Consider the following 57,671-nt stretch of genomic DNA (forward strand, 5'->3'; position numbering starts at 1 on the left):
ACGCACCCAACACCTTGGGAGGCACTTGCGCGGACGGTACCGCTGGCTCCTACCACAATGACGAGTCGCTGGAGCGGGTGAAGGTCTACACCACCGATGGCACCGACCTGGCGCCTGGCAAACAGGTGACCCTCGAAGTCGATGTGTGGGCCTGGTCCGGGTACACGTCGGACGCGCTGGACCTGTATTATGCGGCGGACGCGAGCAATCCGACCTGGGCCTTCATCGCCACCCTGGTGCCGGCCGGGGCAGGTGCGCAGACACTGAGGGTGAACTACACGCTGCCGACGGGCGGCAGCACCCAGGTTGTGCGCGCTGCCTTCCGTTACACGGGCTCCGCTGGAGCCTGCACGGGTGGTCCCTATGATGACCGGGACGATCTGGCCTTCGAGGTGGTGGGCGCCCCCACTCCAAAGTCCTCACACATGGCGGCTGGGTATTTCCACAGTCTGAAGGTGAAGCCGGATGGGACTGTCTGGGCCTCGGGCGACAACACCAGCGGCCAGCTCGGTGACGGCACCACCACCCAGCGCACCACGCCGGTGCAGGTCTCGGGGCTCACGAACGTGGCGGCCATCTTCGCGGGTGATCACCACGCTCTTGCACTGAAGAAAGACGGCACCGTGTGGACCTGGGGCTACAACTCGCACGGCCAGCTCGGTGACGGTACCACCACCCAGCGCACCACGCCGGTGCAGGTCGTGGGGCTCACGAACGTGGTGGCCCTCGCCGCGAGGAAGGAGCATTCGCTGGCCGTGAAGCAGGATGGAACCGTGTGGGCCTGGGGCAACAACGATCATGGCCAGCTCGGCGACGGGACCACCACGAACAGAACCACTCCTGTACAAGTTACCGGGCTCTCGGGCGTGGTGAACGTCGCAGCGGGTTGGTGGTCCTCTCTGGTACTGAAGCAGGATGGAACCGTGTGGGCTTGGGGCGACAACTACTATGGCCAGCTCGGCGACGGCACCAGCACGACAAGGACCACGCCGGTGCAGGTCTCAGGGCTTTCTGGAGCCATTGCTCTCGTTTCCGGCCACAACCATGCAATGGCGCTGAAGCAGGATGGAACCGTGTGGAGCTGGGGCTACAACTACGCTGGCCAGCTTGGCGATGGCACCACGTTCTCGCGCACCACACCGGTACAGGTGTCCGGCTTGTCTGGTGTCACAAGCATCGACGCGAAAATCTCTCATTCGCTGGCTGTGAGGAACGATGGAACCGTGTGGGCCTGGGGTGACAACTACTTCGGTCAGCTCGGCGATGGCACTACCACCCGGAGGGCCACGCCAGTGCAGGTGCTGGGATTCTCGGGCGCGGTAGCCGTCCAGGCTGGCTGCAGCCACTCCCTGGCACTCAAGCAGGACGGCTCCATCTGGGGCTGGGGCGACAACTACTACGGCCAGCTCGGCGATGGCACCAACACCACTCGCTACTCCCCAGTGAGAGTGCTCCAGTAGGAACTCTCGGAGCCTGAATCCGTCTGCGTCCCCTGCCCCTCCCGGGCGCAGGGGATTTTCTTTCCAGGCGAAGCGCTGAAACGACAAAGCCCGGCACACAGGGCGAACAGCCACCGCCGTGCCAGGCCCTGTCAGAGTGAGGCCCCTCAGGGCCTCAGCCAGGCATCAGGCCTTCATCTCCATGCGCGGAGGCGGCTCGCCAGAGGACGAGCCTCCCGAGCCCGCGGCGGCAGCGGCCCCCACCTTCTCCTCGGCCAGCGTGGCCTTGTCGATGGAGGCCTTCTCCATCGACAGCTTCGTCAGCGCGCTCTCGTCGGCCGCGCGCCGGGCCTCGCGCTCCTTGTAGCGCCGGATCGCCGGGGCCATGATCTCCCCGATGAGCCCCCGGTAGTCCATGCCCGCGCCCTGCGCGATCAGCACCAGGTCGCTCCACCCCGGCGTCAGGCCCGGCAGCGGGTTGCACTCGATGAAGTAGATGCGGCCCTTGTCGTCCATGCGGAAGTCGATGCGCGCCACGTCCCGGCACCCCAGCGCCATGAACGAGCCTCGCGCCGCCGCCCTCAGCTTCTCCAGCAGCGCCGGCTCGATCTTCGCCGGCGCGTCGTACCGGATGCGATCGTTCCAATCCAGCTTGTGCTGGAAGCTGTAGATCGGCGTCCGGTCCTCCTTGTCCAGGAAGACGATCTCCATCGGCGGCAGCACGCGCGGGCGCCGCTCGCCCAACAGGCCCACCGTGAACTCGCGCCCGCCGATGTACTCCTCGATCAGCGCCGGCTGCTGGTACTTGGTGACGATCTCCTTCACCACATCGCGCAGCTCCGCCTCGTTGTGGCAGACGCTCTTGCTCACCACGCCCTTCGAGGAGCCCTCCGCCACCGGCTTCACGATCAGCGGGAAGCTCGTGAACTGCTTGTCCAGCCGCTCCTTGCCCGTGTGCATGAGCTGGAAGTTCGGCGTGTGGATGCCCGCCTGGCGCACGATCTTCTTCGCCAGCGCCTTGTCCAGCGCGATGGACAGCGTGGCCGGATCGCTTCCCGTGTACGGGATGTCCAGCAGCTCCAGCATCGCCGGCACCTGGCTCTCGCGGTTGCGGCCCTTGAAGCCCTCCGCGATGTTGAACACGATGTCCAACGGCGTGCTGGCCAGCACGCTCGGCAGTTCCGCCGTGGCCTCCAGGTCCACCACCTCGTGGCCCCACGAGGCGATCGCCTCGCGGATGGCCTGCAGCGTGGTCGGCGAGTCGTACTCGGCCTCGCTGTCCTCCAGGGCCGAGCCGTCCGCCGCCACCGGCTTCACGCGCTTCACGTTGTAGGTGAAGCCCACGCGCAGCGGGCCCGACTTGCGCGCCGGCTTGCCCTGGCGCTTGCCGTCCTTGATCTTGTAGCGCCGCGCCGCGCTCTGGATGATGGCGCTCACCACCCCGTCCAGGTGGATGCCCTCCAGCGCCGCCGCCGCGTAGATGCCCGCCCCCTGCTCCAGGCTGGGCAGCGCGTTGAGCTCCAGGAAGTACGGCACGCCCGCGTCGCTCAGCCGGAAGTCGATCCGCCCCAGGTCCCGGCAGTCCAGCACCTGGAAGATCTTCGTCGACATGTTGCGCATCTCCTCGGCCACCCTGGGAGAGAGTCTGGCCGGGGCGCGCACCTTCACCGCGCTGTCCTTCTTCGTCTTCAGCTCGTAGTCGTAGATGGCGTACTTGCGGCCCGCGATGGCCGCCGGATCGATGTCGTACTCGGTCGGGCTGAGCACGCCGTCATGATCGTTCTGCACCGCCGCCAGGTACGGCACCGTGATGTCCGTGCCGCTGATGAACTCCTCCACCAGGATGCCCGCCGGATAACGCGCCAGCGCCTGCGCCACCTTCTCGCGCGCCTGCTCCACCGTCTCGGCCACCGAGTCCTGGGTGATGCCCTTGGACGAGCCCTCGAAGTTGGGCTTGATGATGACCGGGAAGCGCAGGTCCTCGGCCTTCAGCTCGTTGAGCTTCTCCACGAACTGCCAGCCCGGCGTGCGGATGCCGTGCTTGGACAGCACCAGCTTGGTGAGCTGCTTGTCCAGCGTCACCGCCAGCGCGTAGGCGTCCGAGCCCGTGTAGGCGAACCCGAGCTCCTCGAAGAGCGCCGGATAGAAGGCCTCGCGGAAGCGGCCCCGGCGGCCCTCGGCGATGTTGAAGATGAGGTCCGGGCTGTACGCCTCGAGCCGGGCGACGGTGCGCGAGGCGGGTCCACTCACCTCGAAGCGCTCCAGCCGGTGGCCGAGCCGCTCGATGGCCGCCGCCAGCGTGTTCACCGTCTCCTGGGTATCGAACTCCGCCTCGTCTTCCGAGTCGGACAGCTTGAGGTTGTAGGTCAGCGCGATGCGCAAGGCTTTCCCCTTCTGGACTTCTCGATGGTGCGGCGACGGCGAACCCGCGCCGCGGACAAGAATCTTCCCGGGACGCGAGCGGCCGTCACGGGCGTGCGTGCTGCAACGGTTGCTCCGGCGACGACCTTCCCATCCACCACCTGCGTCTGCGCCCACGTATCGCCGAGCCGCCAGCCGAGCGGATCCCTCACCACGCGCAGGGCCTCCACTCCACCGATGACCACCAGCCCGGCCATGCACGCCACCGCGCCCAGCGGCGGAGGCATCATCCCCAGCAGGACGATGAGCGCCAGCGGCGCGTTGCGCAGGGTGCTGTCCCGGTGGCGCGCCGCGGAGCGCGTGGGCAGGTGCATCACCTTCACCCCGAAGATGCGCTTGCCCACGCTCTGGCCCTGCAGCATGCCGTCGGCCAGCAGCAGGAAGAGCAGCGCCACCACTCCACCGGCGGCGCCGCACACCACGTAGAGGCCCCACGCCACCGCCACGTCCACGATGCGCGCGCCCAGCCGCATCCACAGCGAGGCCTTGGGATAGGGCGAGCCCAGCTCCTCGCCGTCGGGCACCACGCGCAGGCCGGGACGGCGGGGAGAGGAGAAGACAGGTTGAGGAGAGCTCACTCTTCGGGCTCCAGGATGAGGCCCCGCTCGGGGCGCTCCGGCTCGTCCAGGCCCGCGAGCTGCGCGAGCCGCTCGTGGGCACTCACCATGCCCGGAGGCCGCTGGTAGACGTATGAGGACGACGAGGCCGCCGCGTTTCCGGTGAAGTCCGGCGATGACACCAGCTGGGACGTGGGCGAGCCCGTCTCGGACATCTGCCGCAGCCGGCCTCGCGCGCCCTCGAGGTCATGCGTGGCCGGTTCCCCCTCGCGGGTGAAGAACACGAAGGCCATGGCCGGTCGCTTGGACGACTCGCGCATGGCGAACTGCACGCCGTCCAGGGTCCAACCCTTGGAGCTCCATTCATTCACGGTGCGCTCGAGCGTCCCCTCATCGACGGTGGACAGCTCGACGACCTTGTACTGGAGCGGGCCCGCGACTCGCGCGGTGGCCCCGGGCACGGAGGCACGGGCGGCACCCGGGCGCTTGCCAGCACGCAGGGGGCGCTGGGTCGCGGTCCGAGGTACCGCCGGTCTAGGTGGGGGCCGTTTCTTCTTCTTGGTGGCCATTGCCGATTCTCGAAATGGATCTTTGCCCCCGATCGGGGGGGTGAGCGCAAGCCCCCCCATGGGGGATCGCGCTCCGAACCGTCAACCCAGCAGCTTCGCGGCTTCGAGCGAGTGGTAGGTGATGATGAGGTCCGAGCCGGCGCGCTTGATGGAGGTGAGAATCTCCAGCATCAGGCGATCTCCGTCGATCCACCCGTTCTGGGCGGCGGCCTTCACCATGGAGTACTCGGCGGACACGTTGTAGGCCACCACCGGCACGTCGACGCGCTCGCGCACCCGGTGGATGACGTCCAGGTAGGACAGCGCGGGCTTCACCATGATCATGTCCGCGCCCTCCTCCAGGTCCAGCTCCACCTCCTTGAGGGCCTCGCGCACGTTGCCCGGGTCCATCTGGTGCGTGCGGCGATCGCCGAACTGGGGCGTGCTCTGGGCCGCCTCGCGGAAGGGCCCGTAGAAGCCCGAGGCGTACTTGGCCGCATAGGAGAGGATGGGCACCTCGGTGAGCTTCACCTCGTCCAGCGCCGCGCGGATGGCCCCCACGCGCCCGTCCATCATGTCCGAGGGAGCGATGATGTCCGCGCCGGCCTGGGCGCACGTCACCGCCATCTGCGCCAGCAGCGGCAGCGTGGCGTCGTTGGCGACATGGCCGCCCTCGATGACGCCGCAGTGGCCGTGGTCCGTGTACTCGCACAGACACACGTCCACGATGACGAGCATGTCCGGGATGGCGTTCTTGATCTCCCGGACGGCGCGCTGGACGATGCCCTCGCGCGCGTAGGCCTGCGAGCCCCGGGCGTCCTTGTGATCCGGGATGCCGAACAGGAGCACCGCGGGCACCCCGAGCGCCTTGGCCTGCTTCGCCTCGGCGACGGCGTGCTCCAACGAGAGATTGAAGACGCCCGGCATGGAGGAGATGGGACGGCGGATGTCCCGGCCCTCCACGACGAACAGCGGATAGATGAAGTCCGAGGGAGCGAGCGTGGTCTCTCGCACCATCTCACGAAGGGCCGCCGAACGGCGCAGGCGGCGCGGGCGATGAATCGGATATCCCATGGGCCGACGGTATAAACCGACGGCGGCCCCCTGGAAGCATTTCGACGTCCGAGGCTGCCTAGACGGTAGCCAGGCGCCAGCTCTCGTCGAGCCAGCTACGCTGACGGGACAGGTGAGCGGCCCGGTGCTCGGCGAGGTCCGCCTCGTGGAGCGCGCGGGCATAGCGCGTCCGGGACGCCTCGGAACCGTCCCTCAGACCCCGCTCCGCCTCCGCCAGCTCCCGGCGCGCCGCTCGCAACTCCTGCTCCATCAGATCAATCGTCAACATGTATCAGTGCCTCCTCTGCCCCGGGGTTTTGCACACCCCAGGCCACACCCGCCCCCCTGCCCAAAGGGGCGAAACCAGGGGCAGTACGGCCCGGAAGTCCCTGAAGCCCTGAAAAAAGGTGCGAAGGTTTCTTCCCGGGTGCGCAGCGGACGACGCGAGACGGGCGGTCACGGGCTCGCCCGGTGGTTCGTGTGACGGGCGGGCAATGGACAGAATGGCTCCGTCGTAGAGTCGCCATCGTGCCAGCCATCGAAGTCATCGGACTCCGCAAGACCTACCGGCGTGCCTTCGGGCGCCGGGGCCATGAGGCCCTGCGGGGTGTGGACCTGTCCGTGCCGGAAGGCAGTGCGTTCGGGCTGATCGGCCCCAACGGCGCGGGAAAGACGACGTTCATCAAGAGCATCCTCGGCATCGTCCAGCCCTCGGAGGGGACGGTGCGGGTGCTCGGCGGGTCTCCCGAGGACCCTCGCATCCGGGCCCGCATCGGCTACCTGCCCGAGCGCCTGCACCTGCCGGGCTCGTGGAAGGCGCCGGCCTTCCTCGCCACGGTGGCCCGGCTCAAGGAGCTGAAGCCGGACCCGGCCGCGAACCTACGGCTGCTGGAGCGCGTGGGACTGACGGACGCGCTGGGTCGGAAGATTGGCGGCTACTCCAAGGGCATGCGCCAGCGGCTAGGGCTCGCGGCGGCGCTGCTGGGCAACCCCGCCCTGCTCATCCTCGACGAGCCCACCGACGGCATCGACCCCATGGGCCGGGTGGAAGTGCGGCGCATCCTCCAGGAGGAGGTGCAGCGCGGCACCACCCTCTTCCTCAACTCGCACCTGCTGGCCGAGACCGAGCGCGTATGCGACCGGGTAGCCATCCTCGCGGAGGGCAAGGTGCTGCGCGAGGGTCGGCTGGAAGAGCTGTCGCGCGGTGGAGCGCGGTGGGCGGTGCGCTTCGCGCCGGGAGCGGACGCGGGCGCGCTGGCCTCGGCGGGCTTCACGGCGGCGGGCACCGAGGGGCAGTACCACGTGGAGGCCGCGGACGTGGCGGGGCTGAACGCGGCGCTGGACAAGGCCCGCGCGGCCGGGGCGCTGCTGGTGGAGCTCAAGCGGGACGGGCAGGACCTGGAGGCCGTGCTGGCCTCGGCCATGGGGGTGGCGGCATGAGGGGCGTGCTGGGAATCGCGGGCTACGTGTTGCGCGAGGCAGCCTCTCGCAAGTTCATCCTGGCCTTCCTGCTGGGCGTCACGGGCGTGCTGGTGATGCTCTCGCTGAGCCTGCGCATCGAGGTGGTGGACGGCGCCCTGGCGGCCTCGCGACTGTTCGGCGAGATGCTGGACAACGACATCGTCGCCGTGGACGTGGCGCTGCGGCCCGTGTTCATGGCGGCGGCGGCCATCGTCTTCTACGGGGGCATCCTGTTCGGCATCGTCTCGTGCTCGGACTTCGCGCCGAGCCTGCTGTCACCGGGCCGCATCGAGCACCTGCTCGCCCTGCCCTTGCGCCGCTGGCACATCCTGGCCGGCACGTTCCTCGGGGTGATGACGCTGGCACTGAGTGGGGCGCTGTACGGCTCGGTGGGGCTGGTGCTCATCTTCGGGGTGAAGACGGGGTACTGGACGGTGGGGCCGGTGGTCGCGGCGCTGCTGGCGTGCGTGAGCTTCGCGGCGGTGTACGCGGTGATGCTGACGACGGCGACGCTGGTTCGCAGCGCGGCGCTGTGCGCGGGGCTCGGCGGCATCACCATGGTGGCGGGCATCCTCGCCGGCTACCGGATGAAGATCGCCCCCTTCCTCGAGGAGGGGCTGAGCCGGAACCTCTTCAAGGCGGTGACGCTGGTGCTGCCCCGCCTGTCCTCGCTGGCCCAGGCGAGCATGGATCTGGCGGCCTCGGCGCCGCTGGGAGTGCAGTCGCTGCCGATGTTGCTGGGCGGAGTGCTGGTGTTCGGCCTGGGCGTGCTGGCCCTGGGCTTCTGGTGGTTCGAGGGGAGGGATTACTGATGCAGCGGCGTCGTGGACTGTGGCTGGTGTTCGCGGTGGTGCTGTTCGGCCTGGCCGCGTGGCTGATGCTGTCCGGACAGGGCGAGGAGGAGGCCCCTCCCCCGCCGAAGGTGGCGTTCCCGAACCGGCTGCGGAAGGAGGAGCGCGAGCGCATGGAGCGCCGGCGCACGTACGTGATGCCGGCGCACGTGGACGCGGGGACGCAGGAGCAGACGCCGGTGAAGCCGAGCGATCCAGTGCTGGCCGCGCTGCCCCGCGGCAAGGGGAAGACGGCGATGGTCATCGAGGCCAACGCCATCCGCCACTCGCCCATCGGGGAGCTGCTGCTGGAGTGCATGATGCGCCGGGGCGGCAATGACCTGGAGCGCTTCAAGGAAGAGACGGGCGTGGACCCGTTGAAGGACCTGGACCGGCTGGTCCTCACGGACGATGGGGTGATCGTCTCGGGGAACTTCGGGGACAAGCGCCTGAAGGACATGCTGTCCGGGCGGGGGGCCGCGAACTACGACTACGGGGACGAAGCGCGCATCTTCGAGCCCAACTTCGAGCAGAACCTGCCGGATGGCGGAGTGGTGCGGCGCAACGGGCCTCCGGTGGGCATGTGGAACGATCAGATGATCGTATTCGGCAGGTCGCCGGACGGGGTGAAGCAGGTCATCGACCGGGTGGAGGGGCGCGGCCCGAACGAGCCGCCCGTCATCTCCGAGGGCAGCACGTACGGGGAGATGTACGGCGTGGTGTCGGTGGAGCAGCTCAAGAAGATGTTCCCGCCGGACCAGCAGGAGCTGGCGCTCAAGCTGGCCGAGGTGGCGGAGAACGTGGAGCTGCACATGGACGCGCGCTCGGACTTCGCCATGACGGCACAGGTGCGGGGCGCGGACGAGGCCAAGGTGACGGACCTGGGCAAGTCGCTCGGCGGGACGCTGTCCCTGGCGCGCATGAAGGCTCAGGCCGAGGGCGAGAAGGAGCTGGCACAGCTCCTGGACTTCGCGAAGGTGAAGCCGGACGGCGACTCGTTCAAGCTGGAGCTCGCGGTGCCGCTCGAGGTCATCAAGCAGCAGCTCGCGTTCTGCCTCGAGGAGCCGCCCGCTACTCAACCATCGCGCTGACCTCGCGCGAGAAAGCCTGCTCGTCATCGGCGTGGATGACGAGCGGGGGCATCACGGTCAGCCCGGTGGGCGCCCTCTTCACCGCGTGCATCAACACCAGCTTCGCGGGCCTCCCCGCGCGTGAATGCACCATGCGCGCGGTCCTCGGCTCCAGCTTCTCCGCGCGCAACACCGCCATCAGCTCGGACAGCCTCGAGGCCGGATACACCACGCAGAAGCTTCCACGGCATCGCAGGAGATAGGCCGCCGCTCGCGCGACGTCCCGGAGCTCGCACGAGATCTCATGCCGCGCGAGGGCCTTCTCCATGTCCGTGCTGATCCTCCCCTGCTCCCGCGCCCGGTACGGTGGGTTGCACAGCACATGGGAAAAGCTCGCCTTCGGAAACAGCCGCTCCACGCAGCGGATGTCCCCTCGGACCAGCGACACCTCCCGCTCGCAGCGGTTGAGGTGCACGTTGCGCTCGGCGAGGGAGTACAGGCGCGGCTGTAGCTCCAGCCCGGTGATGCTCTCGCAGCCCAACCGCCTCGCCAGGATGAGCGGGATGATTCCGCACCCCGTCCCCAGGTCCATCAACCGCCCCCGCACCGCCCCGGCCTCGTAGATGGCGAAGTGCGTGAGCAACACGGGATCCAACGTGAAGCGATAACCCCTGCGCCTCTGGAGCACCCTCACCTCGCCGCCACAGACCGAATCGAGCGTCTCTCCGGGGCCGGGCCGGAGCTCGATCGGCGTGCGCTGGGGCCACTCCAGCGCGGCTTCTGTCAGCAGGATGCCCACTCAGTCCCTAGGCCTCCGGGTCGAGGAACAGCAGTCCCGCCGGCGGCGCGGGCGCCACGCGCAACGTCTTGGGCGGCAACGTCTGCGCCGCCTCCATCACCGCGCGCACCTCCCACAAGGGCGGCGGATTGAGCGCGAAGCCCGCCTGGAACATCCCCCCGTGGACGCCTCGGACCAACGACTCCATCCCCTGCACCGCGAACACCTGCGGATGTCCCGACTCCTCGGGGTCCTTGATGCCCAGCACCGTTCGCAGCACCAGCGCGTTCAGCAACGCCAGATCCAGACTCCGCAGGGTCGGATTGCGCGGTGCCCCCTTCAGGTGCGCCAGATCCAACCCCTGCCGGAAGCGTAGGATCTTCCCCCGCCCCTCGGGCAGCACCAGCAGCACTGCGTGGTGCCCCCGCACCAGCGTGGCCAGCCGCTCGTTCGCCGCGGCGATGCCTCGAGGCGTCGTGAGCGGCTCCTCCAGGTCATAGACGCGCGCGTAGGCCGTCACGAGCGCCAGGAACGTGTCCTCGTCGAAGGTGTCCAGTCCCTGGATGGCGCGGTGCACCGGCTCGAAGTGCAGCCCGGGATCCGACAGCGGCACGATGGCCGCCAGACTCGGCCTGCGCTCGTCCAGCTCGGCCAGCGGGCGCAGGGGCGCCTCGTCGAGCACCGCCTGGATGCGCCGGGCCACCGGCGAGGGCTCGATGCGCCTCAGCGCCACCGGGGCGTCCTCGAACGTCCCCTGCCACACGGAGATGCTGCGCTCGGCCGCCTCCGCCAGGAGACCTCGGAGTACCCCATGGTCGTCCGCCGCCAGGGTGACCGTCGGCTCCACCTGCGCCGAGCGGGGCCGGTACGGCTCCACCTCCAGCGGCTCGGCCGCGTCCGGCGTGAGCGCGCACAGCAGGAAGCGCACCGGAGGCCCTCCCAGCCGCCCCGCCGAGCTGTACACCTCCGCCAGGTACAACGCCGGGCGGGCGTCGCGGAGCACGGAGCCCGCGGCCCTCAACCGCCCCAGCTCCGCCGTCGGGTCCACCCGATCCAGCAGCGGCCGGATGAACGAGGACCGGGGTGGCGCATTGAAGGGACACCCGTCGTCATCGGCCGACAGGTGCGACTCGAGTGACGGGAGCAGTGCGGAGAAGGGAAGGACGCGCGCCATATCCACGAAAATGGACACGCGCTCACCCCGCGGCCATGGAACGCCCTCGAATGCCCGGCGGGCGAGCTACCACCAGTCGTTGCGGTAGGCCTTCGAGCGGACCGTGCTTCCCACCATCGCGGGAGGACGCTCGGCCGCCTCCTCCCAGAGCAGGCTCACCGTGGTGATGGCGGCCGCCGAGCCGAGCAGGCCCAGCACGTACGGTGTGGACTGATCGAACCCACCCAGCACCAGCGCGGACAGCACCAGCACCACCGCTCCCACGCCCGCACCGAAGGCATCGGCCCGGAGTATCTGGGAGGTGGTCGGGTTGTATTTCATCGTGGCCAGCGCGAGCGCCGTCGCGCCGATTCCAGGTGCCATCAGCAGCGTGTCCGTCCACGTCTTCCCGGAGATCTTCGAGCCGGAGAAGTGGACGATGGCCATCAGCAGCGCGGCGTAGGCGAGGCCCCACCCGCCACCCGAGGCCACCAGCAGGCCGTGGTTGTAGGGCATCTGGCCGCCGCCGAGCGTCGCGGTGATCCACGCGGCCAGCTCCGCGCCGACGAAGGCGGACCAGGTCAGCACGCCCGTGTCGCGAGAGAACAGGTCCATGAAGCCGGCGAGGAACATGCCGCCGATGACGGAGTTGCCAATGCCGAAGTAGCCCAACGGCTTGTCGACCCAGTTGTTGAACTGCCACCATGCCGACGAGCCGAAGCCGAGCCCCGCGCCCAGGAGCGTGCCCGCCAGCATGGCCTCGCGGGAGCTGCGCTCGAAGCTGAAGCCGTTGGCGAAGCCCTGGGTGAAGAAGCCTCCCATGGCCCCCATGAGGGAGTGGTGCAGGATGAAGGTGAGGCTGCCCGGCCCGGAGAGGAAGGCGCCGTAGCGAATCTGGCCATCGAGCATCACGCCGTCATTGGAGGCCGGAGAAACACCCGGGGTCTCCGGCATGGCGGCGGGGGGCAACTGCCCCTCCTGGGGGAACGGCGCCTGGGGCTCGGTGCGCAGCGAGGCCGTGTCCGATGGCTGCACCGGCACATCGGAGGCATACGACGATTGCGCACGCGCGAGACCTGGCGCGCAGAGAAGGACGACGACGGCGAGGGACAACCAGCGGGTCAACGAGGACACTCGAGAGACTCCTTGTCCGAACACGGCGGCATCAAACATCAACCCGCGTCCGTTTCACGGGGAATCTCATTTGTTGACTTCCGCGCTCCTGGCGGCGAGACCCGGGTTCCCTTCCCGCCCCAGGCTCACTAGACCCCTGGGCGGGAACATTCACGAACCCCAGGAGCGCCATATGGGCACGATGAAGTTCGAGGTCCCCCACTCCCTCCCCAAGGACGAGGTCAGGAAGCGCGTCGAGCAGCTTCTCAAGTACTGGGTCGACAAGTACGGCGTGAAGGCGGACTGGCAGGGTGACGGGGCGAAGATCATCGGCAAGGTGATGGGCATCAACCTCGATGCCAACTTCACCATCACCGACGGCGCCATCCAGGGCGAGGGCACCGACCCCGGCATGCTCCTGCGCGGCCAGGCCAAGTCCTACCTGCAGAAGAAGTTCAGCACCGTGCTCGACCCGAGCAAGAGCGCCGACGACGTGAGCAAGGGCCTCGCGTAATCAAGCGTGCCCCGGCCCTTCCTCCAGCGCGGCGAGCGCATAGCGCGCCGCGCGGGAGATGGCGTCCGCCGAGTCCGGCAGCTCCGGATAGTGTCCGGCCAGCGGACGCTGGGGGAAGCGCAGCTGCGCGATGGCGTTGCGGTAGCTGCGCCGCGCCGCCTCGTGATCCTTCAGCCGCTCGTGGACCTGCGCCATCAGGTAGTGACCGATGGCCAGCGAGGGCTCCAGGAAGAGCGCCTTGCCCAGCTCCGAGCGGGCCTCGGCGAGCTCTCCGGCCTGTAGCGCCGCCAGTCCACCGAACACCCGCGCCTCCACGCACAGCGGCTCGCGGTTGATGGCCTGCGCGAAGGCCTCGCGCGCGTCCACGATCCGGCCCGTCAGCGAATAGAGGTTGCCCACCGTGAGCAGCGCGTCCAGGTGGCCCGGCTCATCCACCAGCAGCTGCTCCACCGTGGACACCGCGGACACGAAGTCCCCGCGCTCGATCATCCGCACGGCCGCGTTCAGCCGCTCGCCCGGCGACAGCATCAGCGACCACGCCGGCATCTCGCTCGTGCGCGTGCGCGGAGGCTCGGCGCCCACCGAGGACATCTCCATCGACCTGCGCGGCGTCCCGGCTCCCACCGGGGACATCTCCATCGACCTGCGCGGCGGCTCGGAGGCAGGGGCCCCGGTGCCCGGCACGGCGGAGGCCTCGGGAGGCTTCGCCACGGGCATGTCCAGCGTCCTGCGCGGCACCGCGTTTCCCGTGGACGCCTCGAGCGTCTTCTGCAGGGCCCGCGTGGGCGTCAGGTTCGACATCGACTCCCGAGGCCGCGCGGAGCCCGCGGAGCCGGACTCGGCCGGGCGCTCCCGCACGGCCGGCAGCGAGCCGATCGTCATCGTCTTCGGACCCGTCCCGGGAGCGCGTGGCTCCAGCGGCTTCTCCGGCCGCCGGTAGACGAACGCCCCATCCACCTCCACCATCTCGAAGCGGTCGTAGACCTTGAAGAGGCTCTCCGAGTAGCCCAGCAGCAACAGGGCCCCGGGCCGCAGCGCCGTGAGGAAGCGATCCATCAGCGCGCGGATGGTGGGCAGGTCGAAGTAGATGATGACGTTGCGGCAGAGGATGAGATCCAACGACTCCGGCTTGACCTTCTCGAAGACGGGCACGGCGAGGTTCTGCCCGTCGAAGCGCACGTAGTCCTTGAGCGAGGAGACGACCTCGTAGCCCTCATCCACCGGCCGGAAGAAGCGCTGCTTGCGATCGCTCTGCATGCCGGCGAGGCGGCGCGACGAGAAGCGCCCCTGCTTCGCGGCCTCCACGGCGGCGAGGTTCAGGTCGGTGGCCCACAGGTCCACCTCGATGGGCAGCGCGCCCAGCTCGGCCAGCACCATGGCCAGGCTGTAGGGCTCCTCGCCGGTGGCGCACCCCGCGGACCAGATGGACACCCGGCGGGTCTCCCGCCGCGCACGCCACAGCGCGTCCGGAAGGATGCGGCCCTCCAGCGCCTTGAACTGCTTGGGATCCCGGAAGAACTCCGTGTGTCCCACCGTGACGAGCGGCAGCAGTGCGCGCAGCTCGTCCTCCACCGTCTTCAGGCGCCGCACGTACTCCTCGGCGTCCTGGATGCCCACCACGGGCATGCGCGTGGACAGCGCCAACCGGAGGCTGTGATAGCCGTCCGGAGTGATCTTCAACCCCGCCCGCTCCAGCAGGAGGGCGGCCAGTTGCTGCAGGGCCCTGGAGGTCACCGTCAGCATGTTCCCACCCACTGGACGAGCATCGGGGCGATGCGATCGAGCGGCAGCACTTCCTCGGCCGCGCCGAGCCGCACGGCCTCCTTCGGCATTCCGTAGACCACGCAGGTCGCCTTGTTCTGGGCGATGGTGCGACCGCCCCGCTCGCGGATTTCCTTCAGTCCCCGGGCGCCGTCCCGGCCCATCCCGGTGAGGATGACTCCCAGGGTGCGCGTCCCGAAGGCCTCCGCCGCCGACGTGAGCAGCACGTCGCACGAGGGCCGGAAGCCGCGCACGGGCGGGCTCGGATCCAACGACAACACGCCCTTGGGGCGCACCATCAGATGCGAGCCGGAGCGCGCGATGTAGACGGTGCCGGGCACCATCTCCTCGCCGTCATTGGCCTCCACCACGCGCAGCGGAGACTCGGAGCCGAGCCACTGCGCCAGCCCCTCGGTGAAGCCCTGGCTGATGTGCTGGCAGATGCACACGGGCGCGGGGAAGTCCTTCGGCAACATCTTCAACACCACGGAGAGCGCCTTGGGCCCGCCGAGCGACGAGGCGATGGCCACCAGCGGATAGGGGGCCTCGGTGGGAGGAGGACGCGCGTCGCGGGACTTCTGGACGTGCACGGGGCGCGACACGCGCACCTCGGCGAGCAGCATCAGCTTGCGGCCCACCGTCTGCCAGAAGTCCACGCCGGGCTCGGCCGGCCGCTCCACCACCTCCACGGCCCCCAGGGCGAGCGCCTGGAAGGCGTCCGCGCCGGAGAGCACGCCCGGGTGGAGCGCGACCACCGGCACCGGCCGCTCCGCCATCACCCGCTCGATCGCCTTGAGGGCGTCGGGCCCGGACAGGTCGATCAGGGCCACGTCCGGATGCAGGCGCTGCACGTGCTCCAGGGCTTCGGAGAACTCGCAGACGGTGCCGGCGGGGGCGAGCACCACCCCGTCGAACAACCCCCGCGAGGCTCCCCGAAGGATCTCTCCCACGAGCAACACGCGATATGCGGACGCGCCGGCCTCCAAGCAGCCCCCTCCCTGTCCTTCAGGTCAGACGATCGATGGTCTGCGCAAGACTCTCCACGCCCAGCTCGCCCTTGACCAGGTACGCATCCGCGCCCGCCTCGGCGCCGCGCCGTCTGTCCTCCGGCGACGCGAGCGAGGAGAGGATGATGACCGGGATGCGGGCCAGTCCCGCGGTGGTCTTGAGCCGCCGCGTGAACGAGAAGCCGTCCAGCCGAGGCATCTGCACGTCCGTGAGGATGAGATCGTACGCCTGGGACTGTGCCCGGAGGTAGCCCTCCTCGCCGTCCTGGGCCTCGTCCACGCTGTGGCCGAGCGCCTTGACGAGCGCGGACTCGGTGGCCCGCGCGATGGGCGAGTCATCCACCAGCAGCACCCGCAGGCGCTTGGCGGACTGGGACTGGGTGACGGGCCGCGCCATGCGGCGCACCTCCGTCATGATGTCCGGCACGTGCAGGAGCACGGCGATGCGGCCGTCCTCCAGCGCGGCGGTGCCGGCGATGAACGAGGCTCCCTTGAGGAACTCGCCACCGCAGGGCTTCACCGCCACCTCGCGCTCGTCCACGAAGCCGTCCACCACCAGCGCGGCGAAGTCGTCACCGTGACGCACCACCACGGCGGGCGGCTTGTCGAAGCGGTTGCCTCCGTTGACGCCCAGCAGCGGCCCCAGGCCCACCAGCGCGGTGGGCTTGCCCCGGTGCTTCACCGCCAGGGTGCCGAAGACCTCCATCCGGTCCTCCGGCTTCACGCGCATCACCGCCACCACGTCGGCGGCGGGCATGCCGTAGACGTCATCGCCCAGGCGCACCAGCAGCACCTTCATCAACGCCAGCGACTGCGGCAGGCGCAGGGTGATGGAGGAGCCACGGCCCTGGCGGCTGACGATGCCCACCGAGCCACCCAGCGACTCCACCTTCTTCTTCACGACGTCCATGCCCACGCCGCGGCCGGAGATGTCGGTGACCTCCTCGCGGGTGGAGAAGCCGGCGCGGAACACGAGCTCGATGGCCTCGCGCTCGGAGAGAGCGGCGGCCTGCTGCTCGCTGAGCAGGCGCTTGCGCACGGCCACCTCCCGCAGCTTCTGCGGGTCCATGCCGCGGCCATCGTCGGCCACCTCGATGCTGAGCATGTCGCCGTCGGCACGCACGCGGATGCTCAACCGGCCCGCGGCGGGCTTGCCGAGCATGCGGCGCTCGTCGGGCGACTCCAGGCCGTGGTCCACGCCATTGCGCAGCAGGTGCACCAGGGCGTCGCGCACGTCGCCGAGCATCGAGCGATCCACGCCGAGGTCGGCGTTCTCGATGACGAGATCCACCTCCTTGGCCTGGGCGCGCGCGATGTCGCGCACGGCGCGCGGGAAGGCATCGAACACGGTGGACAGCGGCACGAGGCGCGCCTCGGCCACGTGGTCCGCCATCATGGCCAGGTTGCCATGAAGCGTCTCGATGCCGTCCCCGTTGCGGCGCACGAAGCGGAACGCGTCGTCGCGCAGCATGTGCAGGTCGCTCTCGATGCGCTCGAGATCGTTGCGCAGCACGTTGGGGACGTGGACCTGCTCGGCCAGGCGCAGGAAGCGATCGCCCAGGCGCGAGAAGCGCTGGAGCAGGGCCTCGACCTCGGAGGCGCGCAGACGACCGCGCGCGCTCTCCACCAGGAGGTCACCGGCGAGCAGGCCGAGCGAGTCGAGCACCTCGACGTTCACCCGGATGCTGCGATCGGCGAGCGCCTTGGTGGTGTGTCCCTCCTCGTGCGCGTGCTCGGGCTTGTTGCCGCGAGGGGGCGCGGAGGGAGGAGCGGCCGGCGCGGGCGGCGGGGCCGGAGGAGGCGCGTAGATAGGCTCCGAAAGATCGGGAGCCGCCTCCACCACCTCCACGACCTCGTGCACCACGGGCTCTGGAGGACGCACCACGGCCACGGCGGTCTGCGAGGCCGACTTGACGCCACCAATGGGTGGAATCGGGTGGCCGGAGGCGGCGGAGAGCGCCTCGACCATCTCCTGCGAGGCCGGGGTGCCCGACTGGGCACCCTCGGAGTCGTCGAGGAGGTCGGAGATGGTGTCGCAGGCGCGCAGCAGGAGGTCCGTCGCCACCTCGGTGGCGGCCCGCCCGTCGCGCTCCGCGCGCAACACGTCCTCGGCCGCGTGCGCGAGCTGGCCGATGGCGGCCAGACCCAGCATGCGGGCCTCGCCCTTCATCGTGTGCAGCTCGCGCGCGACCTCGTCCGCCGCCTGATCCGCGGTGGGCTTCTCGAGATCGAGGACGCCCAGCTGGATCTTCTGGAGACGGTCGGCGCTGACCTCCTGGAACTTCGACAGGAGGGATCTCTTGAGGGACTCGGTGTCCATGACAGGAGAGCCTCAGGACGGAGCGGAGATCCGCCCCGCCTTGGCCCCTCCGCCCCTTTGTCAGTCGGCCTTGAAGCGCTTGATGAGCTCAGCCAGCCGTCCGGCGAGCTGCGTGAGCTCGGCGGCGGCACCCGTGGCCTGCTTGGAAGCCTGGGTGGTCTGGCGCGTCACGTCCTCGATCTCCGCCATGGAGGCCACCACCTGCTCGGTGGCGGTGCGCTGCTGCTGGGTGGCGAGGTTGATGACGCGAGCCGCGTCACTCGTCTCCTGCACGCCGGCGAGGATGCCCTCGACGGCCTGCGCCGCCACCGCGCCCAGCTTCTCACCCGACTCCGTAGCCTCCTTGGAAGCCTCGGCGGCGGTACCCGCGGCGGCCGTGGCCTCGCGGATCTCGGTGATCAGGTTCTTGATCTCCTTGGTGGACTCCATGACGTTCTCCGCCAGGCGCCGCATCTCGGCCGCCACGATGGAGAAGCCCTTGCCCGCCTCACCGGCGCGGCTGCCCTCGAGGGCGGCGTTGAGCGCGAGCAGGTCCGAGCGGTCGGCGATCTCGTCGATCACCTCGACCACCGTGCCGATACGCTCCACGCGCTTGGACAGCTTGGTGATGGAGTCGGCCACCGCGACGCCGTCGCTGCGGATCTGCTGCATGGCCTGGATGAACTCGCCGATGGCGCCCCGGCCCGCGCGAGCGGCACCCAGGGTCTCCTCGGCCACGCGCGCCACGCTGCCGGCGTTCTCGGCGATCTGCGCCGAGGCGTGCTTGAGCTCTTCCATCGTGGCCGTGGTCTCGTGGATGGCCGCGGCCTGCTCGGTGGAGCTCGTCTCGTGCTGCGTGGAGGCGGCGAGCACCTGGTTGGCGGACGAGGACAGGCGCAGGGCCGCCTCGTTGATCTCCCGCACGAAGGTGCGCAGCGTCTCGATCACCTTGCCGAAGCCCTCGAGGAGGGGCCCGAGCTGGGCGTCTTCAGTGGAGGTGTTCCACTGGGCCAGGTCACCCTCGCGCACCAGGGTGATGAGGGCGTCGATGGCCTGATCGATCTCCTGGGCGGCCACCTGCTTGCGGCGCTCGGAGGAGGCGAAACGCTCGAGGAGCTGGTTGAAGAGGTTGGCCAGGTCGGCGGCATCCTCCTCCACGGCATTCTTGGCAACGCGCGCGTCGAGGTTGCCCGCCAGCACCGCGATCACGGTGTCGGTGAGGGGCTTGAGGGAGCCGGCCTTCTTGCTACGAGGGCCGGCGCCCTCCGTCGCGACCACTTCGTTCTTCGTGTCAACAGGGGACATTGCCGTCAGTGCCTTCCTTGAGCATTCAAGGTTTCAACAAGATCGATGAGCATCACGGGGCGGTCCTCCTCGTCGAGGAACACGCCCACCGTATAGGAAGCGGCGAAGGCCACGGAGGGCAGTCGCCGCAGGGACACGATGGGGACGGGGCGCACACCCCGGATGGTGTCCACCTTCAGGTGGCCCTCCCCCTCGGGAGTGTCGAAGACGAGCGCGCGATTGCCACGCTTGAGGGGACCGAGCCCCTCGAGCACCAGGTCGTCCGGATGGGAGCGGTCGATGCGCAGCACCTGCGAGGCGTCGGTCCCGTAGACGATGTCGCCGACCTCGAAGAAGAGGACGTCGACCTCGTTGAGCTCGGGCGACGGATCGTCGTACCCGATCATCGCACCACCGCGCGCTGCCGGGCGCTCTGCAGCAACTTGGCGAAGTTGAGGAAGGCCACCGCGTCCTGGGGCGTGGTGCCATCGGCCACACCGAGCAGGTGCTCGGCGGCCGCATCCCCTCCCAGGGGAGGAGGAAGGATGTCGGCCAAGGGGACCCGGCGCAGGCCGAGCACCGCGTCCGCCACCACACCCACGCGGTAGTTGCCGCTGGTGCCGATGAAGAGCCGGGTCCTGGGTCCGACGCGGGACTCCCCCTTGCCAAGGAAGCGCAGCAGATCCATCACGGGGAGTACCTCGCCGCGATGGCCGGTAACACCCAGGAGGAAGGAGGGTGTCCGGGGAAGGGGGGTCAGGAGCCCGGTGCGAATGACCTCGAGGACATTCTCGCTGGGAACACCGAGACGGAGTTCGCCCGCGCGGAAGCAGAAGAATTCCTGCTCCGGCCGGGCCTGGCCGGCGATGGCGCGGTCGGGCGCCTTCCGGAGCGCACGCTGGAGGGGAGTGGTGGTCAAGGCGCCAAAGTATCCGGACGCTAGCGAAGAGGGTCAAGGGTGGACCGAATCACATGGTCCGGGCCGTCTCAACGGTGTAGGGTGACTGCTGTATTCCTGAGGAGGCAGATGTCTCGCGTACTGGTCATCGATGATAGCCCGATGCTGGTGGAACTCACGGTCCGGGCTCTGGCCTCGGCTGGCTACCAGGCCACCGGGGCGACGGACCTGGCGAGCCTCGACCAGAAGCTCACCGAGGGACCGTTCGCGCTCATCCTCATGGACGTGAACATGCCGGAGATGTTCGGCGACGACGTCGTCGAGTACCTCCGCACGCAGAAGCGGGTCACCTCCAAGCTCGTGCTCTACTCGGACATCTCCGAGGAGGAGCTGGCCGCCAAGACCCGCAACTCGGGCGCGGATGGCTACATCCTCAAGGGTGGCGGCCTGGAAGCGGTGATCGCCGGCATCATGCGGATCCTCGGCGCTCCCACGGCGAGTGCGGCCAACGCCGCACGTCCCGTCGCGGCTCCCGTGAACCCGGCTGCCCGGCCAGCGGCCACCGCCGGGGCTCCCCGCCCGCCAGCGGTGGCGCCCGCGACCCGCGCGCCCGGCTCCCCGGTAGCTCAACGGCCCGCCGCTCCTGGAACGCCTCAGGCGCTTGGCGCTCCCGCGCCGCGTGTCGCCTCCCCAACACAAGGTCAGGCGATTCCCGGCCCTCGCGCGCCCGTCGCCGGCCAGGTGGGCCAGCCCCGTCCGGTGGCGCAGGCTCCCGCCGCGGGGACTCACGCGGCCCCAGTGCCCGGCGCGCACCCGACGGCGGCGGCTCCTCGTGCGCCCGTCGCCGGCCAGGTGGGCCAGCCCCGTCCGGTGGCGCAGGCTCCCGCCGCGGGGACTCACGCGGCCCCAGTGCCCGGCGCGCACCCGACGGCGGCGGCTCCTCGTGCACCCGTCGCCGGACAGGTGGGCCAGCCCCGTCCGGTGGCGCAGACGCCCGCCGCTGCTCATCCGACCGCGCCTCGCGCTCCTGCCGCAGCGGGCACGCCGCAGGCCGCTCCTCCAGCGGCGCAGACTCCGACGAGGCCCGTGACTCCGGCGGCACATCCCACGGCTCCAGCCGCGCACCCGGCTCCTTCCGCCGCGCGGAGCCCGGCTCCATCGACCACTCCGACGCCTCAGGCTGCCGCGCAGGCGCCAGCAGCGGCGGCCACTCCTGCGCCGGCCGCCCCCGCTCCCGCCGCGACGGGGGGCTTCCCCTCGGCGGCGAAGATGGCGGCGGCCGCCGGACGCAAGCCCCGCATCCTCATCGTCGACGACAGCGAGATGACGGCGCGCATCATCGAAGCGGACCTGGTGACCAAGGGCTTCGAGGTGCACATCGCCGACTCCGCCGACAAGGCGACGAAGATCATCCTGAAGAAGCAGACGCGTCCGGACCTGGTCCTGCTGGACGTGCGCATGCCCAACGTGAACGGCGAGCAGTTCTGCCGGTTCATCAAGAGCAACAGCCTCTTCAAGGGCATCAAGGTGCTGCTGTGCTCCGGTGAGAACGTGGAGGAGCTGCAGCGCATCTGCCGCGAGGCCGGCGCCGACGGCTACGTGCCGAAGGACGCCGTGCTGGGCAACCTGGTGGCGAAGGAGCTCAACCCCTCCGTCACGGGCAACGAGTAGCCCTGCCCTCTCCGCTGGGCTGGGAGGGCCCAGGTGTAGTCGACTACACCTGGGAGTCGAGACTCGAAGGCGGCTCAGCCCCGGCTTCCCGCCGCGTTCTGACGCTCGTCGAGTCCGCGCGCGAAGTTTCCGATGACCAGTCCGGGCCGGGCCGCCTTGAGCCGGCGCAGCAGCTCGCGGATGCCGACGGGCTCTCCGCCCGCGCCCCGATCGCGCGCCACCTCCAGGTACTGGATGGGATCGATGCACAGCGAGCGCGTCTGCACCTGATCCACCTTGTACTTCTTCACCAGCCGCTCCAGCGCATTCACCTCGCCCTCGCGGTCCGTGACGCCCGGGAAGAGCAGCAGGTTGAGCGCGAGGTACGCGCCGCGCTCGCGCGCCAGGGCGATGGACGCCTCCACGTCCTCCCAGCCGTACTTCACCGGCTTGTAGTAGGCCTCGTAGAGGTCCTTCGTCGCCGAGTTGAGCGACACGCGGATGGCGTCCAGCCCCGCGTCGAAGAGCGCCTCGAGTCCCTTGGTGAGGCTCGCGTTGGTGTTGATGTTGATGGAGCCACGCGAGGTGCGCTCGCGCATGTAGCGGATGGCCTCGGCGATGAACTTCCACCGGGTGAGTGGCTCGCCCTCGCAGCCCTGGCCGAAGCTGACCATGGTGCGCCCCGGCGCGTTCTCCAGGTGGTACAGGCCGATCTTCCCCATCTCCTCGCCGGAGGGCCCGTCGTTCATGCGCTCGTGCGAGGCGGGAGGCCCGTCCGCCGGCTGATCCGAGATGCACCCCACGCAGCGCGCGTTGCACATCACCGAGGCGGGGATGGCGCCCTCGTCGCGCACGTAGAAGATGTTCTGCGAGGTGAAGCACCGGTACAGCAGCGCGCACGTGGTGAGCTGCTTGAGGACGCGGTTGTCGGGGAAGCGCGCCAGGTGCGCGTCCACGATCTTCTTCAGCTCGGGAGTGGAGTACTTCTCCGGCTCCCAATGCGAGCGCTTGTCGGTGTGGATGGCCCAGGCCACGGGGCCGTCCTCGCCCCAGGCCGCGGCGGTATAGGCCCACTGGGGAAGCACCGGACCGTCCGCCTTCACCTCTCCAGGAAGGAAGGTGCGGGTGTAGCCCGGCGGCAGCAGCGCGCCCACCGCGCTGGGCACGAAGGTCTTCCCGTTCATCTTCATCTCGCGCACCAGCTCCAGCTCACCCGTCTCGGGGTGGATGCCCACGGGCAGACGGCCCGGCAGGTGGACGAGCCGGCCAGCGGACGGCAGGGGGATGGGCTTGTCCTGCGGGGGAACGAGCTCTTCCCCACTACGTAGGGTAGCCAACAGATAGGGGTGCTCCATCACCCGCCCCTTGGGGTCCGCGAACAAGAGCTTCGGTGCCAAAGTCATGACCTCGTTAACTATCACTGGCGAGCGGGCCTTTCGACGCGGCGCGCATTCACGAGCCGTACGGCTCCTTGCCTGAGCGCGTCTTGACCTCACCAGAGGCCCCTGCCTAGGGTCCGCCCGCTTTTGCGTCCCTTATTGCGGACAACTCGGAGGCATCTCAAGTGATTGTCGGTGTTCCTAAAGAGATCAAGACCCGCGAGTACCGTGTCGGCATGGTTCCGGCGGGCGTCCGTGCTCTCACCAGCGCGGGCCACACGGTTCTGGTCGAGACGAACGCCGGCGTCGGCTCCGGCATCCCCGACTCGGAGTACCAGCGCGTCGGTGCGCAGATCGTCCAGACGGCGGACGAGGTGTGGAAGCGCGCGGAGATGATCGTCAAGGTGAAGGAGCCCATCGCGCCCGAGTACGAGCGCATCCAGGAAGGGCAGATCATCTACACGTACTTCCACCTGGCCGGCGTGGACCCCGAGCTCACGCGCACGCTGGTGAAGAAGAAGGCCGCGGCCGTGGCCTACGAGACGATCCAGCTGGACGACGGCTCGCTGCCGCTGCTCAAGCCGATGTCCGAGGTGGCCGGCAAGATGGCCATCCAGGTCGGCGCCGCGTGTCTGGAGAAGGCCCACGGCGGCAAGGGCATCCTCCTGGGCGGCGTGCCCGGCGTGCGTCGCGGCCGCGTGGCCGTCATCGGCGGTGGCGTGGTCGGCACCTGCGCGGCGAAGGTCGCCGTGGGCATGGGCGCCGAGGTCACCCTGCTCGACATCAACCTCGAGCGCCTCACCTACCTGGATGACGTGTTCCTCGGCCGCGTGGCCACGCTGGCCTCGGACACCGAGAGCATCGCCAAGAGCGTGCGCGAGGCGGACCTCGTCATCGGCGGCGTGCTCATCCCCGGCGGCAAGGCGCCCAAGCTCGTCTCCGAGGCCCTCATCGCCGAGATGAGCCCCGGCTCCGTGGTGGTGGACGTGGCGGTGGATCAGGGCGGCTGCATCGAGACGTGCGTGCCCACCACCCACGACAACCCCACCTTCGTGAAGCACGGCGTGGTGCACTACTGCGTGGCCAACATGCCCGGCGCGGTGCCCCAGACGTCCACCTTCGCCCTCACCAACACCACCCGGCCCTACGCCCGGAAGATCGCCGATCTGGGCCTCGTCGAGGCCATCAAGTCCGACAAGGCGCTGGCCCGCGGCCTCAACACCTACAACGGCCACGTCACCTACGAGGCCGTCGCCAAGGACCTCGGCTACAACTACGTGTCCATCACCGACGCCCTCGGCGCGAAGGCCCGGTAGTCAACGCTCCGACACCCTGGCGGGGGGCTTCCCCTCAAAATCCAGGAATAATTCCCTCCGCCAGATGTCTCCCACCCGCCGGGGCAGCCGTGCAAACGGCGCCGGCGGGCTTTGTGTTGTTGCCCAGTCTGTTCCCGTGCATACATTGCCGGGTAGGTAACGACTCAATCGCCTGTAATTTCGGGCCTCTGGAAGGCGGGAGCATGCTGGACTTCAGGCAGAACAACCGGACGAAAGCGGAATTCGAGGAACTGGCCCTGGCCCACCTCGACCCCCTGTACTCCGCGGCCCTGAGGCTGACGAAGAACGAGCGGGACGCCGAGGACCTGGTGCAGGACACCTGCATGAGGGCCTACCGGTTCTTCGACAAGTTCGAGCGCGGAACCAACATCAAGGCCTGGCTCTTCAAGATCCTCACCAACACCTTCATCAACCGCTACCGGCGCAAGGTGAAGGAGCGCAGCGTGGTGGAGGGCGTGGAGCGCGAGGCGGTGCACGAGCGCTTCGTGAGCCGGGACGCGACGGACTTCGCGGCCAACCCCGAGCAATACTTCTTCGATCGCCTCCTGTCGGATGACGTGCTGCGCGCCATCGACGCGCTGCCCATCGACTTCCGGCTGGTGGTCATCCTCGCGGACCTTCAGGAGTTCTCCTACAAGGAGATCGCGGAGATCCTCGAGTGCCCCGTGGGCACGGTGATGAGCCGGCTGTTCCGCGGACGCAAGCTGCTGCAGAAGACGCTGCGCGAGTACGCCGAGGGCAGTGGCGTGCTGCGTCAGGAAAGTGGCGAGGCCCAGGGCGCGGCCGCCAATTCGACGCCCACGAGCCTCGATGATTATCGTCGCAGGAAGAAGGTGGGGTAGGTCGAGGTTGTTGGGCCCGGTAATATTTCTTCACGGGTCCACGACCCCCGCCCACCCTGAGCGCTCATGACCTGCCAGGAACTCGATTCAATCCTCTACCCGTACCTCGACGGTGAGTTTCAACCCGACGAGCGGCTGGAAGTGGAAGCGCACCTCACCGGATGTGCCGAGTGCGCGCGGCGAGTGAATGAAGAGGCGCGGATGCTGCAGTCGCTGCGCCGCGCCGCGCGGCAGGCCATGGAGACGCCCCGGGCCCCGGACGCCCTGCGCGCCCGCATCCACGGCGGCATCCGCCAGGAACAGCGCCAGGTGCAGCAGACCTTGTGGTTGCGCGCGAGCGCCGCCGCCCTGGTGATGATGACGGCTGGCGGCGCGTGGATGGCGCTGCGGCCCGAGCGGGAGCACCGCTTCATGGAGGACGCCGCGCGGCGGCACGCCAAGAAGCTGCCGGCGGAGATCGCCGGCGCCTCGCACGAGAACGTGGAGGCGTGGTTCGACGGGAAGCTGGATCACCGTGTCTCGGTGCCGCGACTGCCCAACGCGAAGCTGTCGGGCGCGCGCATCTCCAACGTGACGGATCGCCCCGCCGCCTATATCAGCTACGAGCGCAACACGGAGAAGGAAGGCTCTCCGACCAAACGCATCGGCCTGTTCGTCTTCGACGACGCGCACCGCGAGGTGCAGGCCCCTCCCCTGCCCTCCGTGCAGGTGGGCTCGAGCCTCGGCTACAACGTGGCCATGTGGCGCGAGGGAGAGGTCGTCTACGAGCTGGTGACGGACCTCGACGAGACGGACATCCGCCGCATGCTCGCCGAGCAGGGTGCTACAGGTGGCAAGCCCTCGCGCCCGGTGTCGCCGGACGTGGCGGCCATGCCCGTGTCGCTGCAGCCCTGAGCGCGCCCGCCTGAGGGCCGCCTGCTCGCCCAGCAGACCGGACTGCCTGGAAATGCGACTGGACCGAAGATTGACGGTCCCGGTAGGCACCGATAGCCTCCCCGAGCGACTTTTCCAGAGCCGCCGTCCCCCGCAGTGACGCGGGACGCGCACGCCCTCTCCGGTCTGGCAGCCCTTACATGTCCAAGAACATCCTCATCGTCGAAAGCGACACCGCCCTCTCCGCGAACCTGCGTGAGGCCCTGGAGGCCCGCGGCTTCGCGGTGCAGGAGACCACCGACGGCAAGGGCAGCGTGGAGCAGATCCGCCGCGACCGGCCGGAGCTGGTGGTGCTCGCGGTGGATCTGTCGGCGGGCCAGAATGGCTACCTCATCTGCGGCAAGCTGAAGAAGGACGACGATCTCAAGACGATCCCCATCGTCATCATCGGCAACCCGGACGGTTTCGCGCAGCACCGCAAGCTCAAGGCGCACGCGGACGACTACGTCGCCAAGCCGGTGAACCCCGACGAGCTGGTGGAGCGCGTGGGCACGTTGATCGGCTTCCCCGAGCTGCCTCCGGGTGAGGTCGTCGACGACGGGCTGGCCTTTGGCGGCCTGGACGGGCTGGGCGAGGAGCCGGTGCAGGGCGAGGAGCTCGCCATCGAGGGCGAGCCGCTGGAGAGCCACGGCGACGAGCTGGCGATGCTCGACAACGACAACCCCTTCGGGGACTCGGATCCGCCCGTGACGGGCAGCCTCGAGGAGCCGGTGGAGGCCCCGCCGGAGCTGAGCTCGCCCGAGGACGACTTCTCCGGTCTGGACAGCCTGGACGGTGATTCCGACAACGCGCTGGACGAGCTCAGCGCGGACAATGACCGGACGGTGGTGGGCTACATGCCTCCGGCGCCCACTCCGGCGCCGACGCCGGCCCCGACTCCGGTGGCGCGCCCCTCCCTGTCGACCCCGGCCGTGACGCGGCCGACGGCGACTCCGGCTCCCGCGCCGGTGGTGGCCCCCACGCCGACCCGCCCCGCGATCACCGCGCCCGCCACGCCCACGCCGCGGCTAGCCACGAGCACGCCCGCGGCCCCGGCCATGTCGGCGGCGGACGCGGCCGAGCTGCGAAACCTGCGCGCCCGCGTGGCCGAGCTGGAGAGTGCCCTGGAGGACTCGCGCAACCAGGCCAGCACCGCGGAGTCGCGGGTGCAGGAGCTGGAGTCCGAGCTGGAGACGAAGACCACGGAGCTGGAGACGGCGAAGGCTTCCGTTGGAAAGAACGACTCCGCCACCCTGGCGCTGCGCGAGGCCTCCAACCGCAAGGATCGGGAGATCCTGCGGCTGAAGTCGGAGCTGAACCAGAAGGAGCAGGAGATCGTCGAGCAGCAGGATCGGCTGCTGGCGCTGGAGCAGCAGGCCAACGGGGCCACGGACGAGATCGCCCGCCGGGACGCGGAGCTGAAGACGCTGAAGACGAAGGCGGACCAGCTGATGGTGGAGCGGCGCCGGGTGGAGCAGCAGCTGACGGCGGCCAAGGAAGAGGCGCGAGGCGCCACGGCGCGCGCGACGGCGATGCAGGCGGAGGTGGAGCAGTACCAGGCGCAGGCGGGCGAGGTGGAGGAGCTGAGGGCGCGAGCGGATCAGCTGGACGCGGAGCTGGCGGCGTCGAGGAGCGAGGCGGAGAGCCTGAGGGCGGAGCTGGACGCGGTGAAGGAGCAGTCGGGCCAGGAGGCGGACGAGCTGCGCAAGCGCATCGCGGAGATGGAGGAGTCGGTGGCGCGCAACGAGGACCGGGTGGCGCGGCTCTACACGCGCATCAAGTCCGACGAGAAGCTGCGCGAGAAGACGAAGAAGGCGTTGGCGATCGCCACGCAGCTCCTGGAGGAGCAGCCGGCGCTCGAGGACGACGAGGAAGCGGTGGCCTGACGAGTCGAACCCGCGTCAAGCCCCCTCTCCCCCTGGGAGAGGGCTGGGGTGAGGGTCTACGGCCCCCCACCGTGCCAACCCAGAACCCTACTTGTCGTCGGACTTCTTGGGCTCTTCCTTCTTGGCCAGCATCTTCTTGGCCATGCCCTGGAGGCCCGAGGGGACGTTCTTGTCCCGGCTGAGCTCCTTGAGGTCATTGTCGCGCAGGGTGTTGAGGAACTTCATGCCCACGGACAGCGGCAGCCGGGGATTCTTCAGCAGGGTGATCTTGATCTTGTAGTTCTTCGTCCACTCGCGGTGGTTGTAGATGATGCGCAGGACCTCTTCGTTGATGGCCTTGTTGCCGGCGCAGCTGAGGACCTCGCCGTCGGTGATGCGGGGGCTGCGGATGACGGCGGTGCAGACGAGCTTGTTGCTGTCGCGGATGAGCAGGCCGCGAGCTTCCTTGTTGCCCAGGGTCGCGAGCTTGATCTTCTGGGCGATGCTCATCTTCATGATGCGCTGGGTGAGGCTGAGCTTCTTGGCCTCGGGCATGGGGGCGGCGGCCTCCTCCTTCTCCTGGGCCACGTCCTCGGCGAACTCCTTGAGGATCTCCTCGGCGGTGGGGCCGGGATCCGGCGGAGCGGCGACGGCCTGGGGCCCGAGGATGCGGACGCGGGCGGCCTGCATCTGAGGCACGTCGGCGAGCGCCATGCCGCTGCGCACGGCGAAGTCGCAGACGTTGTCGATGAGCGCCGGGCTGGCGTTGGGGTTGGTGCAGAGGTTGCGGATGATGTTCTCGTGGCGCAGCACGCGCAGCTGGTTCTGCCCGATGAGCTCGGCGAGCTTCGGGCCGCAGTCACGAGACACCTCGGCCACGGCCTCGTCGGGCGTGGTGGAGTTGAGGACGAGCATCTCCGCCAGGGCGTCCCGGGAGCGCAGCAGCGAGAGGAACCAGCCGAGCACGGGAGCGGGGACGTTCTCGTCGCGCAGACCGGCGGAGAAGCGATCCGGGAGGGCGGCGGCCGTCTTGGCGGCGGTCTCGCGGATGCCGGCGTCCGGGTCGAACGTGAGCATGAACAGGGCGCCGAGCATGTCCGCGGGCGCCAGCGGCACCAGGGCCTTGGCGGCCATCATCCGCAGGGGCGCGGGCGCGGCGGGGTCCACATGCTTGCGCATGTTGGGCGGAAGGAAGTCGGCGGTGAGGGGACAGCCGCCAGCGGCCGTGGGAGAGGTCTGGGGTACGGTGCTCATGCGGCGTGATTCCTTCCGTAGATGATGCGGAGGCCCTCGAGCGTGAGGAACTCGTCGACTTCGTGAATGAGCTTGGACTCGCTGGCCACCAGGGGTGCCAGACCGCCCGTGGCCACCACCCGCACCTCGAAGCCGAGCTCCGCCTGCATGCGGGTGCAGATGCCATCCACCATGCCCACGTAGCCGTAGAAGAGACCGGACTGGATGGAGTGCACGGTGTTGCGGCCCACCACGTGCGGAGGCCGGGCGAGCTCCACGCGGGGCAGCTTGGAGGCGTTCTGGAAGAGCGCCTCCATGGAGATGTTGATGCCGGGGCAGATGGCGCCGCCGAGGTACTCGCCCCTGGGCGTCACCGCGTCGAGGGTGGTGGCGGTGCCGAAGTCCACGACGATGAGGCCGCGGTGGTGCTTGTCGTAGGCGGCCACCGCGTTGACGATGCGGTCGGCGCCCACCTCGCGCGGGTTGTCATAGAGGATGGGCATGCCCGTCTTCACGCCGGGCCCGACGAACATGGGGCGCGTCTTGAAGTAGCGCTCGCTCATCCGCTCCAGGTTGAACTGCAGCGGCGGCACCACGCTGGACACCGCCACCGCCTTCACCCCGTCCGGGTCGATGCCACTGGACTGGAAGAGCTGGCGCAGCAGGATGCCGTACTCATCCGAGGTGCGGCGGGCGCTCGTCTCCAGGCGCCAATGGTCCAGGAGGCGCTTGCCTTCGTACACCCCGAGGACCGTGTTGGTGTTGCCGACGTCGATGGCGAGAAGCATGGCTCGCCATGCAGTCTAGCGGGGCCGAAGCTGCTCCACATCCCCGGCGAGGACACGCTCCAGCGAGCCCTCCGCCGTCCGCACCAGGAGTGCACCCGACGCGTCGATGTCTTCAGCCACACCGCGCAATTCCGACCGGTCGGTACGCACCAGCACCTCCTGGCGGAGCGTGGAGGACAGCTCCTTCCAACGCTGGCGCACCGGGTCGAAGCCCACCTCGTGGTGCAGGTCCAACCACTCCTCCAGGCGGCCCCAGAGGGAGGCGGTGAAGAGGGCGCGGTTGACGCGCCGGCCCAGTGCCTGGGCGAGCGAGGTGGCGGTGGTGGCCACCTCGGGCGGGAAGTCCTCTGGGCCCGCGTTGAGGTTCACCCCGATGCCGAGCACCACGAAGTGCACCCGCTCCGGCTCCGCGGACAGCTCGGTGAGGATGCCCGCCACCTTGCGGCCACCGATCTGCACGTCGTTGGGCCACTTGATGAGGGCCTCGGCATCGGTCTCGCGCAGCGCCTCGGCCAGGGCCACGGCTGCCACCAGGGTGAGCTCGGGGGCGCGCTGGGGTGGCAGCTCAGGCCGGAGGATGGCGGAGAAGTACAGGTTCAGTCCCTTGGGCGACACCCAGACGCGGCCCCGGCGGCCCTTGCCCGCCGTCTGCTGCTCGGTGACGACCACCTCGCCGTGCTCCGCCCCGTCCGCGGCCAGCCGGAAGGCGGCCTCGTTGGTGGAGGGCAGCGACTCGTGGAAGTGGATGCTCTGCCCGAGGTGGTGGGTGGACAACAGCGGCGACAGCTCCAGCGGCGTGAGCCGATCCGGCACGTCCACCAGGCGATAGCCCCGCGCGGGCACGGCATCGATGCGGTAGCCCTTGCCGCGCAGCGCCTGCACGTGCTTCCACACGGCGGTGCGCGACAGCCCGAGCTTGGCGGAGAGCGCCTCTCCCGAGGTGTACTCGTCCCGCCCGTCCGCGAGGAAGCCGAGGATGAGCTCCTCCTGCGTCTGCTCGGCGTTCTCCACGACTCCCATACGAAGGCCCTCCCGGAAAAAGGGCCACCAGGGTAGGGACGGGCGGCCCGGCTTTCAACAGGCCCTCCTGTCGGAGGGCCTTCGGCTGGACGCTCGCCTACCCTCCTACCCGCCTTACAGCAACACCCCGGGGCCCTCTTCGATGCGGATGAGCTGGGTGGGAGCACGTGTGCTGCTCAGCGAGTCGATCCACCGCACCGCGGCGAGCACATCCGCCTCGCGCGTGTCGTGGGTGAAGACGACGATGGTGGCGTGGGTGTCCTGGGGGCGCGGAGGGCGCTGGAGCACCGAGTTGATGCTCACCCCCTTCTCACCCAGCACGCTGGCGATGCGCCCCAGCACGCCGGGCTCGTCGCTGACGGAGAAGCGCAGGTACATGGGCCCGCGACGCTCGCCGGAGGGCAGCAGGGGCGCCTCCTGCACGTGCGGCGCGCACGGCAGCGGCAGGCGCCCGGAGACGCCGGCCATGAGGTTGCGGCAGGTGTCGATGATGTCCGACACCACCGCGCTGCCCGTGGGCATGTCCCCGGCGCCGCGGCCCGAGTAGAGCGAGGCCCCCAGCGCCGCGGACTGGAGCAGCACCGCGTTGAAGGCACTGCGCACATCCGCCAGGGGGCTGGCGGCGGGGATGAAGGCCGGGTGCACGCGCACGTCCATGCCCTCGGGAGCGCGGCGCGCCCGGGCGAGCAGCTTGAGGACATAGCCCGCCTCGCGCCCGTAGGAGATGTCCACGGGGGTGAGGCTGGTGATGCCCTCCACGAGGATGGAGTCGGGGGACACGCGCGCGGAGAAGGCCAGCGAGGCCAGCAGGCACAGCTTCTGCGCCGCGTCCATGCCGCTCACGTCGAACGTGGGGTCCGCCTCCGCGTAGCCGAGCTCCTGCGCGCGCTTGAGCGCGTCGGCGTACGCGGCACCTTCGTCCGCCATGGCCGAGAGGATGAAGTTGGTGGTGCCGTTGACGATGCCGGTGAGCGACTCCACCCGGTCCGACGCGAGCGCCTCGCGCAGCGTGCGGATGATGGGGATGCCGCCGCAGACGGCGCCCTCGAAGTGCACGTCCACCCCGCGCGCCAGCGCCTGCGAGAAGAGCGCCTCGCCGTGCGAGGACAGCAGCGCCTTGTTCGCCGTCACCACGTGGCGGCCCGAGGCGATGGCCTGCTCGAGGTACTCGCGCGAGGGGCTCAGCCCGCCCATCAGCTCCACCACCACCGACACCTCGGGATCATTCAGGACGGTCTTGATGTCCTGGGTGATGAGCGAGGCGGGCACGTCCTCGGGCCGCGACTTGCCCGGGTTGCGCACCAGCACGTGGCGCACGCGGACGCGCGCTCCCAGACGCCGCTCGATGTCCTTCGCGTGGTTGGCGAGGATCCGGTACGTCCCCAGTCCCACGTTGCCCAGCCCCAGCAGGGCGATGCCGATCTCCTTCATGTCCCTCTCCCCTGTTTTCAGTTCCCCGAGTCCCGCAGCTTATAGGATGCCAGCTCCAACCACGTCTGCGGCAGGCGCTCACCGTTGGCCTTCTCGGCGGACACCTCCACGCGCACCAGCCCCACGCCCTCCGCGAAGGTGAACGCGTTCACCAGGGTGGTGTTCGCATCCACCCGGTTGCGCGCCTCCACCCGCACGCAGTGGTTGAACGAGCCGGCCGGCGCCTCGCAGGGCACTCCCGCCTGGAGGATGCGGTAGCGCTCGGTGGAGGACACGGACACCACGTTGGTCCACTGGGTGCCCTCGGCGAGCGGCCCGCGCAGCAGGTAGCGCTTGTGATCGCGCACGCCGAAGCCGTCCACGGCGAGCTGCCCACCCTGGCTGTCGTGGAAGTACCCATCCTCTTCCTTGAGCACCTCCACGTCCACGGTCCGGTCCGCCCGGCCGTTGATGCGGTACGTCCAGCGGTTGCCCACCGCCAGCGGGTAGTACGCGGACAGAGACTCGGAGGGACGCGACTCCTCGGACTCGGCCACCTGCTGCCGGCTCGCGCACGCACCCGCACCCAGCAGCGCGGCCCCGAGCCCCAACCGTACGACGACAGACGAGAGCTTCATGTGTCAGTGTTCCGCGCGGTCCGTGCCGCGCGCCTCCGGAGTGGCGAGCTTGTGTGCTGCGTAGAGCGTGTCCAGCGCCTGCTGCGCGGCGGCCTGGACGTCCGGCTGGTCGTGACCCTGGGCCACGGTGAAGAGGTACGCCTCCGCCTCCGCGCCACCAATCTCCCCGATGGCGAAGACCACCTCCTGCACGAAGCCGATCTCCCGATCCTTCACCAGCTCGATGAGCGCGGGAACGGCCGCGCGCGCCTTCATCTCCACCAACGCCCCGATGGCCTGGCGCACCGTCTGCGCATCCTCCTCCTGCAACTGGCGGATGAGCAGCGGCGCCGCCGCGGGGTTGCGCCGGTCCGCGAGCACGCGCAGGGCGAACTCGCGCACCCGCTCGTCCTGGGACTGCAGGTCATTCAGGAGCGCCGCGTCGTCCCGGTCCGCCGCCACCATCTGCAGCGAGGCGGCCTCGCTCACCTGGGCCAGGGCCCGCCGGAGCGCCTCGCGCAGGGCGTTGCGCCGGGCCTCCGGCGCCTTGCCCTCCACCCGCACCTCGCCGATGCCCACCACCTGGTAGCGCTGGACGGACTCCGGCCCGCGCCGCTCCAACGACAGCGAAGCCCCCACCTCGGCGAAGGTGTACGTGCCGCCGTCCTTGAGCGACTCGCGCGTGAAGGGCAGCTCGAGCGAGAACGACCATGCCCCCTTCACGCGCTTGCCCTTCCCATCCTCCTCGAGGAGCTCGAAGCGGCGGCTGTCACGCAGCGTGCCGGTGAAGAGCTCCTGGATGTCCGACGCGCTCCAGGCGAGCAGGCCGTTGTCCACCACCGTCGCGCCCTTGAGCGTGACGTGCTCCACCGGAAGGCGTGGCTCCCGGGAACGACAGGCGCCGAGCGACAGGGCCACCAGGACGATGAGCAGGCCGGGCTTCATACCGGCCTACCCTAACCCACTCCCCACGCACGCGCTCCCCTCACTCGAAGGGAGCGCGTGAACGTCAGGTCGTTCCGCCCTCTGGCGAGCCGCTCCCCGAGGGAGGAGGCTCGTTGGAGGCCGCCGGCTCCGAGGGCGCGCGGGCCCCCTCGGCGACGGACTCCGCCTTCTCGGCGGCTGCCCGGGCGTACTCCTCCGCGGCGGTGCGCTGGGCCTCGGCCGGAGCGGCGCTCTCGACGCTCGGGAAGGGCGTCTGCCACTCGGCGGCGGTCCTCATCCCCTCACCCGGGGTCGACGTGGCCTCGGACACGTCGGACACGGAGGGCTCGGCTCCGGCGGCGGTGGCGGCGGCCTCCGGAGAGGCCTCGGCGACGGCTCCGGCGATGAGGGCCCCTTCGGCGGAGGTCACCCCCACGGCGGCGGCGGCTCCCTCGGCGGCGACGACGGCCTCACCCGTCGTTCCCGGGGTCGTCCCCGGCTCGCCCGGTGCCCCCGGCGTTCCCGTCCCCGGAGCGGCCTCGGCGCCCTCGGGCCCACGGCCACCCCGGCCGCGACGGCCCCGGCGGCGGCGGCGGCGGCGCTTGCGCTCACCCGCGGCCGCGCTCTCGCCCGCGGCCCCCCCCTCGGCGGGCTGGCCACCGACGAAGGCGTTCGCCGCCTCCAGATCCTCGTCCTCGCCCTCCTCGTCCTCACCCTCCTCGCCCTGCTCCTCCTCGGAGAGGCCCGTGGGGGCCGCGGCCTCGGTGGGCGCGACGGCGGGCGCCGCGGGCTTCTCCGCGCCCTCGGCACGGGCCTGCTCACGAGCCAGCCGCTCGCGGCGGCGCTCCTCGCGGCGCTCCTCCCGCTCGCGCTGACGCTCCTCGCGGCGCTGCTCGCGACGCTTCTGGCCCTCCTCGTCGGCCTCGGCGGGCGCGGCGGCGGCACGGGGCTCCGTCTCCTCGCCTCCCTCGTCCTCCTCGCGGGCCTGCTTCTCGCGCTGGCGCTCCTCGCGGCGCTTCTGGGCCTCGTCGGCCTCCAGCTTCGCCACCTCGAAGAAGCGCTCGTCCAGGTCGTACAGCTCCACCGTGGTGACGGTCACCGCGGCCTTGGCCTCGAGGAACTTCTCGCCGAGCGCGTCACCGCACCACAGCATCACCAGCGAGCCGCTCGCCTGGGCCTCGGTGCGGGCGTCGCCGCGCACATCCCCGGCGCACGCCAGCAGGCCCACCTGGGCCGAGTAGTGGCCGAGGTCCTTGCGCAGTTCCTGCACGGCCTTGCGATCCAACGAGGGCGTGCCCTTGAGCATGCGGATGGCGAAGCGCAGGTCCACGCTGCCCTCGCGCTTGCGGGCGGTGAGCAGCGGTCCCTCCTTGGAGCGCTTGGCCACCTTCAGCTCGCGGAAGCCCAGCGCGTGCATCATCTTCACGACGGACTTCTCGAAGGTGCCCACGTCCAGCTCGCCCAGGCGCTTGCGCACCGCGCGAGCCACGGCCTTGCGCGCGTCCTTGAGCGCCGTGCGTGCCGTCGTCAGCAGCGCGGCATCGGCCTGGGCCTCGGGGGTGGCGGCGGCGGCCGCACCGGTCCTCGGCAGCACCGGGCGCCCGTCCTCGAGCGGAATCCCCAGCGCGGCGGCGAAGGCGGCCTGCAGCTCCAGCGGCGGCGCCTCGCTCGGCGCACCGGCGCGCTCCAGCGTCACCTCGCCCTGGGTGAGGGCGAACTGGGGCCGGCGGCCCGCGTCGATGCGGCGCTGGTTGTCCTCCAGCAGCGCGGTGAGCAGCAGCTCCACCGTGGTGTCCTCGGCGGCCAGCTCCTTGGTCTTGATCTGCTCCAGGAGCTGCTCGGGGCGCAGCGCCTGCTCGCCCTCGCTGAGGATCTCGAACACCACCTCCGGCATGGGCGGGAAGCGGCGGCGGCGACCACCCCGACCCTCCTCCTCGTCCTCCCGGCGGCGCTGCTTGCGCTCACTGCCCCGGCCCGCCACCCGGACGTTGTCCGTGCGCGGCTCCGGGTGACGCTCGGTCGGCCGCAAGGGCGGCAGACTGTCCTCTGGATGCGCCTCCATCACCCCCGTCTGGGCCAACGCCTCGGCATCCTCCGGCAACGCCCAGTCGGCGAGCGCGAAGGTATCCTTGGCGGTGACCACCACCTTGCGATCGCGCGTCCGGCGGGCCATCGCCGCGAGCCGCGACAGCATCGTCAGCTCGGGCGTCTTACCCACGTGGGACAGCAGATTCTGGGCGATCGACTTCTCGGTGATCTCGAGGAAGGTGAGGGGACGTCCTTCGCTCTCCAGAACACGGAGGGCGGCCTCATAAAAAGTCATCGGCGATTCCCCAATAAAATCCAACGGTTACAAAAATGTAGGTCCGTATAGGCGGCGGATGCTAGCCATCGCTATTCTGGCTTGTCAACGAATGGGGAAGGGATGATCCGCTTTCGCATCGGACATCGGTGGAAGCGCGAACCCGCGGACCCGCCGCACGATTCCGTCGCGCTCGAACTTGACGGGGTGAATCTGCTGCCGGGCGCGGTGGAAGAACCACTCGCGGAGACGGTCCCGGAGCTGGTGGAGGCCGTGGCCGCGCTGCACGCGGGAGGCCGGAGGCTCGCGCAGGTGTCGCTGACGGAGGCGCACCTGGAGCTGGTGCTGCGGCGTTCAGGAGCGGACATCGAGCTACAGGTGGCGAGCCTGTCGCGGCCGGCCCGGCTGCTGCGGGCGCCACTGCGGGTGGACGCGGAGGAGCTGGCCGAGGCGGCCCGGGAGTGCGGCCAGGACTTCCTGAAGGAGATCCGCCGGGTGGCCCCCCGGAGGCTGTCCAAGACGCACGAGCAGGGGCTCGAGCGGGCGCTGGAGCAGTTGGAGGGGGCATTCCACCCCCCCGAGGAGCTGAAGCCCCAGCCCTTCACCCGGCGGGTGGCGCCCCCTACCCTGCCCGGCTTCGGCTTCGCGCTGGATGACCCGGATGACGTGCTGCGGCGCTCGGCGAGGGAGAAGGGGCCGGCGCTGGCCTCGCTGCTGTGCTCGGGAGAGGTGTGGCTGACGCTGCCGGAGCGCCCCGTGGCGTGGCGGGCGCTGGGGCCGCCCTTCCTCACGGCGTTGGAGCTGGCGCGGCAGGCGGCGGACCTGGCCCGGGCGGTGGAGCTGGGCGAGCCGCGCTTCGCCTTCGAGCCCGCGGGCCTCCGGCCGGAGCTGACGTTGGACCTGAAGGCGGGACAGGCCCGGATGGGCGGAGCCACCTTCGCGCTGTCGGGTGAGGCGCTGGCGGCGGCCATGTACCACCTGGGGCAGGCCCTGACGGTGGCCCTGTCCGAGCGGGAGCGGGCCCTGTCGAGCAACCCGTACGTGGTGGAGCTGACGGATCGCTGCCGGGAGGGACTGTCGCACCTGCGGGGGGCGGTGCAGCCTCCGGAGGAGAGCGGTGCCGCGATGGCGCGGACGGTGACGTCTCCGGGGACCATGCGCCCGCTGAAGGTACCGGGGCGCCTGCGCCGCCTGCGCTTCGAGAACCTGTGGGAGCAGCGCAAGCTGGCGGACGCGGACCAGGGGCGGCTGATGCTGGGGCGCCAGGGGCTGGTGTACTCGTCGCCGCGGATGGCGTGTGCCTTCGATCGCAAGGGAGGCAAGCAGCTGTGGCGGCGGGCGGCGACCCATGGCGTGGCGGCCTCGATGGACGGCTACAGCCTGGGGGCGAGCGCCGTGCGCATCTGCGGCTTCCAGGGAAAGGGAATCGGAGCGCGCTGGCTGCACGACCACGACGGCATGCGCATCGGCCCGGTGCTGCTGCGGCAGGACGGGCTGCTGCTCACGCTGTCCGATGACCGGGTGGCGCTGGCCTACAACGAGATGACGGGCCGGGAGATGTGGCGTCTGGCGCCTCCGCGCACGCGGCGCAGCCACCTGGGAATCCAGGCCCACCGCGCGCTGCTGGCGACGGACTCGGGCTACCTGTACGGGCTGGACCTGGCGGATGGACAGGTACGCTTCCGGGTGAGCGCGTCCCTGCCCTTCCTGGGCCCGCCGGTGCCCTGGGGCCGGCGCTTCGTGGCCATGCTGGGCCAGGGCTCGCACTTCGCCCTGCTGCTGGCGGACGCGCACACCGGCGAGGCGGCCTGGACGTACGAGATGTCGCTCTCCCTGCCCTCGGCGCCGCTGCCGAGCGGGAAGCGGCTGTACGTGGCCGGAGAGCTCGAGGGCGAGGGCGTGCTGCTGTGCCTCGACGCGACGGGGCAGACGCGGTGGCAGCGGGCGCTGCACATGGGACCGGGGCCGTTCGCGCTGGCGCGGCTGCCGGGCGGAGTGCTGGTGACGTCGGCGCTGGGCGCGGCGGCGCGGCTGACCGAGGAGGGCGATGTGGACTGGCGCCTGGGCGCGGCGGGCGAGCAGCTCTCCCGGGCCCTGCCACCCGTGCTCTCACGCGGCGTCGTGCTGGTGGCCGGCGAGCGCGTGCGCGCGGTGGATCCGGACAGCGGCAACGTGCTCGCGGAGGTGCGGGCCGGAGCGGGCCTGATGGCGCTGCAGGCCGACGCCCAGCTCAACCTCTACTTCCTGGACGAGCTCGGGACGCTCTCCGCGTACAAGCTCGTGTCGCATTTCGCGGTGGTGGAGAACTGATCCCGGTACGTGGAATGGAAGACCTCGGGCAGAACCCTCGAAGCCGCTGTCAGAAGTACCCGGGGCTGCTGCTCGTCATGGCCCTGATGTGCACCAGTTGCGTGTCTCTGACGCCCCCCTTCGGCCAGGGGGTGAAGAACTTGCGCTACTCGCCTCGCGAGGCTGCCGCGCCCGCCTCGGCGAGAGGGCCGAGCGTTGAGCCTCCGCGCGCCCTCGCCTCTCCTCCTGAACCCGAAGCACCGTCAAGGGCTGCGGAGGGTGCTGGCAGCGTTACGGTGGCCTCACGGCAGAGCGCCCTCGCGGCCCACCTGGCGTTTCTCGGTGCCGTTGGCGACGTGTCGGACTCCACACGCCGCATTTCCGGCGAACTCTCCAGACTCAAGGCCAGCAATCTGGGCATCGCCGGCAAAGCCGCGGGCATCTTCGTCCGCTACGTCGACCATGGCGAACGTCAGCTGCGATGGATTGACGCCGAGCTCGCCGCCGCCACCCGGCTGGCCAACGCCGCTTCAAAGGTGGATGACCCGGATATGCGGCTCGCGCTCCTACGCCTCGCCGGCCCACGGCTCGAGGCCGCCATGCTCGGCTCCATCCTGCTCGGCGGATGGCTCGACTACCTCAACCTCGTCGACGTCGTGCTCAAGCAGGGCTTCAACCGCGTGGAGAAGCTGTTCGCGGACCTGGACCGCTTGCAGAAGATGCTCGAGCCCACCATGACGGCACTCTCCTCCCTGGACCCAGGGCTGGTGGAAGCTGCGGCGGCAAACCTCCCGATGCTGATGGGCCAGCTCTCCGGCGAGTTCAATTCGACCTGTGAGACCGTGCGCATGGCGATGAAGCGCGGCGAACAGGTGATGCTGTTGGCGCAGCTCGTCGAGATGGTCACCCTGGTGTCGACGCTGAAGATGACGCTGCCACGGCTGCCACCGACTGCTCCCGCCACGCTCGGAGTGAGCCTCATGGTGGGCTCCAATGGCGTGATGATGGGCACGCGGGTTGTCGTCTCCGCCGAGTGGGTGGAGATGATGCGCCGGTTGGTACAGGCGGGCGTCATCTCCCTTCCCGTCGTCGGCGCCGCTGTGCGGATTCAGGCTGGCCAGGTGATGATGGCGCAGTCGCACGACGAGCTGCCCCAGGGCGTGCGCGAGGCGCTCGGCGACGGGCCCGAGGTACGGGGCATGCATGTGACGGGCAGAGCGGGGGCTGGCATGGCCGAGTCGCCGCGGCACCACGTCCTGCCACGAGAGTTCCGCGAGTGGTTCGAGAAGCGCGGCTTCACCGGCGAAATGAGCATCGACCAGTTCTGCGTCAGAGTGGAGCAGGCAGAACATGAGGCGCTCCATGGCGGTGGAGACTGGCGCCGGGGTCGCCAATGGCCTGGTGAATGGAACCAGATGATCATGAAGGCGCTACGCGAGGCCGAGAGCGATGCTGGCCGGATGTTGACGAGGAACGAAATCCTCAATGTCGTCGCTTATCGGATGAAGCTCTATAAGCTCCCGATGAACTTCACCCTCTGGAGAGGACCATGAGCGGCGGACATGCTTGGCGAGGCAACTGGAAGGCCCGCCTGCATGAGCGGGCCCGCGAGCTGGGTTTTGATTCGCTCACCGCCTTCGCGAACGCCCGCCCCGCCGTCCCATTGTTGGCGTTAGCAGATGAGCTTGGCGAGGACGACGTCGCCGGGGTGCAGGTGGTGAGCGAGTTGCTCGCCGAGGCGGAACAGAGCCATCAGGTCACACGATTCTTGCGCGATGTGCTCGCGCGCGAGCTTTCCGAGTCCATCCCTGATGGCTGGCCAGCCGTGCTGGATGATGCCAACCGATTCAAAGTCGCCATGGCGCTCGGCTCGTGGGCTGCGTTCACCCCAGAAACCCACGAGGAGCGTGTCAGAAGGGCCAGGACAGCACTCCTCACCACGCCACCGCCGCCCGGCTGGCGCCCGCTCGGCCCCGACGACGAGTTGCTCCGAACGCTCTTGCCCGACGAGGAAGTCTGATCCGTCAAGTGGTGTTGGCCCGCGCGGGGCCCAGTCCCCGCCCCTCGAGGGCACTCGGGGCCACCGAGAGCTGCTCCATGCTGTACCGCGGCAGCGCGCGGAACAGCAGCCAGTCCCCGCTCTCAAGCGGACCCTTCACCAGCTGCCCGGTGTCGCGCAGCTGTCGGCCGATAGGACCGGTGTCGCCGAGCTCGAGCTGGAAGCACACCTGCTCCAGCCGTCCGTCGTCCAGCTTCGCCCGGCCTTCCACGCACACGCTGTCCTCGCGGAGGAAGACCCGTGAGGCCCCCTCCACCCGACCGTAGGAGTTGTCCGCGAGGATGAGCTCGAAGTCCTCCTCGCGGAGCACCGAGGGGCAGTCGCCGCTCGGGGTGTGACCCACCACCAGCCGATGGATGCCCGAGCGCGTCAGCGTCTCGATGAGGGCCCGTGAAGGCAGGCCGGGATGATTGACCTCGTCGGCCATGCGCCCGTACACCACGCTGGCGGTGTTGATCCGCTTGCCCGGAGTGGGTGCCTGGTAGGCGATGACCGGCTCCCAGGCCGGAGTGCCACCCGGCTCGAAGCGCCCCTCCGCGAAGGCCCGCAGCTGCTCCCGGTACCAGCCGTTGAGGGCCTCCCCCCAGGCGTCCACGCCCTCCACCCGGCCTCGCGCGGGCACCATGCCCAGGCTGTCCTCGTGCACCCCGCCGTGGACGAAGAGCGTATTGCCGATGCGGTGCACCAGCTGGCAGGCGGTGAGGTAGTCGCGCAGCAGCCCCCCGGGACCGAGATCCTCGAGGAAGCTGTCCACCACGTCCTCCTCGCTCACCGGCCCACCGGAGCGCTCCAGCTCTTCCTGGCGGAACTCGAAGGCCCCCCGCGCCCCCATGCTGTTCTCGAAGATCCACCGCAGGAGCACGGGCCGTGGCGCCTCGCGCATCTCCGCGGGGGTACGCGCCAGGGGATGACCCCTCAGCTCGCGCACCAGGCGCAGCTTGTTGATGTCACGGTTGCCCGCCAGCAGCACCACCTGCGATGGCTGCCGGCGCCAGGCCTCCAGGAGCGTCCGCACCACCCGGCGCCCATCCGGACCCCGGTCGATGGCGTCTCCCCCGAAGACGAACGTCGAGCCCGGCCGCACCTCCAACCGCTCCCCTTCCAGGGAGACGTGGGGGTTGTCCTGGCAGAAGCTGGTCAGCTTCTCCCAGATGCCCTCCACGTCCGTGAGGTACGCGACCGGATGGTCGGACCTGCTCGTTCCCCGTGGGCTCTTCGTCGTCATGGGCCAAGGGTAACGGCAGGTCCGGCGTCCCGGGGACTACTTCTTCTCGGCCTTCGAGGGGTCGATCTCCTCCTCGGAACGCTCGGTGACCTCGGCGCCCTCCCACTTCTCGCCCGCGCCCAGCCGCCACTCGGAGGGCACGTCCAGCTTCCACACGTAGGTGGCCGCCGCGTCCCCGCCCGACGTCGAGCGCGAGCTCACGTTGAAGGTGATCTCCATCTTCTTCACCTCACTGGGGATGAGGTCGATGTCGTAGTGGCCCAGCACCATCTGCGGGGGGAACTCGGCGATGAAGCGCTCGGGGAAGTCGACCTTCATGGACGGGTCATCCGCGTTCATCTCGCCAAACAGCTTCCCCCGCTCGTCCGTGAGCTTCCACTGGGTCTTGAAGGAGGCGCTGGTCACCATCTTCTTCATCTTGCCGTCCTGGCGCTCCTCGCGCTGGGCGCCCCAGAGCGCCAGCTGCAGGCGCACCTGCGGCTTGCCGAGCACCCTCACCACGTCCGAGGACACCACGTCCAGGCGCATGCCCTTGTCCGTGGCCGTCCACTGCGGCTTGTAGTTGCCCTCGCGCATCTGGTCGAACACCTTGCGCGTGTACTCGTAGAAGGCCTTCTTGTCCTGGGCCCGCTCGTCCTTGTCGCCGCGCTTCTCCAGCTCGGCCAGGTACGCGTCGAACTCCTTGCTCAGCTTGTAGCGGTTCTGGTGCGCGGAGATCTGCTCGAAGTACGTCTTGAAGAAGGGGGAGATCTCCTGCCGGTAGGACGCCTCATCGGGGTTGGTGCGGATCCAGCCCACGCGCTCCAGATAGTCCTTCTGGATGCGGGTGAAGTCCGCCTCGCGCTGGGCCTCGGTCGCACGAGCACTGGCGCTGCGGTACGTCACCACGGCGGCGATCAGCACGCCGGCGATGAGCACGATGAGTCCGAAATAACGCTTCACGCGGAGCTACTCCTCTCTCGGGAATGACGGCCGTAGTGATATGAGACCTGCCTCACGTGTACCAGACCACCGGCAGCTACTCGTTACCGGTTGCACTTCCTCTAGAGGAGGGCGGCCTGCTGGGCGGGGCCCAGATCGCCTGGTCCGCCTACGGAGAGCGCTCGGACGACAATGTTGCCGTCCTGCTGCACGACCTCGCGCACTCGCACCGGGCGCTGGGGCCGGCGGAGGCCTCGGCCTACCAGCCCTCGGGCTGGGGCGCGGAGCTCGTGGGCGAGGGCCGGCCGCTGGACACCTCGGCGCTGCACGTGGTGGTGCCGAACCTGCTCGGTAGTCCTTTCGGCTCCACCTCGCCGGTGACGGTGGACACCCGCGTGGGCCGGGCCTACGGCGCGGCGATGCCGACGATGACGGTGACGGACATGGCGCGCGCGGTGGCCGCGACGCTGCGCGGGATGAAGGTGGAGCGCGCGCGGACGTTGGTGGGCGTGGGGCTCGGCGGGCTGGTGGCGATGCAACTGGCGGCGCTGTTCCCGGAGCTGATGACCTCGGTGGTGGTGCTGGGCGCCGCCAGGACCCTGCCGGAGACGCTGCGCGAGCGGCTCGGCCTCACGCGCCACCTGCTGCGCGCGGATCCCGACTTCCGCGAGGGCCACTACGCGCCGGGCGAGGGTCCGAGGAAGACGCTGCGCAAGCAGCGCCTGGAGTACCTGCGGCTGGTGAATGGAATCCGGGCGCTCGGCGCGGCGTACCCGGAGCCGGCCGCCGCCGAGCGGGCCCTGGAGGCAGACGCCGACGCCTTCGCGGAGACGTTCGACGCGAACACCTGGGCCCTGTTGTGCACGGCCTACGTGGGAGGAGACGTCACCGACAGCCTGGCGAAGGTGCGAGCGCCCGTCCTGCTGGTCGCCGGAGCGGAGGACGTGCTGGCCCCGCCGTCGCGAGTCCGGGACACGTACCACCTGCTCACCGCCGCGGGGGTCCGGGCGCACTACCACGAGCTGCCGGAGCCGTGCGATCACGCCAGCCTGCTCACGCAGGCCAGGCGTCTGCAGGGCCCGATGCGGGACTTCCTGCGCCGCCGGAGCTGACGCCCTCCCCTGTCCGGAGCCGGACGCCCCCTGCCCCGTCCGTGCGCGGCCGGATGCAGGCCCGCCCCTCCGGGGAGGATTGCGCGCGTGGTTTGCGAACATGAGGTTGCGCCCCATTCCGACCGGAGGGGCATATGGAGCAACGCAAGAGAAGCGCCGCGTGGCGGGTGAGATGGGGAGTGGCATTGCTCGGGACGCTGGCGTTCGCGTGTGGTGGACCGATGCCCGAGGACGCACCGGACGTCGAGGAGCTCCTCACCACGGAGGCACAGCTCGTCTCCAGTCCCTTCGACGTGAGCCGGCCCGTCCTGGAGGCGCAGACCACGGGATTCAGGGGACCCTCCGTGGCCTTCGATGGCGACGTGTACCTGGTCGTCTGGGAGGACTCCCGCACCGGCGAGGTCTTCGGCGCGCGCGTGAAGCCCAATGGCCGCGTTCTCGACCCGGCGGGCATCCCGCTCAACCTCACCACCGGCCTGGATGGTGGTCAGCCCCGCGTGGCCTATGACGGCACCCAGTTCGTGGTCGTCTGGGTGAGCTCGGACGGCGTCATGGGCGCTCACGTGGAGGGCGACGGAGACGTGCGCCGTCACTTCGTCATCAGCTTCAGCGACGAGACCGGCGGCCCTCCCGGCATCGCCTGTACGAAGAAGCTGTGCCTGGTGTCCTTTACCGTCTCCGGAGATGACGAGAACGTCATCTCCGCCGTGCGCCTCGACTCAGAGGGCAAGGTGCTCGACCGGCGCTCGATCTCCCCCGGGTTCAACTTCGCGCGCGATCCCGCCGTGGCCTGGGATGGCAAACAGTTCCTGGTCGTCTGGAGCGATGAGCGTGACGGGGATGACGGGAACATCTACGGCAACCGCGTGCGCAAGGACGGCACGGTGCTGGACTCCAGAGGCGTGCCCCTCATCGCGACTCCCGGTGCACAGAGACTCCCCGACGTGACCTGGACCGGGAAGAACTTCCTCGTCGTCTGGGAGGATGACCGGGGCGCGGATCCGGACATCTACGGCGCGCGGATACGGGGTGACATGAAAACGGTGGAGACCACGGGCTTCCCCATCGCCGCCCATCCCGGGGCGCAGTCCGCCCCACGCCTGGCTCATGGCGACGGTAGATCGCTCGTCGTCTGGGACGACACCCGCGGGGAGGAGCTCCTCGTTCGTGGCGCCCGCGTGTCGGATGATGGCGAGGTGTTGGATCCCGCGGGCTTCACCCTTCCCTCCCTCCGGGGATTCCCGCGCGCGAGCAACCCGGGGGTGGCCTCCAACGGCCGCCACTACTTCGTCACGTACGGCGCCCAGATCGAGGACGCCGAACCCTTCGGCACGGGGAGCCACATCGTCGGCACCCGGGTGAGGCACGACGCGACGGTCCTGGACTCGCCGCCGCTCCTGTTCACCCGCTCGGCCACCGCGCAGAAGGAGGTCGCCTCCGCGTATGGCGCCGGTCACTACCTGGTCGTCTGGCGGGAGACACGCGCCGACGAGCCCGTGCGCCTGCTGGCCACTCGCGTTCGCACCGATGGCCGAGCCCTCGGCCCGCCCATCCCCCTGCCCGCCAGGCCCGATTCGCGCAACACCTCGGTGGCCTTCGACGGAGCCTCCTTCCTGGTGGTCTGGGACGAGGACGGCACGGACGGCTTCCGGGACGTTCGCGGCGCCCGGGTGAGCAGTGCGGGCGTGCTGCTGGACGCCACCAGCCTGCCCATCGCCGTGCTGGCGGACTCCGAAGTCACTCCCTCGGTGGCCTCCTCCGGGGATGGCTTCCTGGTGGTCTGGGAGGACGGGCGGAGCAGCGGCGTGTTCGGCGATGTCTCCGACCTCTACGGCACCCGCGTCAGCTCCGCGGGCGTGGTGTTGGACCCCGGCGGCTTCCGCATCGCGGGCACCCTCCTCACCGAGCAGACGCCCTCGGTCATCCACGCCGGGGACCACTACCTCGTCACCTGGGTGCACTTCGACTTCACCGAGTTCGACACGGAGACGAGCATCCGCGGCGCCCGCGTGTCGGAGAGCGGCACGGTGCTCGACTCGCCGGGCATCCTCATCGGTCCGGGCCCCTCCTTCAACGCGCCGCCCGCGCTCTCCTTCGACGGGACGAACGTGCTGGTGGCATGGGCAGAGGGTCCGTTCACGGCCGGCACGCGGATCTCCGCGGCCCGCGTGAGTGGAAGCGGCGCCGTCCTGGATGCCGTGCCCTTCACCGTCGCCGAGGGTGAGACGTCACGGACCCGGCCCACCGCCGCCTTCGATGGCACGAATCACTGGCTGGTGTGGGAGCAGAACGGGCAGTCGATCCCCGAGAACGAGCCCGTGGACGTGTACGGCGCGCGCATCCGGCCCGACGGCACGGTGAGAGACCCCGGTGGGAGACCCATCGCCCGGCACGACGAGCCCGAGTACGGCCCCGTCGTCGTCTCCAACGGCTCCGGGCGCGCGGCGGTGTTCTACACGGAGTTCGTGACGGAAGAGGACGTGATGAACACCCGCATCCAGGGACGAAGGCTCACGGGCCCCTGAGGCCCCCGGCCCCGGTCACCCCACCGGGAGGAGCACGGAATACGTGGTACCGTGCCCCTCCTCCTGGCTTTCCACCGTCAGCTCTCCACCCATCGTCTGGACGATGGACTCGCTGATGGACAGTCCGAGCCCGGGGCCGAAGTCGCCGCTCCACAGCAGCTCGGGATTGAAGAACGGCTCGAGCGCTCGGGGCAGCTCACTCGGCTTGAAGCCCCGGCTGGTATCGGAGATCTCCACACGCACCCGCCCCTTCCCGCTCCGCGTGCGGATGCCGAGCTCGTGGGGCCCGGAGGGGCTGTTCTTCATGGAGTGGAGGGCGTAGCGGATGACGTGACGGAACACCGTCTGGAGAGAGCCCTCGCTTCCGAGCACACCGGGAAGCTCGATGGCCAGGTCCACCCGCATCCGCGCCGTCTGCTCCACCTCTTTGATCATGGGGCGCACTACCACGTCCATGATCGCATGCACGTCCAGGAGGACAGTTGCCTCGGGCGGCCTGTGGACCAGGTGCCGCAGGTCACGGAGGACGTCGCCGAGGCGCGACACCGCTCCGAGGCAATTCGTGACGAACGCCTGAATGAGGTCGAGCTTCTCCTCGAAGGATGACAGGAGCTCCGGGTGCGTCTTCAACTCCCGCGTCGTCTCCTCCACACGGGTCCGCACGTATTCGAGGCCGAAGGACACGGAGCCGAGGAGCGGGCGGAGGTTCAGGGCGAAGCAGGCCGCCATCGCTCTGGTGACGTTACGCCCATGCCGCTGGAGCACCCGCAGGCGGGACGCGTCCCCGCGTATCCGTGCGAGCACCTCTGGCGGCACGATGCGCTCATCCCGGTCCAGCTCGCCCACCGGAAGGAGCACGGAGAAGGTCGCACCGTGGCCCGGCTGGCTCTCCACCCACAGCTTCCCGCCCAGGGCCTCGACGAGGGCCTGACAGGCGGACAGATCGAGCCACGTGCCGGACGCGGGAAGCGGCACGGAGACGAACGGGTCGGAGAGGCGGGATAGCACCTCCGGCGGCAGTCCTGGACCGGTGCAGGAGACGGTCACGAGCACCTGCTCCCGCTGCCTCCGGGTCCGGACGCCGAGCACGTGCCGCTGAGGATCTCCGGGTTGCATGAGCCGGAGGGCGTTGATGACGAAACGGAAGAGCACATGGTGGAGCAGGAGCGGCCCACCCGCCACGGAACAAGACCCGGGCATGAAGTCCTTCTCCAGCCGCGCCGTGTGCTCCAGCTCGCCCTGGGCCAGACGCAGCACCCCGTCCAGGCTCTCGTGGAGGTCCACGGGCACGGGAGCTTCGTCCCGCGAGCCCGTCCTCCACAGGCTCCCCGCCTCCCGATGGAGGGCGTACATGCGCTGGCAGGATTCGGACACCTGCTCGAGGTGCGTGCGAGCACCGGCGAGCCACCCGGCGAGCCTCGGCGGGAGTTCCGTCCGCGCCCTCAGCGCCTGCTCCAACTCCCCCAGGGATTCGAGGAGGGGCAGGTACGAGAGCAGGATCGTGTGGGGATGAAACATGACCTCGTAGTTGGCGTACACCACCACGCTGGCCATGTCTCCGAGCAGTTCCAGGAGCTGCTCGCGCCACCACGCCTCGTCTCGTTCCGGCGGAGGACTCATGGGGTCCGCATGCTACCCCACGAGGCCGTTACCGGGGCGGAGGGGGATGCAGCAGCCGGCCGCGCAGCGCGCCCACGATCATCCCGATGCCGATGTCGTTGTTGCCGCCCTGGGGGACGATGATGTCGGCGTGGTGCTTGGAGGGCTCGACGAAGCCCTTGTGCATGGGACGCACGTGGCGCAGGTACTGGCCCACCACGCGGTCGAAGTCGTACCCGCGCTCGTGGATGTCGCGCTCCAGGCGCCGGATGATGCGCAGGTCGTCGTCGGTGTCCACGTAGATGCGCACGTTCATCTCGTCGCGCAGTGCCTTCATGTGGAGCACGAGGATGCCCTCGATGAGGATCATGTCCCCGGGGTCCACGCGCACCGTTTGATTCTTCTTACGGGTGGACGCGACGAAGTCGTAGACGGGCTTCTGGATGGACCGGCCCGCCTTGAGCTCGCGCAGGTGCTCCACCAGCAGGTCCGTGTCGAAGGCGTCCGGGTGGTCGAAGTTGACCTCCCGGCGCTCCTCCAGCGTCATGTCCTCCAGGTCCCGGTAGTACGAATCCTGATCGATGAAGGCCACGCGGCAGTCGGCGAGTGCGTCGCGGACCTTCCGGGCGACCGTCGTCTTGCCGGAAGCGGTACCACCGGCGATGCCAACGACGAGGGGTGACGACATGGGCGCGAACTACCCTAGAGGGAGGGGCACGCGCAAGGCTCCGTCGAAAACCCGACAGATAGGGAGCCCGCCCCCTCAACGGACTGGCGCTCTCCGGGCCGCCCTCGTCCATCCGGTAGTTCACGGATCCACTGTCAGGCCCAGGACTCGAATCGGCCTTACTGAATGAGCCGCGTTTCTCGGTTCCAGTAACAAAATTAAACTTCACTCGGAGCGAACCTTCTTCGACCGCCCTCCTTCGAGGCTCCCCGGTCCGTGCCCCCAGGCGCGGCCCGGCCATCACCTCTCTCGTTGGGGGCAGATATGAATACCGGCTCGGTCGAGGTCTCTCGTCGTCTGGTGGCTGGCTCTGGAGGAAGGAGGCACTGGGGATGGGTGCTCCCGAGCACCGCGCTGCTGCTGGCGGCAGCGAGCGCCTGTGGTCCCGCGGAGGAATCGCTCGATCCCCAGGCCTCGCTGGAACAGGCCCACAAGCTGGAGACCACCAATGGCCTGTCGCTCAACGGCCTGTCGCTCAACGGCCTGTCCCTCAACGGGCTGTCGCTCAATGGCCTGTCCCTGGAGGGTCTGTCCACCCCTGAGTTCGAGTCCTGGTTCCGGACGAACCCGGAGCTCAACGACATGGTGATGAAGTACGTCGTCCTCTGCGCCGTGCCGGCCGGGGTGCGGCGCACCTATACGGCTCCCCATACGGGCGACACCTATGTCTGGACGGGGAGACTGGGCCTCGCGCCGGACTGGAGCAACGGCTCGCCCGCCACCGTCACCGAGCAGCGGATCGTCTCCGCCTGCCTGGCGGCCCATGCCAACAAGTATGGAATCAACATCTCCATCTCCGTGCAGGGGCTGAGCGCCACGGGCGTGCCCATCCCCGTCTCCACCGCGGAGCTCGTGCTGTTCTCGGAGAAGGAGGCCTGCTTCTTCGGCAACCTCTTCACCCAGGAGTCCATCTACGTCGGCAATGACGGGCGCCCGCTCAACGACAGGGAGAGCACCGCGCGCGCCTGCGCCCTCTCCACCCGGAGCAACCTGGTGAGCCAGGAGTGCCCCCCGATGGTCCGCGTCGAGCAGGACTGCGCGAGGTACTGCACCCTGGATGCCTCGCGGCGCTTCTACGTGTCGTGCACCTACGACGGCATCACCTGGCCGTCCATCACGACGCGGATGCTCCGCAAGGACATCTACACCTGCGGAGACGGCGTCTGTCAGCGCACCGAGTCGTGCGGGACGGGCGAGACGTATGACAACTGCGGCAGGGATTGCGGCCCCTGCCCCTGAGCCTCACCCGCGCCGCAGCAGGCCGCGCGCGAGCCCCTCCGCCAGGAGCGCGGAGGGCACGGCCTCCACCGGCTGGGGCGCCCGCGCGAGCGAGCGCAGCACCTCCAGCAACGACGGGGGCACCGTCAGCACCTCGGGCCCCCTGCCCCTGCGCCGCACGACGAAGCTCCACGGCCCCGGAGCCGGACGCCGGGCCACCTGCGCGAGCGCCTCCAGGCCGCTCACGTCCAGCACCTCGCACGCCCAGGCCCGCCCCGTGAGGTGACGGCGGAGCGACCTCGCGGCGAAGACGAGCTCGGTGAGGTCCGCGGGGAAGGTGCCCACGCGCACGTCCTCGGCCAGCCCCACCTGCCCCGGTGCGGGCGCGGCGAGGGAGCGCATCATGAAGACGTTGGGCAGGAAGGTCTCGAAGGAGACCGCCGCCGCCACGCCCTCGTCCGGGTGCTCGCGCAGGCGACGCCGCGTCCAGGCCGCGAAGGCGTGCCCCGGCGAGCGGCCCAGGCCCTCGAAGAGCTCGCGGAACTCCTTGGAGGCGGTGAAGGCGCGCAGGTCCTCCCGCGTGCCCGCGAGCAGCAGCCGGGAGATGGGCCAGTCCCGATCCAGCGTCTCCGCCACCACCGCGAGGCGGAAGTCCGTCTCCGCGCGAGCCCCCTCCGTGTCCCCTCCGGTCTCCGGCTTCGCGCCGTATCCGGTCTCGTAGAGGGACCAGGGCTGGCTCTCCCGGGTGAGGGCCGGCGCGGGCTCCGTCACCGGGGTGAGCACGAGCGGAGGCCGGGGCGCGGAGGGCACCAGCTTCCGCAGGCGGCGCAGCGTGAGGAGGGCCACCTCGAGCGGGTGCCCGTCTCCCTCGAAGGTGACGGCGCGCAGCGAGGGGCAGCGCGGCAGCAGCGACTCCAGCAGGCCGAAGAGCTCCTCGCGCACGGGCTGGGTGTGGTCGTCCACGTAGTAGCCCCGTCCGCTCCGGCGGGTGATGACGCCACCGGCGATGTGGATCTCGATGACCTTGTCGAGCGGGAAGCCGTCGAGCCCCGCCTCCAGGGGCAGTCCGGCGGCGAGCTGGTAGCTGAGCAGGTGCCCCAGGTCGAGCAGCATCGGCAGGCCGGTGCGCGCGTGCACGCGGGCCATGAAGTCGAGCACGTGCAGCTCGCCGCGCTTCGCGAAGGCGGCGGGGTTCTCCAGCGCGAGCGGGACGGACAGGTGGGACTGGACGTGGAGCGCGTGCGCCACGGAGTCGCGGACACCGGCCTCGGTGAAGGGCGGCGTGAAGTAGAGGTAGCCCGGGAACGGCTGTCCGCCCGAGTGCCACCAGCCGATGTCGTTGCCCACCCAGGCACTGCCCACGGCGCGCGCGTGCGCATCCAGGTCCGCGAGCGCCTTCGCGGGCTCCAGCTCGGGGCCATAGAGGTTGAGGTGCACGGGGTGGAAGAGCACCGGCACGTCCTGACGGCGCTCCCACATCTGGGGAAAGAGCGAGGCCTGCGCCCGCGTCTCCTCGAGCGACAGGGGGGCGCTGTACTCCACGAAGTCGAAGAGGCCGGGCGACTCGGCGAGCAACCGGTAGGGATGCGGCTGGTCCGCCGCGTCGAGGTTGCTGCTGAGGCCCAACCCCCGCCAGGGGAGCTGCCAGGCTGTCGCGTCGGGAAGACTCATGGGACATCAACCCTACAGCCTGCTCGGGCCATTCTCAGTGCCCGAATGCGGCAATCCTGCCGGCGCTCCGGCATGCTCCGCCACCGGGGTGACGAAATGACCGCACGTGGCACGTGGAGTTGTCTGCTGGCGTTGATGGGAAGCCTGGGATGCGCCGGCATCCAACACGCACCAGAGGAGCCGCCTCCCGAGATGCCGCCCCAAGTGGTCAGGGCCGACCTTCATGTGCACGTGAACATGCGCGCGGCACTCCGGCCCTTCTTCCAGGGTGAGCCGGGAGACGGAGTCCTGGCGGGCTCTCACGCGGAACGCCTCGTCAATCAGGTGGATCCGGCGGCACTGCGGCGCGCGGGGGTGCGGCTGATCCTCGCGACGGTCTGGCCTCCTCCTGCCACACGTCCCGGCCGGAGCGCGCTGGGAGAGGCACTCCACCAGCTCGAGGAGTTGGAGTCCTTCGCCCGGAGGAGCCCGGACTTCGTGCTGGCGCACAGTGCCGGGGAGGCACGGCGGGAGCTCGCGCGCGGACAGCTGGTGCTGGTTCCGGCCATTGAAGGCGGCGAGGGCATCCGGCGCGTGGAGGACGTGGATCTGCTCTACGCGGCGGGAGCGAGGTCCATCACCCTCGTGCACTTCTTCGACAACCCGCTGGCGGACGCGGCCGATGACCAGTTCGGCCTGCTGGTGGGAGGCCTCACCAACGGACGGGACGGAGGTCTCACGCCGCTCGGAGTGGAAGCGGTCCGGAGGATGATGCAACTCGGCATCCTCATCGACGTGGCCCACGCCAGCGACAAGGCGATCGAGGACGTGCTCGCCATCACCGAGCCCGCGGGCGTGCCGATCCTCTACTCACACACCGGAGCGGGATGGGCCGAGACGCGCTGCCTGAGCACGCCGCTCGCCCGGCGGATCGGTTCGGGCGGAGGATTGATCGGTATCGGACTCTTCCGCTCGCCGTTCCAGGAGGTCCCCCTCGCCGAGCGCTGGGAGGGTTTCCAGCCGGGGACGTGTGACGACGACGTCGCGCACTGGCTCCATTACGTCCGGGAGACGAGCCCCGAGGCCGTCGTGCTCGGCAGCGACTTCAGCAGCGTCATCCTCCGCGCCAGCCCGGGAGGCGCCTGCGCGCGAGGCATCCGCCACGCGGGAGATCTTCCCGCCCTGTTCTCCGCGCTGGAGGCCCGAGGCATCACACGCGACAACCTCGACAGCTCGGGAGAACGGGTGCTGCGCCTGCTCGAAACGGTGGAGGTCCGCTCGGACCCCGGGGTGCGTCAGTCGGCTCGAAGACGCTCCGCGCCCCGAGATGACCTCTTCCCCGATTGAGGGAAACACCCGTGACGCGGTGTGGCATATGATCACGGGCCTCTCCCTCTCCCAGCACCTGTCGCTGGCCGGGAAGCGCGGCTTGCTTCCGGTTGTCGGCTGCCCTAACTCGCCCCGCCATGCTCGCTCACTCGGTCGTGAATGGAACCAGGACCTGGACCACCCCGAACGGGGAGCTGCAGCTGTGGACACCCGCTCCTCACGTCATCGTGACGAAGTTCCAGGGGACGATGTTCGACGCCCACCTCGCCCACCTCGCCATGGTGACCATCGAAGGGCTGGTCGCCTCCCAGCCGAAGATGGACATCTTCCACGACTGGGAGGGGATGGAGCTCTACGCGACCGAGGCGCGGACCCTGATGACGGATCGCGCCGTACCGCTCGCGCCCCGGATCAACTCCCTCAGCGTGCTGTTCGGCTCGAAGGTGGTCCGGATGGGGGTGTCGATGGCCAGCCTCAAGCTGGGCGGCATCCCCCTGTACAACAGCCGAGAGGACTTCGAGCGGGCCGTGCGACAGGCCGTGGAGTCCAAGCCGGGCACGTTCAAGCCGACCCCGCGGGAGTGAGCACCCGCGAGGCGCGCTACCCGCCCTCCCCACCGCGTCCATAGGCCTGGTCGAGGATGCGCTCGGCGCCGAGGCCGCTCGACTTCGCCGCCTCCACGTCGAGCCCCTCTCCGTGGCCCTGGCCCCGCCCCTCGAACGAGACCTGACCGTCCTCGAAGACGGCGGTGCGCGGGCAGGAGGGCAGCTTCAGCGCGGAACGCAACACCTCGCAGGGTTGGGACTCCGCGGCGTCGAACACGGCGCCGTCCTCGCGCTTCGTGCGCACGTAGTGCACGCGTCCGTCCGCGAAGCGCACCGACGTCACCCCGCGACCCAGCAGGGACTCCACCCGCGAGCGCGGGCGCGACTCACGCCACGGCGCCTGTCCTCCCTGTGAGAACGGCAGCCACTGGCTCCAGCGGAGCGGCGGCGCTCGGAGCGCCCGCTCCTCCTCGGGCCGCACACGCACGGTCCCGAGGAAGGCCTGGCAGTGCGTCGTATCGCAGACCGGACGGCCCGGATGCCTGCTGCCCGCGTGCCGCTCGTTGTGCGCCACCACGCGCGCGAGCGCCACCCTCGCCTCTCCCTGAAGAGATGCGTCCTCCGCCGCCACGACTCCCGCCGTGTATTGCAGGCGTGTGGTGCGGAAGACGAAGTCCGAGCCTCGCCGCGCCTTGAGGGCATTCGGACTGGTGGGGACTCCCGCGGGCGGCTTGTAGGGAGGCGGACGGGACTCCGTGAAGATGCCGGCATAGTCGCGGCCGGCCGGGGCGTCGGGGAAGCGCACCCGCCAGGGGCTCCCCAGGCACACCGCCGCTCCCTTCGACACGAGCGGCGCCAGCTTCGCGAAGCCCTCGGGAATCGCTCGCGGCGAGCCTCCTTCCAGGGAGAACCCGGCTCCCTGACACCGCGCCTCGAGACTCTCCGGCGGCACCAGTCCCAGCACCTGCACCCGCGCGGCCTCCAGTCCGCTCCGCTTCTTCCGGACCTTCGCCAACACCTCGGGCACCTCGTCCGCGAAGGCGCGCGGCATCTTCCCCGGCCTCGCCACCACCGCCACCAGGTCCTCGTCCACCGCGACGATCCACCCGAGCCTCGGCCGGCTGTCCGCGTCCCGCACCGTGCCCGTCTTCGTCGCCACGCCCGCGTAGTCCTTCGACGCCGGCAGCTCCGACAGCGTCCCGCGCGCGGCGTTGTCAGCCATCACCGCCAGGACATCGGGCCTCGCCTCGGCCAGCAGCCGGTACGCCTGGGCCAGCCCCCACGGGGAGAGGCGCAGCGTGGCTCGCAGCCCGATGGCGTCCGCCATGTCCAGGGGCTGGCTGGACAGGCCCACCGCGGCCAGCACCGCGCCCCAGGGACCGAAGGCCCTCGGTGCGCTCCCCTGCCCCTCCCAGTCCAGGAAGTACCCGTTGCACGAGCGCAGCAGCGCCGTCCTCACATCCACCTTCCCGGGCAACCGCTCGCCACAGACCCACTCCGCGACTTCCGCTCGCGAGGAGAGCACCGGCGGTGGCGTGGCGCTCCCCGCCACCACGAAGGGCTTCAACGTCGAGCCGTACGGCATGGCCCGCTTGATGTCGCCCTCGGCGAACAGCACCTCGCCCGAGTGGCGGCTGAGCACCACCGTGGCACTGGCCGCCGCCTCCACCGCCACGCCCACCAGCTCGTCCACGGACAGCGGCACCGCCCAGCGTGCCCCGTCCTGGCACTGCCTCAACCGGCGCGTGAGGGCCTTCGGAAAGCCCGCGTCCTCGTTCAGCACGCGCGCCAGCGCCCGCCGGGCCCGAGGCGTGTCCACGTCCGGGTTGCGCACCAGTTCCACCGAGGCGTTCGTCAGGGACTGGTAGGGCGCCTCCCGCCACTCGGCCAGCTCACCGCTCACCGCGAGCGAGAAGGCCTCGTGGAACAGCCGGTCCTCCGCCGAGGCCGGACATGCCCACCACAGCAGTTGGTGCGCCAGCTCGTGCCGGAGCGCCACGAGCAGCCGCGCATCCAGCACTCCGGGCGAGCCCTGCCGCAGCTCCACCACGCCCGGCCGGCCCTGCCCGTTGCGCGAGGGCAGAATCGCCTCGCCCCGCTGCAGGGAGATGTTCCCCGGTGCCCCGCCAGGCACGCCACCGGCCTCGGCCACGTAGCGCGCCTCCAGCTCCTTCCACGCGGCCTCGGCCTCGGAGCGCAGCCGAGACTCCGGCGTCACGTCTCCCCTCGTGAGGAAGACGGGGGTGGCCGCCAGCATGGCGACCGTCACGGCGGCCCACCCCATCACGGCCTCACCACTCGCTCTTGCCGACGTCGCCCGAGGTGCGCTGGGACGGCGCCACCTTCAGCACGTCCGAGCCCGTGCGGCCCCGGATGCTCGTCACGTACATGTCCTCGATGAAGGCCGGCGGCGCGGAGAAGCTGCCCGCGAACTGCGCCCGCATCACGTAGCCCACCGTGCGCGGACTGTCGCTCCACCACGTCGGCTCCTCGAAGAAGAACGTGGCCCGCTCGGGGCTCAGCGAGCGCCGCTTGAGGGACTCGGGTGCCAGCGGCAGCGAGTGCGGTGGACCGCGGAACTCCTTGTCCTCCACCAGCGGCACGAAGCCCGCCGGCACCGCGTCCTCCAGCACGTAGTACGCCGAGCGCACCCGGTTCTCCCCGCGCGCGTCCAGCGTCAGCTCCACGTACACCTCCTCGCCCTGGCTGACGCTGTCGCCCGGGTTCAGCTGCACCCGGCCGCCCTCGCGCAGCACGTAGTAGGCGCGCCGCAGGCTCATGCCCTGCTCCACGGGCTTCACGTCCGCCAGCGGCGTGGCCGCGACGGCCCGGAGTGTCGCCACGCCCTCGAAGCCCGCCACGTCCACCGTGCGGGTCCCCGGCTCCAGCGTGGCCACCAGGCCCATGCCCCGTGGCGAGAAGCGCACCTGCCCCTTCGCGCCCTTCACCTCCGGCGGCGCCAGCTTGCGGAACTCCTTCGCGTCGCGCTCGATGAGCCACAGCGAGTGCAGCAGCGCCGTGCTCCGATCGAAGGTGGACAGCCCCGGCTCGCTGAGCGCCTCCAGCAACCGCCGGCGCGCCTTGCTCACGTCCATCTTCCCGAAGGACGCCGCGTGACCCAGGATGGCGGTGAGGCCCACCTGGCGCAGCGGGTAGCGCCACATCGCCTCGCTCGGCGCGGGCATGTTGGCCAGCGTGACGAAGCCCTCGTTGCTCTGCGCCACCAGCTCGTCGATGCGGCCCTTCAGCGCGGGCTCCTTCATCACCCCGGCCTTCTCGGCGGCCAGCACCGACAGCGCCAGCGGGTACAGGTCTCCCGGCGAGGCCCGCTCCACCAGCGCGCGCACCCGGGCCGCCTGACGCTCGCCGTCCAGCCGCGCCAGCACATAGGCCCGCGTGGCGTCCCACTCGAAGGGCATCTCCCCCTGGGCCTCCAGCCAGCGCATGCTCTCGGTGATGCGCGGGTCGTTGCGATCCACCAGCCCCGCCTCCACCGCGTACGCCAGCCCGTCCAGGGCGATCAGCGTCATGGGCACGTCCGCCTGGCTGTAGCCGCTGAACCAGGTGAAGCCGCCGCCCTTCACGGACATCTCGAGGATGCGGGCCGTGCCCTGCACCGCGCGGCTGCGCGCCTCGGCCAGCAGCCCCTGGCTGTCCGTGTCGAGCGACTCCAGCGAGCCCGACTTCTTCAGCGTCTGGTACAGCGCCACGTTGGGCACCGTGGTGGACACCAGCTGCTCCAGGCACCCGTACGGGTACGTCAGCAGCTCTCGTACGTTGGAGAGCGCCGCATCCACCAGCGACGGCTGCAGCACCAGCTCCACGTCGGAGACGGTCGCGCTCGGGGCCGCGGGCAGGGACAGCTCGCCGCCGCCCCACTGCGACACCTTCACCGGATCCGCCAGCACCGCCGGCCGTACCGCCACCGTGCGCCTGTCGCGCAGCGGCTCCTTGCCTCCCATCACCTCCACCGCCAGCTCGGCCGAGCCGGAGCGCTGGGCCTTCAG

The 57,671-nt window shown here is 70.0% G+C and carries 46 protein-coding genes and 2 pseudogenes (2 of these 48 only partly in view); 19 read left to right on the plus strand and 29 right to left on the minus strand.

Features of this window, described 5'->3' with window-relative positions; all coding sequences use genetic code 11:
- Positions 1-1,460, plus strand: the 3' portion of a protein-coding gene (locus tag JRI60_RS53615; protein ID WP_239469787.1) for an RCC1 domain-containing protein. The gene continues 256 nt to the left of window position 1, outside the view; the window shows 1,460 of its 1,716 coding nt (coding positions 257-1,716); its start codon lies beyond the left edge, outside the window; the stop codon is at positions 1,458-1,460.
- Positions 1,461-1,625: 165 nt separating this feature from the next.
- On the opposite strand, the gene JRI60_RS29655 is transcribed toward JRI60_RS53615, so the two are convergent.
- From JRI60_RS29655 to JRI60_RS29675, 5 genes are all read right to left on the minus strand, one after another.
- Complete coding sequence (locus tag JRI60_RS29655) at positions 1,626-3,821, minus strand: D-alanine--D-alanine ligase family protein (protein WP_204219245.1); 2,196 nt, start codon at positions 3,819-3,821, stop codon at positions 1,626-1,628.
- Positions 3,806-4,438 carry an RDD family protein gene (locus tag JRI60_RS29660; protein WP_430384327.1) on the minus strand — a complete coding sequence of 211 codons (633 nt, stop codon included), beginning with the start codon at positions 4,436-4,438 and terminating at the stop codon, positions 3,806-3,808. The genes JRI60_RS29655 and JRI60_RS29660 overlap by 16 nt, the downstream gene beginning before the upstream one ends.
- On the minus strand, positions 4,435-4,878 hold the full coding sequence (locus JRI60_RS29665; RefSeq protein WP_204219246.1) for a hypothetical protein: 444 nt from the start codon (positions 4,876-4,878) through the stop codon (positions 4,435-4,437). Before JRI60_RS29665 ends, JRI60_RS29660 begins: the two co-directional genes overlap by 4 nt.
- A 189-nt stretch (positions 4,879-5,067) precedes the next feature.
- Entirely contained in the window at positions 5,068-6,039 is a 972-nt protein-coding gene (hemB, locus tag JRI60_RS29670; protein ID WP_204219247.1) for a porphobilinogen synthase, read from the minus strand.
- A 58-nt stretch (positions 6,040-6,097) separates the two neighbouring features.
- Positions 6,098-6,307, minus strand: a complete 210-nt coding sequence (locus tag JRI60_RS29675; RefSeq protein WP_204219248.1) for a hypothetical protein — start codon at positions 6,305-6,307, stop codon at positions 6,098-6,100.
- A gap of 239 nt (positions 6,308-6,546) precedes the next feature.
- Here JRI60_RS29675 and JRI60_RS29680 point away from each other — a divergent pair, with 239 nt between their 5' ends.
- The 3 genes from JRI60_RS29680 to JRI60_RS29690 are packed head-to-tail and all read left to right on the plus strand — an operon-like array spanning position 6,547 to position 9,400.
- Positions 6,547-7,458: an ABC transporter ATP-binding protein gene (locus tag JRI60_RS29680; RefSeq protein WP_204219249.1), complete on the plus strand. Its 912-nt coding sequence runs from the start codon at positions 6,547-6,549 to the stop codon at positions 7,456-7,458.
- Positions 7,455-8,291 (plus strand): hypothetical protein, encoded by an 837-nt coding sequence (locus tag JRI60_RS29685; RefSeq protein WP_204219250.1) that lies wholly within the window; start codon positions 7,455-7,457, stop codon positions 8,289-8,291. Before JRI60_RS29680 ends, JRI60_RS29685 begins: the two co-directional genes overlap by 4 nt.
- Positions 8,291-9,400, plus strand: coding sequence for a hypothetical protein (locus JRI60_RS29690; RefSeq protein ID WP_204219251.1), 1,110 nt, complete (start codon positions 8,291-8,293; stop codon positions 9,398-9,400). The genes JRI60_RS29685 and JRI60_RS29690 overlap by 1 nt, the downstream gene beginning before the upstream one ends.
- Here JRI60_RS29690 and JRI60_RS29695 read toward each other — a convergent pair.
- The 3 genes from JRI60_RS29695 to JRI60_RS29705 form a co-directional block, all read right to left on the minus strand.
- The gene (locus JRI60_RS29695) at positions 9,381-10,178 is read right to left on the minus strand and encodes a tRNA1(Val) (adenine(37)-N6)-methyltransferase (RefSeq protein WP_239469788.1); all 798 of its coding nucleotides are present in this window, start codon (positions 10,176-10,178) and stop codon (positions 9,381-9,383) included. The two genes, JRI60_RS29690 and JRI60_RS29695, sit on opposite strands and share 20 nt — an antisense overlap.
- 7 nt (positions 10,179-10,185) lie before the next feature.
- The gene (locus JRI60_RS29700) at positions 10,186-11,331 is read right to left on the minus strand and encodes a DUF1015 family protein (protein ID WP_204229147.1); all 1,146 of its coding nucleotides are present in this window, start codon (positions 11,329-11,331) and stop codon (positions 10,186-10,188) included.
- 66 nt (positions 11,332-11,397) lie between these two features.
- The gene (locus tag JRI60_RS29705; RefSeq protein WP_204219252.1) at positions 11,398-12,444 is read right to left on the minus strand and encodes a hypothetical protein; all 1,047 of its coding nucleotides are present in this window, start codon (positions 12,442-12,444) and stop codon (positions 11,398-11,400) included.
- Between the two features lie 172 nt (positions 12,445-12,616).
- On the opposite strand from JRI60_RS29705, the gene JRI60_RS29710 reads away from it, so the two are divergent.
- Positions 12,617-12,937, plus strand: coding sequence for a polyhydroxyalkanoic acid system family protein (locus tag JRI60_RS29710; RefSeq protein WP_204219253.1), 321 nt, complete (start codon positions 12,617-12,619; stop codon positions 12,935-12,937).
- On the opposite strand, the gene JRI60_RS29715 is transcribed toward JRI60_RS29710, so the two are convergent.
- From JRI60_RS29715 to JRI60_RS29740, 6 genes are read right to left on the minus strand one after another with little or no spacing between them, the layout of a single operon-like run.
- Positions 12,938-14,680: a CheR family methyltransferase gene (locus JRI60_RS29715; protein ID WP_204219254.1), complete on the minus strand. Its 1,743-nt coding sequence runs from the start codon at positions 14,678-14,680 to the stop codon at positions 12,938-12,940.
- Entirely contained in the window at positions 14,674-15,657 is a 984-nt protein-coding gene (locus tag JRI60_RS29720; RefSeq protein WP_239469789.1) for a chemotaxis protein CheB, read from the minus strand. Before JRI60_RS29720 ends, JRI60_RS29715 begins: the two co-directional genes overlap by 7 nt.
- A gap of 46 nt (positions 15,658-15,703) precedes the next feature.
- The gene (locus JRI60_RS29725; protein WP_204219256.1) at positions 15,704-18,025 is read right to left on the minus strand and encodes a hybrid sensor histidine kinase/response regulator; all 2,322 of its coding nucleotides are present in this window, start codon (positions 18,023-18,025) and stop codon (positions 15,704-15,706) included.
- Positions 18,026-18,085: 60 nt separating this feature from the next.
- Complete coding sequence (locus tag JRI60_RS29730; RefSeq protein ID WP_204219257.1) at positions 18,086-19,309, minus strand: methyl-accepting chemotaxis protein; 1,224 nt, start codon at positions 19,307-19,309, stop codon at positions 18,086-18,088.
- A 5-nt stretch (positions 19,310-19,314) separates the two neighbouring features.
- On the minus strand, positions 19,315-19,695 hold the full coding sequence (locus JRI60_RS29735) for a Frizzy aggregation protein FrzB (RefSeq protein WP_204219258.1): 381 nt from the start codon (positions 19,693-19,695) through the stop codon (positions 19,315-19,317).
- A complete protein-coding gene (locus JRI60_RS29740) occupies positions 19,692-20,207 on the minus strand; it encodes a chemotaxis protein CheW (protein ID WP_204219259.1) in 516 nt (171 codons plus the stop codon). The genes JRI60_RS29735 and JRI60_RS29740 overlap by 4 nt, the downstream gene beginning before the upstream one ends.
- Positions 20,208-20,348: 141 nt before the next feature.
- On the opposite strand from JRI60_RS29740, the pseudogene JRI60_RS55180 reads away from it, so the two are divergent.
- Together JRI60_RS55180 and JRI60_RS29750 are read left to right on the plus strand one after the other, a co-directional pair.
- Positions 20,349-20,579: pseudogene (locus JRI60_RS55180) on the plus strand (response regulator); the annotation flags it as partial.
- A gap of 786 nt (positions 20,580-21,365) precedes the next feature.
- Positions 21,366-21,857, plus strand: a pseudogene (locus tag JRI60_RS29750) (response regulator); the annotation flags it as partial.
- Positions 21,858-21,931: 74 nt separating this feature from the next.
- Here the strand turns inward: JRI60_RS29750 and JRI60_RS29755 are convergent.
- Positions 21,932-23,239 carry a radical SAM protein gene (locus JRI60_RS29755; RefSeq protein ID WP_204219260.1) on the minus strand — a complete coding sequence of 436 codons (1,308 nt, stop codon included), beginning with the start codon at positions 23,237-23,239 and terminating at the stop codon, positions 21,932-21,934.
- Between the two features lie 161 nt (positions 23,240-23,400).
- Between JRI60_RS29755 and ald the strand changes: the two genes are divergently transcribed.
- The 4 genes from ald to JRI60_RS29775 all read left to right on the plus strand — a co-directional run bounded on the left by ald (position 23,401) and on the right by JRI60_RS29775 (position 28,192).
- Positions 23,401-24,531, plus strand: coding sequence for an alanine dehydrogenase (gene ald / locus JRI60_RS29760; protein ID WP_204219261.1), 1,131 nt, complete (start codon positions 23,401-23,403; stop codon positions 24,529-24,531).
- A gap of 203 nt (positions 24,532-24,734) precedes the next feature.
- Positions 24,735-25,394 carry a sigma-70 family RNA polymerase sigma factor gene (locus JRI60_RS29765; protein WP_204219262.1) on the plus strand — a complete coding sequence of 220 codons (660 nt, stop codon included), beginning with the start codon at positions 24,735-24,737 and terminating at the stop codon, positions 25,392-25,394.
- A gap of 66 nt (positions 25,395-25,460) precedes the next feature.
- The gene (locus JRI60_RS29770) at positions 25,461-26,288 is read left to right on the plus strand and encodes an anti-sigma factor family protein (protein ID WP_204219263.1); all 828 of its coding nucleotides are present in this window, start codon (positions 25,461-25,463) and stop codon (positions 26,286-26,288) included.
- Between the two features lie 179 nt (positions 26,289-26,467).
- The gene (locus JRI60_RS29775) at positions 26,468-28,192 is read left to right on the plus strand and encodes a response regulator (protein ID WP_204219264.1); all 1,725 of its coding nucleotides are present in this window, start codon (positions 26,468-26,470) and stop codon (positions 28,190-28,192) included.
- 87 nt (positions 28,193-28,279) lie between these two features.
- On the opposite strand, the gene JRI60_RS29780 is transcribed toward JRI60_RS29775, so the two are convergent.
- The 7 genes from JRI60_RS29780 to JRI60_RS29810 form a co-directional block, all read right to left on the minus strand.
- Complete coding sequence (locus tag JRI60_RS29780) at positions 28,280-29,425, minus strand: hypothetical protein (RefSeq protein ID WP_204219265.1); 1,146 nt, start codon at positions 29,423-29,425, stop codon at positions 28,280-28,282.
- Positions 29,422-30,192: a type III pantothenate kinase gene (locus tag JRI60_RS29785; RefSeq protein ID WP_204219266.1), complete on the minus strand. Its 771-nt coding sequence runs from the start codon at positions 30,190-30,192 to the stop codon at positions 29,422-29,424. The genes JRI60_RS29780 and JRI60_RS29785 overlap by 4 nt, the downstream gene beginning before the upstream one ends.
- A 15-nt stretch (positions 30,193-30,207) precedes the next feature.
- Positions 30,208-31,212, minus strand: coding sequence for a biotin--[acetyl-CoA-carboxylase] ligase (locus tag JRI60_RS29790; RefSeq protein WP_204219267.1), 1,005 nt, complete (start codon positions 31,210-31,212; stop codon positions 30,208-30,210).
- Positions 31,213-31,326: 114 nt separating this feature from the next.
- Positions 31,327-32,643, minus strand: a complete 1,317-nt coding sequence (locus tag JRI60_RS29795; RefSeq protein WP_204219268.1) for a homoserine dehydrogenase — start codon at positions 32,641-32,643, stop codon at positions 31,327-31,329.
- Between the two features lie 17 nt (positions 32,644-32,660).
- Positions 32,661-33,260 (minus strand): hypothetical protein, encoded by a 600-nt coding sequence (locus JRI60_RS29800; protein ID WP_204219269.1) that lies wholly within the window; start codon positions 33,258-33,260, stop codon positions 32,661-32,663.
- Between the two features lie 3 nt (positions 33,261-33,263).
- Positions 33,264-34,184 carry a HEAT repeat domain-containing protein gene (locus JRI60_RS29805; protein ID WP_204219270.1) on the minus strand — a complete coding sequence of 307 codons (921 nt, stop codon included), beginning with the start codon at positions 34,182-34,184 and terminating at the stop codon, positions 33,264-33,266.
- 64 nt (positions 34,185-34,248) lie between these two features.
- Positions 34,249-36,486 (minus strand): HTH domain-containing protein, encoded by a 2,238-nt coding sequence (locus JRI60_RS29810; protein ID WP_204219271.1) that lies wholly within the window; start codon positions 36,484-36,486, stop codon positions 34,249-34,251.
- Positions 36,487-36,588: 102 nt separating this feature from the next.
- Here JRI60_RS29810 and JRI60_RS29815 point away from each other — a divergent pair, with 102 nt between their 5' ends.
- The 3 genes from JRI60_RS29815 (at position 36,589) to JRI60_RS29825 (ending at position 40,774) form a co-directional block, all read left to right on the plus strand.
- The gene (locus JRI60_RS29815; RefSeq protein WP_204219272.1) at positions 36,589-38,775 is read left to right on the plus strand and encodes a PQQ-binding-like beta-propeller repeat protein; all 2,187 of its coding nucleotides are present in this window, start codon (positions 36,589-36,591) and stop codon (positions 38,773-38,775) included.
- A gap of 275 nt (positions 38,776-39,050) precedes the next feature.
- Positions 39,051-40,307 (plus strand): DUF2380 domain-containing protein, encoded by a 1,257-nt coding sequence (locus tag JRI60_RS29820; RefSeq protein ID WP_343213345.1) that lies wholly within the window; start codon positions 39,051-39,053, stop codon positions 40,305-40,307.
- Positions 40,304-40,774, plus strand: a complete 471-nt coding sequence (locus JRI60_RS29825; protein ID WP_204219274.1) for an NUDIX hydrolase — start codon at positions 40,304-40,306, stop codon at positions 40,772-40,774. Before JRI60_RS29820 ends, JRI60_RS29825 begins: the two co-directional genes overlap by 4 nt.
- A 4-nt stretch (positions 40,775-40,778) precedes the next feature.
- Here JRI60_RS29825 and JRI60_RS29830 read toward each other — a convergent pair whose 3' ends face one another.
- Both JRI60_RS29830 and JRI60_RS29835 read right to left on the minus strand, forming a co-directional pair.
- Positions 40,779-42,038 carry a metallophosphoesterase gene (locus tag JRI60_RS29830; protein WP_204219275.1) on the minus strand — a complete coding sequence of 420 codons (1,260 nt, stop codon included), beginning with the start codon at positions 42,036-42,038 and terminating at the stop codon, positions 40,779-40,781.
- A gap of 36 nt (positions 42,039-42,074) precedes the next feature.
- Positions 42,075-42,980: a hypothetical protein gene (locus JRI60_RS29835; protein ID WP_204219276.1), complete on the minus strand. Its 906-nt coding sequence runs from the start codon at positions 42,978-42,980 to the stop codon at positions 42,075-42,077.
- 56 nt (positions 42,981-43,036) lie between these two features.
- Between JRI60_RS29835 and JRI60_RS29840 the strand changes: the two genes are divergently transcribed.
- Both JRI60_RS29840 and JRI60_RS29845 read left to right on the plus strand, forming a co-directional pair.
- A complete protein-coding gene (locus tag JRI60_RS29840; protein WP_204219277.1) occupies positions 43,037-44,071 on the plus strand; it encodes an alpha/beta fold hydrolase in 1,035 nt (344 codons plus the stop codon).
- A gap of 134 nt (positions 44,072-44,205) precedes the next feature.
- Complete coding sequence (locus tag JRI60_RS29845) at positions 44,206-46,596, plus strand: hypothetical protein (RefSeq protein WP_204219278.1); 2,391 nt, start codon at positions 44,206-44,208, stop codon at positions 46,594-46,596.
- A 15-nt stretch (positions 46,597-46,611) separates the two neighbouring features.
- Here the strand turns inward: JRI60_RS29845 and JRI60_RS29850 are convergent, their stop codons facing one another.
- Together JRI60_RS29850 and udk are read right to left on the minus strand one after the other, a co-directional pair.
- On the minus strand, positions 46,612-48,216 hold the full coding sequence (locus JRI60_RS29850; protein ID WP_204219279.1) for a sensor histidine kinase: 1,605 nt from the start codon (positions 48,214-48,216) through the stop codon (positions 46,612-46,614).
- Positions 48,217-48,244: 28 nt separating this feature from the next.
- Positions 48,245-48,883: a uridine kinase gene (gene udk, locus JRI60_RS29855; RefSeq protein WP_204219280.1), complete on the minus strand. Its 639-nt coding sequence runs from the start codon at positions 48,881-48,883 to the stop codon at positions 48,245-48,247.
- 375 nt (positions 48,884-49,258) lie between these two features.
- On the opposite strand from udk, the gene JRI60_RS29860 reads away from it, so the two are divergent.
- A complete protein-coding gene (locus JRI60_RS29860; protein WP_239469790.1) occupies positions 49,259-50,161 on the plus strand; it encodes a hypothetical protein in 903 nt (300 codons plus the stop codon).
- 3 nt (positions 50,162-50,164) lie between these two features.
- On the opposite strand, the gene JRI60_RS29865 is transcribed toward JRI60_RS29860, so the two are convergent.
- Positions 50,165-51,811: a DUF692 domain-containing protein gene (locus tag JRI60_RS29865; protein WP_204219281.1), complete on the minus strand. Its 1,647-nt coding sequence runs from the start codon at positions 51,809-51,811 to the stop codon at positions 50,165-50,167.
- A gap of 237 nt (positions 51,812-52,048) precedes the next feature.
- Here JRI60_RS29865 and JRI60_RS29870 point away from each other — a divergent pair, with 237 nt between their 5' ends.
- Both JRI60_RS29870 and JRI60_RS29875 read left to right on the plus strand, forming a co-directional pair.
- On the plus strand, positions 52,049-53,137 hold the full coding sequence (locus JRI60_RS29870; RefSeq protein ID WP_204219282.1) for a dipeptidase: 1,089 nt from the start codon (positions 52,049-52,051) through the stop codon (positions 53,135-53,137).
- Positions 53,138-53,256: 119 nt separating this feature from the next.
- Entirely contained in the window at positions 53,257-53,703 is a 447-nt protein-coding gene (locus JRI60_RS29875; RefSeq protein ID WP_204219283.1) for a hypothetical protein, read from the plus strand.
- Positions 53,704-53,719: 16 nt separating this feature from the next.
- Here the strand turns inward: JRI60_RS29875 and JRI60_RS29880 are convergent, their stop codons facing one another.
- Positions 53,720-55,948: a hypothetical protein gene (locus tag JRI60_RS29880; protein ID WP_204219284.1), complete on the minus strand. Its 2,229-nt coding sequence runs from the start codon at positions 55,946-55,948 to the stop codon at positions 53,720-53,722.
- Between the two features lie 7 nt (positions 55,949-55,955).
- A protein-coding gene (locus JRI60_RS29885) for an alpha-2-macroglobulin family protein (protein WP_204219285.1) crosses the window boundary here: on the minus strand, positions 55,956-57,671 show its final stretch. The gene runs 3,003 nt beyond the window's last position; the window shows 1,716 of its 4,719 coding nt (coding positions 3,004-4,719); its start codon lies beyond the right edge, outside the window; it ends in the stop codon at positions 55,956-55,958.

Source organism: Archangium violaceum (assembly GCF_016887565.1).
Classification (GTDB): Bacteria; Myxococcota; Myxococcia; order Myxococcales; family Myxococcaceae; genus Archangium; species Archangium violaceum_B.

Coding starts and splice junctions, on each gene's coding strand:
- hemB (WP_204219247.1), bottom strand. CDS start 6,039: ATGGGATATCCGATTCATCGCCCGCGCCGCCTGCGCCGTTCGGCGGCC.
- JRI60_RS29675 (WP_204219248.1), bottom strand. CDS start 6,307: ATGTTGACGATTGATCTGATGGAGCAGGAGTTGCGAGCGGCGCGCCGG.
- JRI60_RS29685 (WP_204219250.1), top strand. CDS start 7,455: ATGAGGGGCGTGCTGGGAATCGCGGGCTACGTGTTGCGCGAGGCAGCC.
- JRI60_RS29690 (WP_204219251.1), top strand. CDS start 8,291: ATGCAGCGGCGTCGTGGACTGTGGCTGGTGTTCGCGGTGGTGCTGTTC.
- JRI60_RS29700 (WP_204229147.1), bottom strand. CDS start 11,331: ATGGCGCGCGTCCTTCCCTTCTCCGCACTGCTCCCGTCACTCGAGTCG.
- JRI60_RS29710 (WP_204219253.1), top strand. CDS start 12,617: ATGGGCACGATGAAGTTCGAGGTCCCCCACTCCCTCCCCAAGGACGAG.
- JRI60_RS29715 (WP_204219254.1), bottom strand. CDS start 14,680: ATGCTGACGGTGACCTCCAGGGCCCTGCAGCAACTGGCCGCCCTCCTG.
- JRI60_RS29725 (WP_204219256.1), bottom strand. CDS start 18,025: ATGGACACCGAGTCCCTCAAGAGATCCCTCCTGTCGAAGTTCCAGGAG.
- JRI60_RS29730 (WP_204219257.1), bottom strand. CDS start 19,309: ATGTCCCCTGTTGACACGAAGAACGAAGTGGTCGCGACGGAGGGCGCC.
- JRI60_RS29735 (WP_204219258.1), bottom strand. CDS start 19,695: ATGATCGGGTACGACGATCCGTCGCCCGAGCTCAACGAGGTCGACGTC.
- JRI60_RS29755 (WP_204219260.1), bottom strand. CDS start 23,239: ATGACTTTGGCACCGAAGCTCTTGTTCGCGGACCCCAAGGGGCGGGTG.
- JRI60_RS29765 (WP_204219262.1), top strand. CDS start 24,735: ATGCTGGACTTCAGGCAGAACAACCGGACGAAAGCGGAATTCGAGGAA.
- JRI60_RS29770 (WP_204219263.1), top strand. CDS start 25,461: ATGACCTGCCAGGAACTCGATTCAATCCTCTACCCGTACCTCGACGGT.
- JRI60_RS29775 (WP_204219264.1), top strand. CDS start 26,468: ATGTCCAAGAACATCCTCATCGTCGAAAGCGACACCGCCCTCTCCGCG.
- JRI60_RS29780 (WP_204219265.1), bottom strand. CDS start 29,425: ATGAGCACCGTACCCCAGACCTCTCCCACGGCCGCTGGCGGCTGTCCC.
- JRI60_RS29785 (WP_204219266.1), bottom strand. CDS start 30,192: ATGCTTCTCGCCATCGACGTCGGCAACACCAACACGGTCCTCGGGGTG.
- JRI60_RS29790 (WP_204219267.1), bottom strand. CDS start 31,212: ATGGGAGTCGTGGAGAACGCCGAGCAGACGCAGGAGGAGCTCATCCTC.
- JRI60_RS29795 (WP_204219268.1), bottom strand. CDS start 32,643: ATGAAGGAGATCGGCATCGCCCTGCTGGGGCTGGGCAACGTGGGACTG.
- JRI60_RS29800 (WP_204219269.1), bottom strand. CDS start 33,260: ATGAAGCTCTCGTCTGTCGTCGTACGGTTGGGGCTCGGGGCCGCGCTG.
- JRI60_RS29805 (WP_204219270.1), bottom strand. CDS start 34,184: ATGAAGCCCGGCCTGCTCATCGTCCTGGTGGCCCTGTCGCTCGGCGCC.
- JRI60_RS29810 (WP_204219271.1), bottom strand. CDS start 36,486: ATGACTTTTTATGAGGCCGCCCTCCGTGTTCTGGAGAGCGAAGGACGT.
- JRI60_RS29815 (WP_204219272.1), top strand. CDS start 36,589: ATGATCCGCTTTCGCATCGGACATCGGTGGAAGCGCGAACCCGCGGAC.
- JRI60_RS29825 (WP_204219274.1), top strand. CDS start 40,304: ATGAGCGGCGGACATGCTTGGCGAGGCAACTGGAAGGCCCGCCTGCAT.
- JRI60_RS29830 (WP_204219275.1), bottom strand. CDS start 42,038: ATGACGACGAAGAGCCCACGGGGAACGAGCAGGTCCGACCATCCGGTC.
- JRI60_RS29845 (WP_204219278.1), top strand. CDS start 44,206: ATGGAGCAACGCAAGAGAAGCGCCGCGTGGCGGGTGAGATGGGGAGTG.
- JRI60_RS29850 (WP_204219279.1), bottom strand. CDS start 48,216: ATGAGTCCTCCGCCGGAACGAGACGAGGCGTGGTGGCGCGAGCAGCTC.
- udk (WP_204219280.1), bottom strand. CDS start 48,883: ATGTCGTCACCCCTCGTCGTTGGCATCGCCGGTGGTACCGCTTCCGGC.
- JRI60_RS29865 (WP_204219281.1), bottom strand. CDS start 51,811: ATGAGTCTTCCCGACGCGACAGCCTGGCAGCTCCCCTGGCGGGGGTTG.
- JRI60_RS29870 (WP_204219282.1), top strand. CDS start 52,049: ATGCGCGCGGCACTCCGGCCCTTCTTCCAGGGTGAGCCGGGAGACGGA.
- JRI60_RS29875 (WP_204219283.1), top strand. CDS start 53,257: ATGCTCGCTCACTCGGTCGTGAATGGAACCAGGACCTGGACCACCCCG.
- JRI60_RS29880 (WP_204219284.1), bottom strand. CDS start 55,948: ATGGGGTGGGCCGCCGTGACGGTCGCCATGCTGGCGGCCACCCCCGTC.